A 57062-nucleotide genomic window follows, 5' to 3' on the forward strand; every position below is an offset into this window, starting at 1 on the left:
AATGGACGGCGATGTCCTATCAGGAACGGCTGTCCGGCTCGCAGGCGCCGGCGCTGTACGCCATCTCGCTGCTGGTGGTGTTCCTGTGTCTGGCGGCGTTGTACGAGAGCTGGTCAATTCCGTTCTCGGTGATGTTGGTGGTGCCGCTGGGGGTGATCGGCGCGGTCGCCGCCACCTGGCTGCGCGGCCTGGAGAACGACGTTTATTTCCAGGTCGGCCTGCTGACCATCATTGGGCTGTCGGCGAAAAACGCCATTCTGATCGTCGAGTTCGCCAATGAGCTGAACCAGAAAGGGCAGGATCTGATGTCGGCGACGCTCGACGCGTCGCGCATGCGCCTGCGGCCGATCCTGATGACCTCGCTGGCGTTCATCTTCGGCGTGCTGCCGATGGCCACCAGCAGCGGCGCCGGTTCCGGCAGCCAGCATGCGGTCGGTACCGGGGTGATGGGCGGCATGATCTCCGCCACCCTGCTGGCGATCTTCTTCGTGCCGCTGTTCTTCGTGCTGGTTCGCCGCCGCTTCCCCGGTAAAGCGCATCCTGCCGCCACACCGCCCGCCGAAGAGTGATCGGCGGCGCATAAAAAAAGCAGCGTCGGATGACCGATGCTGCTTTTTCGAACGAATATCTCGTTCCCACGGTGTTTCAGTAATTTTCCAATGACTCAACCTTGCCATCGGCTTCATCGCTGTGTCAGTTGCCCAACATCTCATCAATGAAGTCTTTCCAGTTTCCTAATTCACGATCAACCATAATACTTTACAACCTCAATTATTTGACGAAGCGGATTCTACGCCTGTTTTTTGACCATGTGAAGGGAAACGGGAACGATGCCGGGCCCGGAAACCGGGGTTAGCGCACATTTTCGTATTTATCTGATCAATGTTCAGTACGGCTATTCCCTTGTGATATCAATTTCTCCACGATAGCGTGTAAAAGGTATAACAATACGCCAATGGAGCGCCGATCATGTCCACCTCTTTGTCTGTCTCACAGTTGAAAGCGCAAGGTCATTATCAGGAAGCCACTGCGCTGGCGTTGCGGCAACTGGCGGCAGAGCCGGAAGCGGCGATGCTGCATTTTCAGCTGGCCTGCCTGTACGACGTTCAGGGTTTGGAGCGACAGGCGATTCCCTGCTACCTCGCGGCGTTGGGTCGCGATTTGCCGCCCGCCCAGCGCCGTGAAGCCTGGCTGGGCCTCGGCAGCACTTACCGCGCCCTGGGGAAATACCCGGCTTCGCTGCGCGCTTTCGACGATGGCCTGGCTGAATTCCCGCAGGCCAACGAGCTGAGGCTGTTTCGTGCCATGACGCTGTACAACCTGGATGAAGGTAAACGGGCCGTGGCCGATCTGTTGTTGTTGCTGGCGGAAACCTCGTCAGACCCCGACATCCGCGGCTATCAGCGCGCCATTCGGCACTATGCCGCCGATCTCAATCATATTGATTAGAGGACAACGATGGAAATCATCACCGATATGAACCGCCGCGCCATCGACTGGCGGCGGCTGTGTGAATTGCTGCAGGCCGCCGGGCTGGGCGAACGCGATCCGCATACGCTGCAACGCGTTTATCAACACAGCCAGTTTTGCTATTGGGGGTTTATCGGCGATGAGCTGATCGCCACCGCGCATGCCATCAGCGATTTGACTTCGGTCGCTTACCTGGCCGACGTGGCGATCGATCCGCGCTTTCAGGGGCAGGGATTGGGGCGCCGGTTGATGGACCGGGTAATGCAAGATCTGGCGCCGCTCGGCAAGGTTTTCATCTATTCGGTGCCGGAAAAACTGGCTTTCTATGAAAAGTACGGTTTTCACGATTTGACCACCGGCATGGTGTTCGCAGAGGGGGATGCTCTGCGGCGTTTGCAACTGGGGGGCTACGTGCGTTAATCGCGCATTACAACGTTCGGCTGATAAAAATAGGGCGGCAGATGCCCCGCAGAATTGCTGCCGCTGTCAGGATCTTTCACCACGGCCGACGATTGTCGTAGCCGATATATTCATCGTTAACGCGATCCAATCCGTCCGCAAGACAAGACGCTATTTCCGACGTGATCTTATCGGAAATTTCGATCCGGCATTCTTTCATGCCGTTCCCCCGTATAAATCCTCCCCACTTGCACAACGCACGCAGCTTAAAACATCGCATTTTTTTGATTAAAATTTATCTTTGCCATTAATTTGGCGCGCGTCATGAGATTGTCCCAGCACACTCTTTGAACTGCGTTAAAAATAAGCGACACCCCTCGCTAAAAAGCAAGAAATATCTTAATTATTAATTCATTAACATTCCCTCCCTCACAAAAACGATCGATATTAACGATCGAATATTTTATTTTGATAGCCACTTTCTATGTTAATTCCTTTTAATAACCGGAGTATTAATAGAGGGTTTCTATTCTATCCCTCTTTCTTCACTGGGCAGCTCGATTAAAAAACCAAATTTACTCTTTATAAATCATGCTAGTATATGAGGCTTTCCTGATTGTCCACCGCAGGATAGCGTTCTTTCCCTGCGGCGCCCAATAAGTTCAATGTGAAATTATTTAGATTGTTTCTTTTTTTATGTTTTAAGATATCAATCCTCACCGGGAAATAGAAATTAAGGGATTATAATAAAATGAAAATTGATATTTTCAGCGCGTGTGCCTATACCGCTATCGGCATCCGGCAGCTCATCAATCAAACCTGGGCGGAGAAACGCGCGCCGGCCGGTTTTAGCCGCAAAAGGGTCTGCTTTATCGATGTCACCATCGCCAATTTTGAAGCGCGCTACCGCGATGAATATGCCAACCCCAATACCTACAAAATAGTCATTATCACCGACTGCCTGCATGACATGGTGATTGTCGACAGCAAGACCATTATATTATCAAACCTTATATCATTGAGCCGCTTCAGCCACCTGATCGGCGACTTATATAAGCGCTACAGCCACTATACCGAGCCGCCGCAACTCTCTCAGCGCGAATCGCATTTTCTCTCGGAATGGTCGACGGGAAAATCGCTGGCCGACATCAGCAATGCCATGAATATCAGAAATAAAACCGCCAATCATTACAAGTCGCGAATAATGAAAAAACTCGGCGCCAGCCGGATAAAACCGCTCTTGCATATTACCCGCGTACGGTGTTTGACCGATCGTTTAAACATAAGGATCAATAAAGAGTAGCTCTCTCTCCGCCAGCTCTGCATTGGCGGCAGAACGCTTTCGCCGGCGCCTTTTCACCAGCACGGTCGGCGAAGGCAGCCGTTCAACCACGTTGCCGACCTCTTATCCCTGGCGCGCAATCGCACCTCGCACGCATCGTTGTCTGGATCTCGTCGCCGCTTTACTGGCATTATCTCTGCTATCGCCGGGCGGCTAGCGGGCCAAAGATCGCCCACGCCGCTCAGTATCGACTCGACGAGACAGGTAGCTTTACGCCATGGCAAACAAACCGCAACAGACAACGCTGACGATGTACGGCATCAAAAACTGCGACACCATCAAAAAAGCCCGCCGCTGGCTGGAAGATCAGGGCGTGGCCTATCATTTTCACGACTATCGCGCCGACGGCCTGGACGAACAACGGCTGCGCGGTTTCGTCGCGCAACTGGGGTGGGAGCCGCTGCTCAATACCCGCGGCACCACCTGGCGCAAGCTGGATGAAGCGCAGCGCAACGCCTGCGATAACGCCGACGCCGCCATCGCGCTGATGCTGGCGCAGCCGGCGATCATCAAACGCCCGTTGCTGGACGCCGGCAACGGGCGCGCCCTGCTCGGTTTCAACGCCGACGCTTACCAGCAATTTGTCGCCGAGGTCGCCGTATGACTTGCCCGGTTATCGAACTGGCTCAGCAACTGATCAAACGCCCTTCCCTCAGCCCAAATGATGAAGGCTGCCAGCAGCTGATGATCGATCGCCTGCAGGCGATCGGTTTCACCGTCGAAGCAATGGACTTCGAAGACACCCAAAACTTCTGGGCCTGGCGCGGCGAAGGGCAAACCCTGGCGTTTGCCGGGCACACCGACGTGGTGCCGACCGGCGATGAAAAGCGCTGGGACAACCCGCCGTTTGAACCGGCGATCCGCGACGGCATGCTGTACGGCCGCGGCGCGGCGGATATGAAAGGGTCATTGGCCGCGATGGTGGTGGCGGCGGAACGCTTTGTCGCCGCCAACCCGAATCACCGGGGCCGCCTTGCTTTTCTGATCACTTCGGATGAAGAGGCCAGCGCCACTCACGGCACGGTTAAAGTGGTTGAAGCGCTGATGGCGCGCAACGAACGGCTGGATTACTGCCTGGTCGGCGAGCCGTCCAGCACCGAGCGCGTCGGCGACGTGGTGAAAAATGGCCGTCGCGGCTCGATCACCGCCAACCTGCATATCCACGGCGTACAAGGGCACGTCGCCTATCCGCATCTGGCGGACAATCCGGTGCACCGCGCCATGCCGGCGCTGAATGAACTGGTGGCGATCGAATGGGATCGCGGCAACGAGTTCTTCCCGCCGACCAGCATGCAGATCGCCAACGTGCAGGCCGGCACCGGCAGCAATAACGTGATCCCAGGCGATTTCTACGTGCAGTTCAACTTCCGTTTCAGCACCGAACTGACCGACGCGATGATCAAGCAGCGTGTGGAAGAGCTGCTGGAACGCCATCAGCTGAATTACAGCATCGAGTGGCGTCTGTCCGGCCAGCCGTTCCTCACCTCGCGCGGCGCGTTGGTGGATGCGGTGGTCAACGCCGTCGAGCACTATTCTGAATTGACGCCGCAGCTGTTGACCACCGGCGGCACCTCCGACGGCCGCTTCATCGCGCAGATGGGTGCGCAGGTGGTGGAGCTGGGGCCGGTCAACGCCACCATCCACAAGGTCAACGAATGCGTCAACGCCGCGGATCTGCAGCTGCTGAGCCGCATGTATCAACGCATCATGGAGCAATTGATCGCATGATCAACGCAGAAATGCTCACCGGCCGCTCGACCGAGCACCTGGCGCCGCTGAGCGGCAACCATCGGCTGCAGCCGGATGCCGTCAACGCGTTCCTGGCGATGCAGCAGGCGGCGCGTGCGGCGGGATTCGATCTCCAGCCCGCCAGCACCTTCCGCGATTTTGACCGGCAGTTGGCCATCTGGAATGGCAAATTCTGCGGCCAGCGGCCAGTATTAGATAAGGACAGTCAACCGATCGACGTCGCGCCGCTGTCCGCCGCCGAGCGCTGTGAGGCGATCCTGCGCTGGTCGGCTCTGCCGGGCGCCAGCCGCCACCACTGGGGCAGCGATCTGGACGTGTACGATCCGTCGCTGTTGCCGGAAGGGCAAAAGCTGCAGCTGGAACCGTGGGAATATGAGGAAGGCGGCTACTTTGCGCCCCTTAACCAGTGGCTGACGGCGCATATGGCCGAATTCGGTTTCTACCGCCCCTTCACCGAAGACTGCGGCGGCGTGGCGGTGGAGCCGTGGCATCTGAGCTACCGGCCGCTGGCGCAAGAAGCCGAACACTTGCTGACGCCGGCGCTGTTGCTGGCGGCCTGGCAAGACAAGGAGGTCGCCGGTGCCGAATGGCTCGAACGCCATCTGCCATCGATTTTTTCGCGTTTTATACGCAGTAAAGGAAAGGAGTAGCTATGCAATGGTTAGCTGATTACTGGTGGATTATCCTGCTGGTTCTGGTGGGGATGGTCGTCAGCGGCATCAAGGAACTGCGCCGCGTTGACGTCAAAAGCTATCTGGCCAACAAGCCGGAGATACCGCCGCACCGCGACAACAACGCCCAGTGGGATGACGAAGACGACTGGCCGAAGAAGAAGTGATATCAGGGCGCTCATCGGCGCCCTGAATTTTTAGCGGAAGGCGATCAGCTCGCCGCGCTTGCCGGACAAGGCTTCGTCCCAGTAGCGCTGCGGCACATAGTAATGCAACCTTTCCAGCGCGGCGTTCATCATGCCCTGGTTGATCGCATGCCCAACGTCCTGTTCCACGTCCAGCGTGAAATCGGCGCCGTTAGTCCGCAACGCCTCCGCCGCCGCGTGAGCGTGCTGCACCGCGATCACCGCGTCCTCTTCGCCGTGGATCAAATGCACCACGCTGTCGCCGAACGCCTGCTCAGGCAACTGGGCGAAACGCCCGCTGAACGCGACCACTCGCCCGGCGAGGCGGGTTTCCGCCTTCAACGCCTCCAGCGCCATGATCGCTCCCTGCGAGAACCCCACCAGGGCAGTGCCGGCATAGCCAACGCCGCTCAGCTGCTGCCAATGGCGCACCACGGCCACAAACTGCGGCATTACGTCTGCGATACGGGCCACGCGGTTCTCTTCGGTCACGTCCTGCACCGAAAACCACTGGCGGCCTGCGCCGTTGCCAAACGCTGCGGGGCCACCGATGCTTACCACCTGCGCCTGGGGAAACTCTTTGGCGAAGTAACTGCCGATCTCCCCCATCGCCACCGGGTTGTCGCCGACACCGTGAAACAGCAAGATCAGCTGCGCCGCCGGGGTCGCCGGGCTTTGGACAACGAAATGCTCATGTTTCATCGATGACTCCTTAATAGTAACCAAACCTGACGCAGCGACTGTCGTCGCCGCACCGCTGACAGCCACTATACGCCGCTGAGAAATCGGGAAAATCGGGTTTTATTGAGCAACTTCTTCAATTTATTGCAATGACTGCGCCCAGTCGCGCCAGTAGCGGCAGTGCTGCGCATTCAGCTGTTCCAGCGCCTGCGCCGTTTCATGCCGCCAATGGCGCAGCAAGGCTTTCTGGCCGCTGACGCCCGCCCGCTCTGCGCACTCCGCGGGAGAGTGCCGCCGCTGCAGATGGCCGCGCAGTGCGGGCAGCGGCAGACTGCTGGCCAACAGTAACCGCTGCAACGCCCCCAGGCTGGCCTCCAGCGGCCGATGGGCAAAAGCGAACCCGGCCAGCTCGCGCCAGTCCTCTTCGCCGAGCGACGTATCGCCGTCGTCGCCCGGGATCGCCAGCGTAAGCTCGATACGCTGCCGCAGCCAGGGCCAGTCGCGCGCCAGATGCTTGTGTGCCGCGTGCCGCAGCGCCTCTCCTTGCTCGCTCAGGGGCAAGATCGCCATCGCGGTATAGCAGCCGCTGCTGGCCTCCGGCTTGCTGCCGATGCGCACCAGCTCGAAACCGCAGGATTGCCAAAAGCGCCACAGCGGCTCGGTATAGCCGAAGCTGACCGACAGAAAGTCCAGCCCCTGCGCCTGGCGGCGTTGCCGCTCGATCAACTGGCGCGCGATACCCCGCCGCCGCAATGCCGGCAGCGTCGCAATGCGGGTAATGCGCCGTGAACGCAGCGTCGGCGCCCACCATTGGCCGCCATGCGCCGCCAACGACTGCGCCACCAGATTGCCGCGCGGCCGACGGCGGCCGGCCCACACGTCGTGCGCCAACTCGGCGCTCAATCCGCCCTCTTCCACCAGCCACACGGCGCCGACCACCTCCAAACCGGCCTGCGCCAGCCCAAAATGCATGCCGGGCGCATCCATCAACCTGCGCAAATCCAGCGGTGAGGTGCGGTAATGCGCGCTGCTCAGCAGGGCGTAGAAACGCGCCAGCCGCTGCGGATCGGCGCACAGCTCGCCTTGTTCCGCCTGGCTGTAATCGATCGCCTGGCCATCCGCCGGCCAGGCGGGCAGCTCATTGAACAACAGCGCATTGTCCGTTATCCGTTCCAGCGCATCCCCCTGCGCCCAACGCATCGGCTGCTGCAGGCTCAGCGCCTGATAGGCCGGCAGCCCGGCGCAAAACTTCAGCAGAAAACCGCGGCCGGTGCCTTCATAGCCCTGCACCGTGGTGGTCAGCAACACGCGTGGGAAATAGCCGATCAACTGCTGCAACAGCGGCGCGGGGATCGCCGCCGCCTCATCCACCAGCAGCCACCCCACGGCGCTGACGTCGCCTTCCCGACACTGCGCCAACAAGGCATCGGGCGCCCAAAACTGCGCGCGCCCCTGCGCCCATTCTCCGGCCACCGCCGTGGCGGCGCGGCTCGGCCCGGTGATCCAGCAGATCAGCGGCGACTGCGCCACCAGCATGCCCGCCAGCGTCGATTTGCCGCGGCCGCGAGCGGCGGTCAGCACCCACACGCCGGACTCGGCCTGCAGCAGCGCCGTCAAGATCGCCTGTTGTTCCTCGGTCGGCCGGCCATCCGGTGGCAGCCACCCTTCACGCGCCGGCAGCGCGGCCAGCGTCAGGGGCTCATCCTGCCGCCAGATCGTCACTTCGCTGTCGTCGGTCAGATGCTGCTGCAGATGGCGGATGAAATGCGGGGTGGTGATCGGCTGCGGGCAATCGCTCCAGCGCAGGCTGTCGCCGTCCGGCAACTGAGCCCATTGCCGCCAGGGCGGCGTCAACAGCAGCAGCCAGCTGCCGGCGCGCAGGGCGCCACTCAACGCCGCCAGCGCCTCTACGTCCAGCGAATGACCGGCATCGAACACTGCGTGCAGCCGCTCCTGCCCCAGCAATTGACGCACCGCGCCGCTCGCCAACGCCGCCTGGCCGGGCGGCGGATTCTCCCCGACCCAAGGCCAGTCGCCGGGCAACGTCGCCGCCAGCCGCTGCGCCTGTTCGCGGCACCACTCGGGTTCGCCGCTGAGCACCAGCAGGCGCCGGATGCCCTGCCGCCGCATGAGTTGTTGCGCTGCCTGTAGCATAAGGCTGTATCTCAATTCGAAAAAAATGCCGGAGTCAGGCTCCGGCACGTGAGGTGTTAACGGGATGCGAAGGTGTTGCAGGTATTGGGATCGCCGCTGTCGAAGCCCTGTTTAAACCAGGTGTAGCGCTGCTGCGAAGTGCCGTGGGTAAAGCTGTCCGGCACGACGCGGCCCTGGCTCTGTTGCTGCAACCGATCGTCGCCAATCGCCTGTGCGGCATTCAGCGCCGCCTGCAGGTCGCCCTCTTCCAGCATCTGCTGCTTCTCGGCGTATTTGCCCCATACGCCGGCAAAGCAGTCCGCCTGCAGCTCCATTTTCACCGACAGGCGGTTCACTTCCGCCTGGCTGGCGCCCTGCTGCATCTGGCGGACCTTCGGCTCGATGCCCAACAGGTTCTGCACATGGTGGCCGACTTCGTGCGCCACCACATAGGCCTGAGCGAAATCACCGCCGGCGCCCAGCTTGGTCTTCATGTCCTGATAGAAAGACAGATCGATATACACCGTTCTGTCGCCCGGGCAGTAGAACGGCCCCATCGCCGCCTGACCGGTGCCGCAGCTGGTGCGCGTCACGCCGCGATACATCACCAGCTTCGGCGGTTGGTAGGTTTTGCCCATGCGCTGAAAAATCTCTTTCCAGTTATCTTCGGTCGAGGCCAGCACCACCGAAGTGAATTTGGCCAGCTCATCGTCTTTCGGACTGATGCTGGCGCTCTGTTGTTGACCCTGAGGAGCGACATTACCGCCGTTCAACAGCGGCGACAGATCGATGCCGTAATAGCCGGCCACCAGCACCACCACCAGAATGACGATGCCGCCCTTGCCGCGCACCGGCACGCGGAAACCGCCGCCACCGCCGCCCAAACCTGAAGACTGCCCGCGACGATCCTCAACATTGTCACTTTCCCGACGCCCTTGCCAACGCATAAATACACTCCAGATATTTCCCCTGCTCGTTGAAGATGCCGCGCGTTGGTAAGCGCAAAGGCAGCTTCAAGCCTGAGTGGGATAGGTTTTAGTCATCTCACATCCATCATTATAAATGGTCTGCTGCGGAGGAAATGTAGAAATTTTCTGGAAAAATGCAGAACAGCGGGACGATCCGGCCGGATCGCCCCGAATGGCGGTGCCAACGCTTAGTCGAGCTTCACGCCGATGCGGCGCGCCACTTCTTCGTAGGCTTCGATCAGGCCGCCCAGGCTTTGACGGAAGCGGTCTTTGTCCATCTTGTCCAGGGTGTTTTTGTCCCACAGACGGCTGCCGTCCGGCGAGAATTCATCGCCCAGCACCACTTCGCCGTTGAACAGGCCGAATTCCAGCTTGAAATCGACCAGGATCAGGCCGGCGTCGTCGAACAGCTTGGTCAATACTTCGTTGGCGCGGTAGCTCAGCTCACGCATGCGCGCCAGATGCTCTTTGCTCACCCAGCCGAAGGTTTCGCAGTAGGATTCGTTGACCATCGGATCGTGCATGGCGTCGTTTTTCAGGAACAGATCGAACAGCGGCGGGTTCAACACCAGACCTTCTTCGATGCCCAGACGCTTCACCAGCGAACCGGCGGCGCGGTTGCGGATCACGCATTCCACCGGCACCATGTCCAGCTTCTTCACCAGCACTTCGTTGTCGGACAGCAGACGCTCCATCTGGGTCGGGATGCCGGCTTCTTCCAGTTTGCTCATGATGAAATGGTTGAACTTGTTGTTCACCATGCCTTTGCGATCGAACTGCTCAATGCGCTGACCATCCAGTGCTGACGTATCGTTGCGGAACTCCAACACCAACAGATCGGGATTCTCGGTGGTGTAAACGGTTTTTGCCTTTCCGCGATACAGCTCAGCTAGCTTTTGCATCTTACTTACTCCAGTGATGTATCCCCGTTGTCTCCCGAGCGCGGCCCGAAATTAGGGGGTATAGAATTGACCTAATGAATTCTTTGGCGTGCCGGGCACTATTGTGCCAAACCTGCGACGCAAACGATACCGTATAGACAAAACAAAAAGGGGCCGAAGCCCCTTTTTGGTTATTTAACGCTGGTTTTACTGAAGGCAGACTGGAATGCCGCCACCAGTGCGTCGTTTTTCGACTGGGTGAGCGGTTTGCCTTTCGGATCGATGAATTGCAGGCTGGTGCGGTTGTTGAGATCGCCGACCTGCAGCTTGTAATCCCCTTCCGCCAGCTCAGGATCCTTGACGCCCAACGCATCCCAATCGCTGCTGCTCAGGGACTTGTAGGTCACGGCGACGGTGCCCTGCGGACGGCTGCGGTCACCCACTTTCATCCCCAGTTTTTCGAGCGCCGGCGGCAGGCGATCCCACACCACGGTGTACGGGCCGCGCACGACCAGCATCGGCAGGCCGGTATCATCGGCGCCGCTCTGCACGTCCAGCGCGCCGAAGCGGCTGGCGGTCTGGCTGCTCGCCAGGTTGTCCTGCTTGTCCAGACCTTCGATCAGGGTGTTGATCATCATGCCGTTGTAACGCTGGATCTCAGACTGATCGGTGACCTGTTCGGTCTTGCCCTGCTGCTGCAGGCCAACGCTTTTCACCACCAGCGCCTGCTGGTAGCCTTGTTGCTGCACGCTGATCTGATAACGGCCTTCATACTGGTTGTCTTCGTCCAGACGGTTCCACTTCACCCAGTCGGTGGTCAGGGTCTGACCGGCGTCCTGGCGGGAAGCGATCGCGATGTTCTTCGCCTGCAGCAGGCTGACGACGCGCGACCACAGGTTTTGGTTCTGCGGGCTGTTTTCCAGCAGCAGCGTGCCGCTGTCGCCGGCGTATTGCGCGCGAGAACCGCTCAGCAGCGCCAACGGCTGCACCGGCGGACGAATGTCCAGTTGCTTGCCGACGTTGCCTTGCAGCGTCGTGGCGGGCACGTCATAGTTGCCGCTCTGCACCGGCAGGATCATGCCGGACGGCGCATTCAGCGCCTTGAGCGGAGCCGCGTCGAGGTAAGCCTCGTCGCCGCTGACCTGGCGCTTGTAGCGCTGATCGCTGCTGCAGGCCGCCAGCATCATCACCAAAGAGATGCCCACTACTTTTGCTACCGTCGACTTTTGCAATGAATAAGCCATCAAATTTCCCTTAGAGTTACAGCAAACCGACGCTTTTCAGCGCGCGCTCCACCACCGGGCGGGCGGTTTCGCTCAACGGCGTCATCGGCAGACGCAGCGTATCGGTTGCCATCAATCCCAACGCCTTACAGGCCCACTTCACCGGAATTGGGTTTGCTTCTACAAATAGATCCTGATGCAACGGCATCAAGCGCTGATTTAAGCGGCGCGCTTCGGCGAATTTGCCCTGCGCCGCCAGCGCACAAAGTTCCGCCATCTCGCGCGCAGCCACGTTGGCCGTCACGGAAATCACCCCTTTGCCGCCCAGTTGCATGAAGTCCAGCCCGCTGGCGTCGTCGCCGCTCAGCAAAATGAAGTCTTCATCGTCAACCAGCACTTGGATCTGACTAACGCGACTTAAGTTCCCCGTCGCTTCTTTTACAGCAACAATATTCTTGATTTTCGCCAGCCGAGCGATGGTCGGCGGCAGCATGTCGCAGCCGGTGCGCGAAGGCACGTTATACAGGATCTGCGGCAGCTCGGTGCTCTCGGCGATCGCCTTGAAGTGCTGATACAGCCCTTCCTGCGTCGGCTTATTGTAGTACGGCGTCACCGTCAAACAACCTACCACGCCAGTGTTGGCGAAGCGGGTGGTGAGCGCGATGGCTTCGGCGGTAGCGTTGGCGCCGGTGCCGGCGATCACCGGAATGCGGCCGTCGGCCAGCTCCAGCGTCTGCAGCACCACGTCAACGTGCTCGTCATGGGCAAGCGTTGCGGACTCGCCGGTGGTCCCTACGGAAACGATCGCCGCGGTGCCACTGGCTACATGATAATCGATCAATTTTTTCAGGCTCGCGCGATCGACAGCACCTTTGTCGTCCATCGGCGTAACCAGTGCAACAATACTTCCCGTAAACATTGGCCGTCCCCTCCACAAACAAGTCACTCATGGTACTTTTGCTGCCTATCCAAAAGCAAGCGCACAACCGCGTTGTAAGCGCTTGGCAGGCGGTTTTTTTTATGTTTACCATGGTAACCCCATTAAGCACGACAGGAAGCGCCATTTTGCCTCAGTCAGACGAACACTATCTCGTGATTACCGCGCTCGGCGCCGACCGCCCCGGAATCGTCAATACCATCACCCGCCACGTCAGCAGTTGCGGATGCAATATCGAAGATAGCCGTCTGGCCATGCTGGGAGAGGAGTTCACGTTCATCATGCTGCTGTCCGGCAGCTGGAACGCCATCACCCTGATCGAATCCACCCTGCCGCAAAAAGGCGCGGAGCTGGAGCTGCTGATCGTGATGAAGCGCACAAACTCGCATGAAAGGCCGCCGATGCCGGCCACCGTGTGGGTTCAGGTCGAGGTGAAGGACTCGCCGCACATCATCGAACGTTTTACCGATCTGTTCGACTCCAGCCAGATGAATATCGCCGAGCTGGTCTCACGCACGCAGCCAGCGGACGGCGACCTGCCGCCGCAGCTGTATATTCAAATCACCGCCCACAGTTCCGGCGATCGAGACGCCTCAAATATTGAGCAAGCCTTCCATCGCCTATGTACAGAATTGAACGCGCAAGGCAGTATTAGCGTGGTGAACTATCCACAGCATGATGAGAAAGATGGAGAGTAGTGATGAGCCCATTGAAAGCCGGTGACACAGCGCCGAAATTTAGTTTGCCTGACCAGGACGGTGAGGAAATTAATTTGGCCGACTTCCAGGGACAGCGAGTATTGGTTTATTTCTATCCGAAGGCGATGACGCCGGGCTGCACCGTGCAAGCCTGCGGCCTGCGGGACAACATGGACGAATTGAAAAAGGCCGGCGTCGAAGTGCTGGGCATCAGCACCGACAAACCGGAAAAACTGTCGCGCTTCGCCGAAAAGGAACTGCTCAACTTCACGCTGTTGTCTGATGAAGACCATCAGGTATCGCAACAGTTTGGCGTGTGGGGCGAGAAAACCTTCATGGGCAAGACCTATGACGGCATTCACCGCATCAGCTTCCTGATCGACGCCAAAGGCAAGATTGAAAAAGTGTTTGATGATTTCAAAACCACCAATCACCACGACATCGTTCTGAACTACCTGCAGCAGTAATTCTCACGAAGCGCAGCGGCCAGCTGCGCTTCGTCTCTCTCCGTCAGCCGGCCTTGTCTTCCACCTCGACCCGCAGTTCATCCGGCCAGGCGTGAATCACCGCCTTCACCAGCGTCGCCAGCGGTATGGCGAAAAACACGCCCCAGAAGCCCCACATTCCGCCGAACACGATCACCGACAGGATAATCACCAGCGGATGCAGGTTGACCGCCTCGGAGAACAGGATCGGCACCAGCAGGTTGCCGTCCAGCCCCTGCACCACCAGATAGGCGACGATCAGCGTCCAGAAATCGGCGCCGACGCCCCACTGGAACAGCGCTACCACCACCACCGGTATGGTGACCAGCACCGCGCCGATATAGGGGATCAGCACCGAAAAACCCACCAGCACCGCCAGCAGCAGCGAGTAGCGCATGTCCAGCACGGCGAACACCAGGTAGGTCGCCACGCCGACAATCACCATCTCCAGCACCTTGCCGCGAATATAGTTGGTGATCTGCTGATTCATCTCGTTCCAGACCTGCCCCGCCAGACCGCGATTGCGCGGCAACACGCGGCGCACCGCGTTCAGCAGCTGCTCTTTGTCTTTCAACAGGAAGAACATCATCATCGGCACCAGGATCAGGTAGATAGCCAGCGTCAACAGGCCGACCAGCGACGCCAGCGAGAATTTCACCACCGACTCGCCCATGCCGGACAGCCGGCTGCGCAGATTTTCCGCCATCATGTCGATGATGCCGGCATCCACCAGCGCCGGATAACGCTTCGGCAGCGTCGCGGCAAAGTTATAGAACTGGTTGAGCATGCCCGGCAGATCGCTCATCAGATTGATGCCCTGCTGCCAGGCGGTCGGCGCGACGACGAACACCAGCAGCATGGCGACGCCCGCGAACACCAGCAGCATGATGCTCGCCGCCCAGGTGCGCGAACAGCCGATGCGCTGCAGGCGCGCGGTCGGCCACTCCAGCAGATACGCCAGCACGATGGCGACCAGCAACGGGGTCAGAATGCCGTGCAGAAAATAGAGAATGAGGAAGCCGGCGACCAGGATCACCAGCAATGCGATAGCCTGTGGGTCGGTGAAACGGCGGCGGTACCACTGTAATAGCATCTCCAGCATCAGAGCGGGCTCCTCGAGATTTGACGGGCGGGCATGGCGATTCCTGTGATGGGCCTGATTAAAGCATAGATAGAACGGCGCACGTGGGGGTGTGCAAAGCACTCAGAGTACTCAAAGTTCGCCATACATCAACAGCGATTTGGCTGAATTTATCGCGCCGGTGGGCGATCGGCGCAAAAACCCGCAGACGCCGCGTCAGAGTCGGTGAACGGCCCCGGGCGGGGCCGCAGAAGATTACAGCGAGGCACTGATGGAGAGCGGCGAACCGACCGCCAATGCGAACAACAACACACAGCCGATGGCGATCGCCGCCGCCAGATCATTTTTCATTGTCCTGTCCCTTGATGCGTAAACCGATTATCGCCACGAACTCTGTCGGTTCTTTACGTTGAAGGCCTCTGCCGATGCACACCATTAAAAACCCCCGCCTGAGCGGGGGGAGAAAACGTTCTGGTGCATCAAGTATTACAAGGAGGTCATGAGGGATTGCTAACCCTAAATGACTATTTCAAGCTAGGATTATTCCCAGAGCATGGCAAGCGATCGCGTCGAGGTTCTCCGCACTTTGAGAAAAACCTCATAAAAAAATCCCGCACGGCAGCGGGATGAAGGGATGATAACGTCATAAATTTTTTATGCGGACAATGAGGCGGTATTGTCGTCATTTGGCGACAATACCGCGCCGCTCAGGCGGTCTCAAGGGAAATCTGACCGCCGTAAGGAAATCAGAATTTCGCCAACGCACGCGATCGTGAGCCATTGTGCAGCAACGAAAAGAAATGGGATTTTCGTCAGACCGCCGCCGTGTAAAAACAGGTAACATGGTCGCCATAATCCCAAATGCCGTCGGGGGAGAGATGAACAACAAGCCATTTGAATTTGATGAGGCAATCTGCCAGGCAATTGGGCGCGGCGTATGCGAAGTCGTGAAAATAGGGGATGAAATCAGCGTCTTCTCTCTGCTGGAAGCTATCGAGAGCTTCATCGAACGGCAGGCGCTCAGCGAAAGTGAAGTCGCGGCGGCGGACGACGCGCTGGATTTGATCAGCGGTTTGGTCCGCCGCCAGTGCTGACGCCTGTTACGAGGCGCAGCCGATGAGCCGTTGCTCTACCGTGACGCCGGGCATCATTTGCCGTAAACCGGCAATCAAATCGTCACCCGCCGCACGCAGCGCCGCCAACGGCATCGCCGGCAGGCTCTCCAGGATGAACCACATCCGTTCGGCCTCGGCGCTCAACCGGGTTCTGACCCCCTGGCGCCAATTCCAGCGGCGGCAGGTCACACCGCGATCGTCGCGCCAGACCACCTCACCCGCCTCCGGCGATTCATGGATCACCGCCCCCTCTTTGACGGTATCGAACAGTTCGCTGCCATCCGCGACGATCAGCCGCGGCTCGCCGACATAAGCCGCGATATTCTCGCCCCCCACCGGCACCGCATAACGAATGCTGACGGCGTTGTAGAGATCGACCACCGGATCGATGCTGGGCATCGTGCCGTCGCGCAACGCGCGCTTGCGCAAGGCGTCGGCGGAACAGGGCGTACGCTTGGGTTTGGCGCCAAACTTCATGAAGACATCGCGCCAGGCCGAGAGATGCGCCTCAGCCCAGGGCGCGTCTTCCTCGCCGAGGGCACGACAGGCCTGCGCCAACGCCAGCGCCCCCACGTCCGGGTTGGTTATGGGAGCCGCGGCCACGGTAATGCTTAACGCCCGGAAACCGGGCGCCAGCGCAGCGACGGCCGGATCGATTGACGGATCGACTAAAAATCATTGAATAATCCTATATTGACCATTTTATTCCATGATATTGACCGATGAGCAAAAAAGTCAACAGACCGACCGAGTTCGGCGCCGACGTGCAAACCGTCAGCGAAGCGGTGTCGCACCGCATCAAACAGCAGCGAAAAAACCAAAAGCTGTCTCTGGACGAGCTGTCGCGCCGGGCGGGCGTCAGCAAGGGCATGCTGGTGGAGATCGAGAAAGGCAGCGCCAATCCCAGCATCGCCATCCTGTGCAAACTCGCGGCGGCGCTGGGCCTGTCGGTAGCGGACATCGTGAACGTGACCCGCGCCCCCGCCGCCTACCTGGTTGAAAGCCAAGATATTCCCACGCTGTGGCATGGCGATCGCGGCGGCTCGGCCCGTTTGCTCGCGGGCACCCAAGGCCCGAACATGATAGAACTGTGGCGGTGGGAAATGGCGCCGGGGGAAGCCTATGCATCGGGCGGCCATCCGACGGGCACCTTCGAGCTGCTGCACGTTGAGCAAGGCGTCTTGAGCCTTACCGTCGAACAAACCGAGCTCAGGATTACGCCAGGCTGTTCGGCGGTCGCCAAAACGGACGGCCCACATCGGTACGCCAACGAGGGCGAAGACACGCTTATTTTCACCATGACGGTCGCCGAACTGCACGCCTGAACGGTGGCCCAGATCTTAACGCTTGCACAGGAGAAGAACCCTCATGACAATCCCTGCCCCACGGGAGTGGCGGCGTGCTGACTATCTCGTCAGCACCGAGCCCGCCCTGCTGGATCTCGATGCCATTCACGCTTTTCTGACCCGCTCCTCATGGGCGGAGGGAATCGATAAAGAAACCGTCCGCCAGTCCCTCACCCACAGCCTGTGCTTCGGTTTATATCACGAGGCCAGGCAGATCGGTTTCGCCCGGCTGGTCACCGATTACGCCACTTTCGGCTATCTGTGCGACGTGTACGTGCTGGAGACGCATCAAAAAAGCGGGCTGGGTCTGTGGCTGGCGGAATGCTGCCAGGCCCATCCGCTGATGGCGAAGCTGAGGCGAATCATGCTGGTCACCAGCACCGCCCCCTGGCTCTATGAGAAAGTGGGCTATTCGGCCATCAACCACCCCGACTTTGTCTGGCAGATCGCCCGGCCGGACATCTATCGACGGTAATGCTATTTCAACGCCTGCTCGGCCAGCAGCCCGAGCGCGATGACGATCATCGCCGCACCGGAGATGCGCCCCACCCCCTTCGCTGCCTGCGGGCGCGTGCGCAGCACGGACTGTGAACCGAATCCCACCAGCAGATACACCAGGCCGCAGCTGATCAAATGCACGGCGCCCAACGCCAGCATCTGCATCGGCACCGACCACTCGGCCCGGGCGTCGGTAAACTGCGGCAACAGCGCCAGAAACAGCAGAAACACCTTGGGGTTCAGGCCGCTGACGCACACGCCCTTGCCGGCCCAGCGCAGCCAGGAATCGGAACGCTGATCCTCACCGGCGCCCGGCACCGGCGGATGCAGCAGCATATTGAAACCGATCCACAGCAGGTAAGCCGCCCCCAGCAAGGTGAGCGCCGTCAGCGCCAGCGGATTGCCGACCAGCAACGCGCCGACGCCCGCCACCACGATCGCAATCATCAGCAGGTGGCCGAACAACAAACCGGCGACGGCGGGCACCACCACCCGGCCGCGAATGCCCGCCGAGATCACATAAGCCCAATCCATACCCGGCGTGATCACCAACAGAATCGACACCGCCCAAAAAGCGGCGAACAGAGCGAGCGTCATGCCGGCGCCCTCTCAAACGCACAGCGCCGCACCGAACAGAGAACCATCGCGTTTTCCTCGTAGAATAAGCACGGCCCCCGCCTGGCGGCGGCCGTCAAAACCGTTCAACAGATGGCAAGAATATCCTCAAGGCGTTAAAATGTGCTTTCAATTACTTGCCTGAAATCGGCATAAGCGGGGAAATTTTTCCAAATGGACAAGATTGATCGCAAAATTCTTGCGGAACTGCAAACCGACGGGCGTTTGTCGGTGACCGAGCTGGCCGAGCGGATCGGATTGAGTGTATCCCCCTGCCACCGCCGGGTGCGCGCATTAGAAGAATCCGGGGTGATCAGGGGCTACCGCGCCCAGCTCGATCCCGGCAGCCTGGGCTACAACTTCTCCGCTCTGGTGTTCGTCACCATGCGCGAAGGCGATCGCCGCGCCGTCGAAACCTTCGAAAACGCCATGGTGGACATTCCGCAGGTGGTGCAAGCGCAGCGTTTGTTTGGCGATCCCGACTATCTGCTGCACGTTATCGCCCGCGATCTGCCCGCCTTCCAGCAGCTTTACGACGAGAAGCTCTCCGCCCTGCCGGGCGTGCAGCGCCTGAGCTCCACGCTGGTGATGAAAACCGTGGTGCCGGAACGCTCTTTCCTGCCGCTGGGGAAATGACGACGGGAGCGTTGCCGCTCCCGTTTTTATCTTTTTAAGGCACAATCACGAAATCCGGATTGGCGACGGCGAACAACGCCTCGCGGTCCGCCGCCGGTGGGTAAATCCACTGCGTGTTAATCTCCTGTTTAATCTTTTTGCCTTCCTGACGGGTAAAGCGCACCTGGCGCTGCCAGCCTTCGGTATACAGCGCGCCCCAGGGGCCCAGATCCAGACAGGTCACATACTTCGGCTGGCTATACGGGTGCGTCGGCAACCCGACTAACTCCGCCGCCGCATTGTGACCGGCAACGCGGCCGAGGCTCATCGCATGCTGGCAGGTCATCAGATTGTGGTTACCGAGATCGTCGGTCGCCGCTTTCACCGTATCGCCGGTCACGAAAATGCCCGCCGCCGCCGGCGCGCGCAGGAAGGCGTCGCCGATCACTCGGCCATTAGCGTCACGTTCGCCGGGGATTTGCTCGGTCAGCGGATGCGCACGCACGCCTGCCGCCAGGATCACCGTGTTGGCGGCGATGCGCTCACCGTTCGACAGCATCACCCCCTCGGCATCGATAGCCGAAACGCGCAGGCCGGCTCGCGCTTCCACGCCGCACTCCGCCAGCGCCTGGCGAATCACCGCCCCCGGCTCCGCGCCCATTCCTGCGCCCACTTCCGGGGCGCTATCGACGATCACCACGCGCACATTCTCGTTTTGCCCCAGCGCATCGCGCAGCCGCTGCGGCATCTCCGCGGCGCTCTCCAGCCCGGTCAGCCCCGCTCCCACCACCACGGCGGTGTTGCGCGCCGGCGTTGACGGTTTGGCCGCCAGCGCTTTGATATGAGCGCCCAAGCGCTGTGCGCTTTCCAGCGTATCGACGTTGAAACCGTATTCGGCAAAGCCCGGCACCGCAGGCACGGAAAGCCGACTGCCGGTGGCCCACACCAAACGATCGTAGGCCAACTCAAGGGGTTCCCCCACCGCCGGCGCCACCCTGAGCGTTTTGGCGGCGGCGTCGATACGTTCCACCGTCCCGGCCAGGTGCCGTGCACCGACGGCGGTGAGCTGCGCGGAAATGTCGGGGTTCATGTTTTCCAGCACCGCTTCATACAGGCGTGGCCGGATGGTGACCGTTGGCGTCGGCGAAACCATCAGCACCTCGATGTCGTCATGCTTACCGGCAAGGGTAATGGCGCGCATGGCGGACACGGCGGCCCAAAAACCGGCAAAACCGGAACCGGCAATCACTATTTTCTGCGTCATGGGATGACTCCTTCATACAGGGTTGACCGGGCGACGAGGCTGCCCGCAGTTTTTTCGGATGAACGGCGCCGTTCCGCTCCCGTCGCAGGGTGCAGAAGGACCGCCCGCCCCTTCCGAAGAGGCGGGAAAAAATGTGTTTTGTTTTAAGGAAAGGCGGAGTTTAGGTCTTGGCGCGAGCCGTTTTGCCGCTGCGCGCGGTGCGTTCCGTCATGCGCTCGTCGAGCCAGATGTTGACCTCGCCGAAGAAGCCCTGTGGCGCCTTGCGGCCAAAACGGGCAGCGACGTCGCCGAGGGTTTGCGCCGCCAGCGCATCGCGCATCGCCTTCTCCGCCTGCAGCATCACCGCATGGATAGCGCATTTGCCGGAGACCGCCCATTCCGGCGGGGAATCATCGAACACCGCACAGCGCCCGCGCACCTCCTGGCAATCGAACAGCGGCTTGTGCCCCTCGATGGCGTCGATAATCTCCAGAAAGCTGATCTCTTTCGCCGGACGGGCCAGCCGGTAACCGCCGCGCACCCCTTCACTGGCGGCGACGATGCCCGCCTTTTCCAGCTTGGGGAAAATCTTGGCCAGAAAGCTGGGGGAGATCCCTTGCAGTTCGGCGAGTTCGCGGCTGCTGAGCGCGCGCTGGTTATCGCCGACCAGCCACAGCAGGCAGTGGATGCCATATTCAACGCTGGTTGTGATGTACGCCATATGTCCGTTTTTGACCGTCAGTAAACCTTCAATAACGCAGACTATATGAGTCTGCGTTTATCTTGTCAATAAAACACGGACTAACTTTATCCGCGTTTTATTGAAGTTCCGTCTCGCTCCCGACGGAGAAAACGCCCTTCGAAATGAAAAATAAAACTTTTTTGCCCTATTCGCCCCCGGCTAACGTTTCCTTGTCGCCTGCCGCTGACTATGATGTGATGATTGCCGTCGCGGCGGTTTGTGATCCGCCGCACTTTCACGCGGATCGCGCCGTGGGAATAAAGAACTCTTGTCTGCTGCTGACGTCTTAGAAATGATTATTTAAGGGAAACGCCTGACTATGACCAACCGGTTGACCAAAACCGCGTTAGCGGTGCTGTTGCTCGGCACGTTGAACGCCACCGCCCTGGCGCCAGCACAGGCGGAAAGCCAGGACCAGTTGCCGGATATAGGCACCTCCGCCGGCGGCACCCTGAGCATCGGACAAGAGCTGGCGATGGGCGACTTCTACGTGCGCCAACTGCGCGCCAGCGCCCCGCTGATCAACGATCCGCTGCTGAGTCAATACATCAACCAACTGGGCAACCGGCTGGTGGCCAGCGCCTATTCGGTGCGCACGCCGTTCCATTTCTATCTGGTGCGCAACGACGAAATCAACGCCTTCGCCTTCTTCGGCGGCAACGTGGTGCTGCATTCCGCCCTGTTCCGCGTCAGCGACAATGAAAGCCAGCTGGCCTCGGTGCTGGCGCACGAAATCTCGCACGTCACCCAACGCCACCTGGCGCGCGCAATGGAAGATCAGCAACGCAACGCCCCGTTGACCTGGGTGGGCGCACTTGGTTCCATCCTGCTGGCGATGGCCAACCCGACCATGGGCATGGCGGCGCTGAGCGGCACCATGGCCGGCACCCAGCAGGGCATGATCAGCTTTACCCAATCGAACGAACAGGAAGCCGATCGCATCGGCATTCAGGTGCTGCAGCGCGCCGGTTTCGATCCGGAAGCGATGCCCGACTTCCTGCAGAAACTCTCGGATCAGTCGCGTTACGCCTCCAAGCCGCCGGAAATGCTGCTGACGCACCCGCTGCCGGACAGCCGTCTCTCCGACGCGCGCAACCGCGCCAACCAGATGCAGAAACACATCGTGCAGTCTTCGCAGGATTACCTGATGGCCAAGGTGCGCGCACTGGGCATGTACAGCTCGGAAGGCTATGGCCTGAATGAAGAGCTGCTCGGCTCGCTCAGCAAGGGGAACGTGCGCGAACAGGCGGCCGCCAAATACGGCCGCGCCATCCTGTTCTATGAAGCGAAAAAATACGACGACGCGCGCAACATCATTCAACCGATGCTGGCGCAGGATGCGAAAAACGTCTGGCTGATTGACCTGATGACCGATATCGATCTCGGCCAGAAACGCGCGCCGCAGGCCATCGCCCGCCTGCAGGCGGCCAACGCCGCCCAGAACAACAACCCGGTGCTGCAGCTCAACCTGGCCAACGCCTATGTCGAAGGCAACCAGCCGGCGCAGGCGTCGAAGATCCTGAACCGCTATACCTTTGCCCATCCGGACGATCCGAACGGCTGGGATCTGCTGGCGCAGGCCAGCGCCGCTCAAGGGCTGCGCGATGAAGAGCTGTCGGCCCGCGCCGAAAGCCTGGCGCTGAACGGCCGGCTCGATCAGGCTATCGGCCTGCTCAGCAATGCCAGCTCGCTGCAAAAACTCGGCAGCCTGAAACAGGCGCGCTACGATGCGCGCATCGACCAGCTGCGCCAACTGCAACAGCGCTTCCGCCAATACCAGCGTAGCTGATTCAACAAGGAATGAACGCCATGAAAAACGTCACGATTTACCACAACCCGCGCTGCTCCAAGAGCCGTGAAACCCTGGCGCTGCTGGAACAGCACGGCGTCGATCCCAAGGTGGTGCTGTACCTCGAAACGCCCCCTACGGTCGATGAGCTGAAAAAGCTGTTGAAGGAACTGGGCTTCACATCGGCGCGCGATCTGATGCGCAAAAAAGAAGATCTGTACAAGGAATTGAAGCTGGCGGACGAAAGCCTGAGCGAAGAGCAGCTGCTGGCGGCGATGACGGCGAACCCGAAACTGATCGAACGCCCGATCGTGGTGAAAGGCAGCAAGGCGCGCATCGGCCGGCCGCCGGAGCAGGTGCTGGAGATTTTGTAATCGTCCGGCAAATCTCTTATTGAACCGCAAAATACCAATAGCCCTGAACAGGGCTATTTTTAATTAATTGTTATATAAATACTTTTCATCATCACAGTCTTCTTCCGCTGCTATGCTGCGCAAACGCCAAATCTCTCGGTGAAACAGCCGTTGACAATCGTCAACACCCCGCCTACCCTGATCGCATCACTGGACGAGCGATGAAAAAACACCCAGACAAGCACATTCAGGCGGCATTAGCTTACGCCCTTTCTCAGGGTTGGCATTTTCGGCCCAGCAAGGGGCACGCATTTGGCCGACTACATTGCGCCTTTGCCGGGCATCAAGAACATATGATGAGCATCTGGAGCACGCCAAAAAACCCAGAGGTACATGCCAAACAGATTCGGCGCAAAGTCGATCACTGCCTGGCGCTGTCGCAGAAAAAATAACCGGAGAATCACCATGACGCTCTATCATTTCTCATTGACGCTGGATGGGGTCACCGCCGATACCGCCGGGCTGGAAGATGCGCTGTATGCGGCGGGATGCGATGACGCGCTGATCTGTTTCTACGGTAAAGCCGTTTACCTGGAGTTCGATCGAGAAAGCGATAACTTTGCGCACGCGATTTGCAGCGCCATCAGCGATATTGAATCCGCAAATATCGGCGCCAAGGTGATATCGGTGGACTCCAGTCTGGTGGGATTAAGCGATATTGCCGAGCTCACCGAACTGTCGCGTCAGGCGATCGCCATGCTAAAAGACGGGACTCGCGGCCCCGGCGGCTTCCCTTCCCCCATTCAACGGCTCGGCGGCGCCTCACCGCTGTGGCGCTGGGCTGACGTGGCGGCCTGGTTGGCACAGCAGGGGAAAATCGACCCACGGCTTGCAGACAATGCGCAGTGTCTGGAACATATCAATCTCGCTTTGCAACTGCGAAACGATCGGCAACGCCAGCAGGTTGAGCACTACTGCTCCCTGCTGGAACACGCGGAAAAATAGGCAGATTAGCCCGTTACAGCCCCAGGATCTCTTTAACGAACGGGATGGTGAGCTTGCGTTGGGCGGTGATCGAGGCGCGATCGAGTTGATCGAGGGTCATAAACAGCGTGCGCATCTCGCGATCCAGCCGTTTCAACAGGAAGCGGCCCACGTCTTCCGGCAGCTCGAAGCCGCGCAGTTTGCCGCGCAGCTGCAGCGCCAGCAGTTTCTCTTCGTCTGACAGCGGCTGCAGCTTGTAGATCTGCCCCCAGTCCAGGCGCGAAGCCAGATCCGGTAAACGCAGGTTCAGCTGACGCGGCGGACGATCCCCGGTGATAAACAAACGGGTGCGGCCGGTTTCCAGGATGCGGTTGTAGAGGTTGAAGATCGCCATCTCCCACTCTTCGTCGCCGGCGATGCATTCGATATTGTCGATGCAGACCAGCGCCAGCTGCTCCATGCCGTCCAACACTTCAGGCACGAAGTAGGCGCGCTTGTCGAGCGGCACATAGCCCACCGCTTCGCCTTTCTGCGAAAGCTCGGCGCAGGCCGCATGCAGCAGATGGCTGCGCCCGCCGCCTTCACGCGACCAGAAATAGATATAGCTGCCATGTTCCTGACGGACGGCGGATTGGATCGCGGCTAATAGGGATGGGTTCTCGCCCGGATAAAAACTGGCGAAAGTTTCATCATCGGGAAGATAAAGTGGCAGTGAAAGCTGTGCCGGCGTATTCAGAGAAGCACCTCAACCAAAACTGGCAGAAAAACGTGGGCAGTTTAACACAGAAAACGGGCGCTGTTGAACCGGCAGGATCTTATGCCGCAATAGTGAACAATGCCTAAGCGCTGCTTGATCGGCGGCGGCACCCGCCGAGGCAAGAATTATCCGATATCATTCCCTAACTCCATGCCTGCGCAGGTTAAATTTGTAATTTAAGTAAAATCTGACCTAGTATAGGTAGGCTAAATGCAATCACCATCAACAAGGTTTCTGCAAGGATATAGACGATGAAAGTATGGAATAAAGTGCTGTTGGCCTCCTTTATCGGGTTGTTGGTTGCCGGCTGTGATGACTCCTCCAAGGTTGACGCCAACCTGGATAAAGCCAAAGACAGCGCCGAGCAGATGAAAGACGCCGCCCAGAAAAAAGCGGACGATCTGACGGACAAAGCGAAAGCGACGGCGGATGAAATCAAAAAAGAGGCCGCCACTCAGGCGGATCAGCTGAAAGACAAAGCTTCGGCGATTAAAGAAGACGCCGCCAAGCAGGCGGACGCCATCACCAACGACGCCAAGGCCAAAGCCGCCGCGATCAAAGACGACGCAGGCAAACAGAGCCAGCAGTTGGTGGATCAGGCCAAGGCCATCAAAAACGACGCCATCAACGGCGCCAACGATCTGACCGAACAGGCCAAGGCGAAGACCGAAGCCATCAAGAACAGCGCCGAAAACAAAGCGCAAGAGTTGAAACAAGAGACCGATGCGGCGGTGAACGGCAATACTCAGCCGGCCACCCAGCAGTAAGCTATTCTCAGCCACAAAAGAAAGGAGCAGTAAATGGGGATTATTTCCTGGATTATCTTCGGCCTGATCGCCGGTATTTTGGCTAAGTGGATCATGCCCGGCAAAGACGGCGGCGGCTTTATTCTGACCGTCGTGCTGGGGATCATCGGCGCCGTGGTCGGCGGCTATATCAGCACCTTCTTCGGCTACGGCAAGGTTGACGGCTTCAACTTCGGCAGCTTCGTGGTGGCGGTTATCGGCGCCATCGTGGTGCTGTTCGTGTACCGCAAAATTCGCAGCTAAGGCGAATGCCATAAGTCAAAAGGGCAGCCCCTGGGCTGCCCTTTTCGTTACTTCTGCTCCGCCGATTCGTCCGGCGCGTCAAGCACCTCTTCTTCCTTGCGGAACAGGCTGATGACCTTGAACAGCAGGCTCAGGCCGATCCCCACGATGGTCGCCAGCGCCATGCCTTTCAGCTCCGCCGCGCCGATGTGCACCTTGGCGCCGCTCACGCCGATGATCAGGATCACCGAGGTCAAAATCAGGTTCTGCGCTTTGTTGTAATCCACTTTGGATTCGATCAGCACGCGAATGCCCGAAGCGCCGATCACACCGTACAGCAGCAGCGAAACGCCACCCATCACCGGCACCGGCACCGCCTGGATCGCCGCCGCCAGCTTACCGATGCAGGACAACAGGATCGCCAGCACCGCCGCGCCGCCGATCACCCAGGTGCTGTAGACCTTGGTGATGGCCATCACGCCGATGTTCTCGCCGTAGGTGGTGTTCGGCGTGGAGCCGAAGAAGCCGGAGAATACCGTCGAGATGCCGTTGGCGAACATCGAGCGGTGCAGGCCAGGATCGCGGATCAGGTCTTTTTTAACGATGTTGGCAGTCACCACCAGGTGGCCGACGTGCTCGGCGATCACCACCAGCGCCGCCGGCAGAATGGTGAAGATGGCGAACCACTCAAAGCGTGGAGTGTAGAAGGTCGGCAGCGCGAACCAGTGCGCCTCGCGGATCGGGGTCAAATCCACCACGCCCATGAAGAACGACAGCGCATAGCCCACCAGCACGCCAATCAGGATCGGGATAATCGCCAGGAAGCCGCGGAACAGTACTGAACCGAGCACCGTGACCGCCAGCGTCACCAGCGAAATGGTGATGGTGGTCGAGTCGGCGCTGGCGCCTTCCGCCGGCAGCAGCCCCGCCATATTGGCCGCCACGCCCGCCAACTCCAGGCCGATGACGGCGACGATCGCCCCCATCGCCGCCGGCGGGAACATGACGTCCAGCCAGCCGGTGCCGGCCTTTTTCACGATCAGCGCCACCAGGCAGAACAGCACGCCGCACATGATGAAACCGCCCAACGCCACTTCGTAACCGAGCGGCAACAGCAGCAGCACCGGCGAGATAAACGCGAAGCTGGAACCGAGGTAGGCCGGGATCTTGCCTTTACAGATGAACAGATACAGCAGCGTGCCGATGCCGTTGAACAACAGCACGGTCGCCGGGTTGATCTTGAACAGGATAGGCACCAGCACGGTGGCGCCGAACATGGCGAACAGGTGCTGGAAGCTGAGCGGAATGGTCTGGAGCAGCGGCGGGCGCTCGCTGACGCCGATGGCGCGACGGGTCATGTGTGCTTTTCCTCGGTTTATTGGTTTTATAGGTTTTAGTCAAAAAAAAGCCGACTCGTTAAGTCGGCTCAAATGTTTACTTAGTACCAAATATCTTGTCGCCCGCATCGCCCAGGCCAGGCACGATATAGCCCTTGTCGTTCAGACACTGATCGATGGAGGCAGTGTACAGCTCAACGTCCGGATGCGCTTTCTCCAGCGCGGCGATGCCTTCCGGCGCCGCGACCAGAACCAGCACCTTGATGCTGTGGCAGCCGGCTTTCTTCAGCAGATCGATAGTGGCGATCATCGAACCGCCGGTGGCCAGCATCGGGTCGACGACCAGCGCCATGCGCTCTTCGATGTTGGAAACCAGTTTCTGGAAGTACGGCACCGGCTCCAGGGTTTCTTCGTCGCGGTATACGCCCACCACGCTGATGCGCGCGCTCGGCACGTGCTCCAGCACCCCTTCCATCATGCCCAGGCCTGCGCGCAGGATTGGCACTACGGTAATCTTTTTCCCTTTGATCTGATCCACTTCAACTGGCCCGCACCAGCCTTCGATGGTGACTTTTTCCGTCTCCAGATCGGCGGTCGCTTCATAGGTCAGTAAACTACCCACTTCTGAGGCCAGCTCACGGAAGCGTTTGGTGCTGATGTCATTTTCGCGCATCAGGCCAAGCTTGTGTTTTACCAGCGGGTGTTTCACCTCAACGATCTTCATCATTTTTCTCCTATTAAGGTGGTTGCGGCCAAAAAAATCGCGGGATTATACCTCCTTTTTTTCGCCGCGCCACCCACAATAGCCCGATCGGGATCAACAAAAGTTTGAATATCAGTATAGATGACGAAAAAGCGGAGCCGGTTCACAAGCCGCTCGCAAACGTTTGCCTGCGCTGTTAGAATTGCCGCGCCTTATTCCGGAATCAACATCGGAAGCACAGTTTTCAAACCGCAAATCGTCGTGGGGAATCGCGCAGTGACCGACAAAACCTCTCTCAGCTATAAAGACGCAGGTGTCGATATCGATGCAGGCAACGCATTGGTAGATCGCATCAAAGGTGTAGTTAAACAGACCCGTCGCCCGGAAGTGATGGGCGGTCTGGGCGGGTTTGGCGCCCTGTGTGCGTTGCCGCAGAAATACCGCGAGCCGGTGCTGGTTTCCGGTACCGACGGCGTGGGCACCAAGCTGCGTCTGGCGATGGATCTGAAACGCCACGACACCATCGGCATCGATCTGGTGGCGATGTGCGTCAACGATCTGGTGGTTCAGGGCGCCGAGCCGCTGTTCTTCCTCGACTACTACGCGACCGGCAAGCTGGATGTGGACACCGCGGCCAGCGTGATCACCGGCATCGCCGAGGGCTGCAAACAGTCCGGCTGTGCGCTGGTGGGCGGCGAAACCGCTGAAATGCCGGGCATGTACCACGGCGAAGACTACGACGTGGCCGGCTTCTGCGTCGGCGTGGTCGAAAAATCCGAGATCATCGACGGCAGCAAAGTGCAGTCCGGCGATGCGCTGATCGCCCTGGGCGCTTCCGGCCCGCACTCCAACGGCTACTCGCTGGTGCGCAAAATCCTGGAAGTGAGCAACACCGATCCGACCGCCACTCAGCTGGAAGGCAAACCGCTGGCCGACCACCTGCTGGCACCGACCAAGATTTACGTGAAGTCCGTGCTGGAGCTGATCGAGAAGGCTGACGTACACGCCATCGCTCACCTCACCGGCGGCGGCTTCTGGGAAAATATTCCACGCGTGCTGCCGGAAGGCATGCAGGCGGTGATCGACGAAGCCAGCTGGCAGTGGCCGGCGGTGTTCACCTGGCTGCAGCAGGCCGGTAACGTCAGCCGTCATGAAATGTACCGCACCTTCAACTGCGGCGTAGGCATGGTCATCGCCCTGCCGGAAGCCGAAGTGGAAGCGGCCATCGCGCTGCTGACCGCGGCAGGTGAAAAAGCGTGGAAAATCGGTAAACTGACCGCCTCTTCCGACGAACAACAAGTGGTCATCAACTGATGAAAAAGATCGTGGTGTTGGTCTCCGGCCAGGGGAGCAATCTCCAGGCGCTGATTGACGCCTGCCAGCAGGGCCGCATCGCCGCCGAAATCGTGGCGGTGTTCAGCAACAAGGCGCAGGCATATGGCCTGCAACGCGCCGAAGCGGCGGGCATCGCCGCCCAGGCGCTGGATGCCAAGGCCTACGCCGATCGCACGGCGTTCGACGCCGCCTTGGCGGACGCCATCGACCAGTACCAGCCCGATCTGGTGGTGCTGGCCGGCTACATGCGTATCCTCAGCCCGCAGTTCGTGCAGCGCTATGCCGGCCGCATGCTGAACATTCACCCTTCCCTGCTGCCGAAATACCCGGGGCTGCATACTCACCGTCAGGCCATCGACAACGGCGACAGCGAACACGGCACCTCGGTGCACTTCGTGACCGAACAGCTCGACGGCGGCCCGGTGATTTTGCAGGCCAAGGTGCCGATTTTCACTGACGACGAGGAGGATGACGTGGTTGAACGGGTGCAAACCCAGGAACACACGATCTATCCACTGGTGGTGAGCTGGTTCGTCGACGGCCGCCTGGCGATGCGCGACGGCGCCGCCTGGCTGGACGGCGAACGCCTGCCGGCGCAGGGCCACGCTGCCGACTGATGCGCGCAGCCTGAACCTTGCCTAAACGGCGCCCACGCGGCGCCGTTTTTTTTCGCCTTCATCCATTCTGTGAAGTTATACTTTGCACAATTTCACGGCACAGAGGAGCCCACATGTCCAGCACTGCCAGCGTCAGGTTACGCCCATTGGAACGGGACGATCTGTCGTTCGTCCACCAGATGGACAACAACGCCAGCGTTATGCGCTATTGGTTTGAAGAACCCTACGAAGCCTTTGTCGAGCTTTCCGATCTCTACGACAAACACATCCACGATCAGAGCGAGCGCCGCTTTATCATCGAGCACGAAGGCGCCAAGGTCGGCCTGGTGGAACTGGTGGAGATCGATCACATCCACCGCCGCGCAGAATTCCAGATCATCATCGACCCCGCCCACCAGGGCAAAGGCTACGCCAGCACCGCCGCCCGCCTGGCAATGGACTACGGCTTCTCGGTGCTGAACCTGTACAAGCTGTACCTGATCGTCGACAAGGAGAACCCGAAGGCGATCCACATCTACAGCAAGCTGGGCTTCAACGTGGAAGGCGAGCTGATCGACGAGTTCTTCGTCAACGGCGAATACCGCACCGTGCTACGCATGTGCATCTTCCAGCCGCAATATCTGGCGAAGTTCAAAACGCCCAATGATAAGCCGCTGGTGAAGTGACGGCTAGCGAGAAAAAGAGAAAACCCGCCAAGGCGGGTTTTCTTCATTAGATAAAAGGCATTAACCCGGTTAGTTCGCTATCTTAAGCGCTCTAAAACCGGTGCCGGCGCTATTCTCCTCCCCCAGCATCACTCGCTCAAATCCCATCTTCCCTTTTCTGTTCGTCAGCAGGCTTAGCGACGTATTGCCTTCTCTCCAGGGGTAATCGATAGCGGCCACACAGGCACCGGAGGCATGCATTTCAATCAAATCGGTATTGCCATTGATAATTTTAGTTCCTTCTTTCGCCACGCTGAAGGCACTGGCATTAATTGAATATCCATTGTTTGCCCCCGAAGGCAATCCGATGACCAAACAGTTCTGACCAGAATTTTTGACTTTACCCACATCAAGAGATGAAACGGACACCAGAGCACTTTGGCTATCGATCGTGACCGAATTCGATCCCGAATTAATGCTGGCCTCGATAACTTTGTTGAGTGAAAAGGTGCCTGCCGTATTTTCCGTTCCTCCCTCCGCGCGTATGGAGTCAATATAAAGCTGACTGACACTGCTATTGACGCTTCCTGACGCTTTAACGATCCCTTTGCAAGACTCTGCCGTTGTGCCATACAAAAAGAACCCTGTCGAAGGGCGGTTAGAACAAACGATAGAAATACCGTGTAGGCCGGTAAACGCCACGCTGCAGCCAATCAGGGTGATGCCGCGGCAATCTACAAATAAAAAACCGTGGCATGGCGCCTGGTTAACATAGCTCTCTGGGCCACCAAACGCTTTGCAATTGATGAAGACGGCCTCTTGTAATGCCTCAGCATAAAAACAAGGCGCTGTTGCCGTCAGATTGGTATGTTTTACCAGGACGTTTATTGCCGTTAGCGTCTGGGAGACTTTGTCCGACGGATTATCATCGTTATCCGGCTCGATAACAATGCCGATACCGCTATCCGCCAAATTATCAATATTGATATTCTCCAGAATAAAACCGTCATAGGGCTTACGTAAAACAATTGCGCTCCCGGTATGGCTGGCCATATTGATAGAGATATCTTTGACGCACACGCCAACGGTAGAGTACCCCGTAATATCGGAGTCAAATTTGAAAACGGCCCCCAGCTCCCCCAGGTCAGCCGTAAGGAGTAACTTCGTTGACTGAATCCCTTCGCCAACGATGTGTACACCTGGCTTCAAAAAAAAATGATCTGCCTCTTGATGCTGTAGGTACCGGCGGGCACGATGACCTTACCGCCGAGGGATTCCCAGACCGGGTTAGGATTCTCATTGATTTTCTTGGCAAGACGAAGAAATGCGTTAGTTAAATCATTTCCTTCACCTGCCTCAACAAAGTCGAGAATATTCATTGCACCGGATGACGCCATATTACTTCTCCTGTTTACACTGTCTCACTGTAGGTTCGGCTCTCCTGTCACAGAACTGAGCCAAGGCTTGAACAGAAAGATTATCCGCAAACATAAAAATGCAAAGGCATATGCTGTTGTGTAATCGATGACAGAGCATCCATCACCCGAGAAAATAATGCGTCCTTATAGGACTGTCTTTTTCCGAAAAAAGGGAAGTATTCTATGAATGCGCTCACATAACGGAGTAACGCTAACAACAGAATCACATTAAAAGGGTAAGATTAAATAAAAATTCAGACCTATTTTATGTTACCTACGAGCGAGAAATTTCATGCATAAAGTATCAAGCTTACTTATCTTTATTAGCCTTATTATTTTAATTATCGCGTTTTCACTGAATCTCTATGGCCACTACGCCGTCAGTAACTCAAACGCTGCACCGCTGTTTTCCCCGCTCTGGTGGACGCGCTGGTTCCCGCTCTATGCCTCGGGCGCTGCATTGCTATTGGTAGGGGTAGTGTTGCGAGTTTCGGGGCGGGGACGATAAAACCCAATTTCATCGTAGATATTGCAAAGCAATATATTCTGCCATATTCATTATCAAAGCAAATATTTCCACAATGCGTATATATTGCAAACCAAATAATCTTAAAAATAAAATCAATGTGTTAATTTTTGATTGCTGCGTAATAAAAAACCCGCTTTTGCGGGCTTTTTATTAACTGTTAACAGATTACCATTCTACAGATAGTATCAGTAACTACGTCCAATCCTGGTAGCCGTCTTCATGAATCCAAACAAGACCACCAGGGCATTCCTCTTCATAGAACCAAATATCTTCATTTTTTGTTTTCCATTCCTCTTCTGTCTTAGGGAATGCAGCCTTGTAATGTGTTAACTGTTCTTCAATGTCTCCCTCAAGGAATTGACCATGTTTGCCTAACCTTACTCTCCCTTCAGCCATAAGGTGATGAATCAAATCGAAAAAATAGTTTTTCTTATCTTCGTAGGACAATGTATTCCTATCAAAATTATCAGCTCTCATAGCTGACCATACGGTTCCAATGGAAGCACCGTCCAACTCTTCACTAAACAGTTTGTATTGATCATCGCTATACAACATGGTAGCCCTCATCGAAATTTGATTTCTACTCTTTTTTTCACTTTACCTTGAAGCGCATTCAGGTGTTCATTATCTATGATATCAATCGTCCAACGTGCTTTGGTATCTTCCTTGCTACTTGAAACACTTCTAAGAGTTAATTTCTCACCTGTTTTTTCATTTAAAACCACCGTCCATAGTGCATCTTTTCTGACTTCTATTAATGGTTCCCTCCGGTAAGAGATTGCGCATAATCGAAGATCGCCTGTTTCGATAAATTCTCAGTGGCAAACACTTTTGTATTACCTTGCTTGTTGCTGCCGCCCTCACCTAACACCTGCTCAAACTGCTGACCAAACACGTTCAGCTTACTTTCGTTCTGTTTCGGGTCAAACACCTTGACCAACTGGTTAGTGTTAACCTTCTGTATTTCCCGTAGATAATCTGCCGTTTTAGTCGACAAATTCGCCCCGGCTGCTGTTTCTCCTTTGATAAAATCGGCAACCGGCTGAGTGTTGAACGTTTTTGTTTTGTATAATTCATCGGAAGCGTTCACCAGCTGTCGGCTCAACTTCCTCACGCTGTCTTCGGTCTTACCCAAAATCAATGTGCTGCCGGTCGTTACGGCGCCCGTGCCAATGATGGCCTCAGGTGCCACAATATCCGCCGCATAAATACCGGCTTGGTTCAGGCAAAGCGCGGGGTTAGTTTTGCAACCGGCAATCGCCAATCTTGCAGCCAGAACCAATTCTGGCGCAGCTCCCACCAGCGTCATCCCCCCCGCAGTAAGTACCAGACCGCCACCACCTACTGTCGCCACTATTGCGGCAGCTTCTCGGCGAGCCACAACACGTTTTGCCGCAGCAACATCGCCTTTACCAGCGGCCAAAATGTCTTTCTGATTATCAAGCGCATACTGCATCAACATATGCTCGGTCATGTTGTAGCGATAAACCGACTGTGCACTGTCCGCAGCGCTGTAGGCGCCCTCCGGTGTATGCGTTGCCAACGCCCCGGTCAAAGCCCCGATCACTCGTGCCGTTTGCTCTTTTACTTCATTGCCGTTTAGCGCCTCCTGCAGACGGTAGAGCTGGCGTTCTTTTTCGTTGAGATTGGCCGGTTCGAACAGCGTACTCTGCATCACAACGCCGGCCAGCTCCGCCGCCAGCGCCCCGGCAGCAGCCCCTTTACCGTCACCGCGCCCGATTTCCGCGGCGATGCCCGCCACAACCGCATGACTGACTGACTTACCGGCCGCGCCCAGGACTTCGCCGTTATCCCCGATCAGATTGGCGCCCTCGGCCTGAACCTGGCTGCCGATGTTCGCCAACAGCGCATTGGTCAAGTTGTCTTTGAAGCTGCCGCCATTGATGGCGGTATTCAGGCTGGAGCTGATGACCGATTGCCCGGCCACCCGCTGCGCCACCTTGCTCCAGTCGCCATTACTCAACTGCGGCAGTTTGACGTTGTTTGGATTGAGCGGTTTGCCCGCCGCGTCCTTGCTCCAACCCATCGCGCTGTCGAAGCCGTTGAGCGCGCCGCCTATCGCCATCGCTGTGGCGGTCGCCTTGACGTTTTCATTGCTGCCCAGCGCCTGCAGGGTTTTCGACAGGTTGCCTTGATTCTCCACCAGCGCGACCGCCGCCTGGGAGGCCAGAGAAGACATCCCGGCGGTGACCGCGCCGCTGGTTACCGCCCCGCCGCCCACGGCGCCGGAAACGCTGGAGGCCGCCGTGGCCGCCAGTGAACTGCCTGCGGTCACCGCCGCAGCCGCGATGGCGATCACCGCCGCCACCGCCGGGTTCAAGTGCTGGCTCTTGTAATCCCAGCTGTCGTAGGCGTCCTTGACCTTGCTCCACTGCACGTCGTTGCGCTTATTCAGATCTTTGACCCAGGTGGTGCCGGGCGTATTGCCCAGCGCGTCGATAGCGCTTTGCAACGCCTGCCCGTTTTTTACCTTCACATCGGCGCTGACGCCCTTGGCGGCATCCACGGTCAAGGCGCCACCGGTATGAATGCTCGGCAGCACCCACTTATTGTCTTCGTAGCCTTTATTGGCCTGCTTGATAAAGAAGCCTTTCGAATTGCTGACGGTCTGTTCGAAAGAGGTATTTTTCACCGCGCGGAAGTTAACCTGGCCATGCGTGCTGGTCAGGCGCGCGTTTTGCCCAGCGGCGATCTTGCTGGCTTCATAGGTGCTGTCGTCGCGGCTCATGAGCGTGATATAGCCGGCGGCGGAAAACTCGGTAACCTTGTTGGTCACGTCATGGCGGGTCTGCTTAACCTCGGTTTTCTTGCCCCACCATTTGCGCTTGGTTTCCTTTTTCTCGTAGTGGCTGGACTCTTCCATCGCCTGAGCGTAGAGATAGCCGCCCTTGGCAGCGATATCCATATTGCCGGCGCGCATGGCTTCAGCCTGATTGTGGGCGTCGACCTGGGCTTTTTGCTTAGCCTCGTCCGCCCCTTTACTTATCGCCTCATTGCGGGCGGTTGCCAGACGTGATTGTGCGCCATCGCGATCTTGCGTGGCCTGAGTAAGGCGCTGCTGCGCATTATTGAACGCTGATTGCTCGGCATTTATTTCATTCGGAAGACTATTCGCACGCTTCTCTTTTTCTAAAAGTTCATGGGTGATGCCGATGCCTTCGGCTGTGAGGCCGGCACTTTCTTGCCATAGACTCCAATCGTTAATTTCCATCAACTTGCCATGCTTGGCGGAAAATTCCTGAATCTTTCTTAAATTATCTGCTTGTCTTTGTCTTAGCGTCTCCATGTCACGCTGCAACGTATTAAATTCATTGCTTTTACTGTTTTTCGCTTGTTCAGCCCGGCTCTTGTCCTGCAGAGCCTGATTGATACGCTGCTGTGCGTTTTGAAGCTGCTGTTCTGCAATGGCTATCTGGCTCCCCCAATCCGTCACCGCTACCGGCGGTTTCCAGTTTGCCCCCAACCCTTTCACTACCAGTTTGGTCGCCTGGAATAGAATGCTTCCGCCGGAAATCACCGTCATCAGGCCACCGGCATTCAGCTCGGTCCCTTGCTGGGTGCGAGTTTCGGTAAATTCGTTGCCACCTTCTCGGTAAGTGTGGTTTTGCACCGCCTCGAAGCGCATATCGCCGCCGGAGGTCAGCGTCATGTTGGCGCCGGAAGTCAACCTGGCACCGTAAGTCAGCAGTTGGTTGTTCGCCGCCGCGGTCAGATTTTTCCCGGCGCTGAGAGTAGTGACCACATGGCGGTCGTCTTTGTTGTTGTCGTTAGCGGCATCGATAGCGGAATAGGCGACGTTCGACAACCATAGATTCTGTCCGGCCAACAGCGTGATATTACCGTTGGCGGAGAGCGCGCCGCCCTGGGTGCCTATGTCGCGGGCCGAGTTAATCAGCAAATTGCCGCCGGCGTGTATCTTGCTGCCGAGTTCTGGGGTACGTGAAGTTGCAAAAAGATGCCCATAATTACCGCCCAGCGCCCGGTAGTTGAGGTCGGCATTATGCCCGGCCAGCAGCGTCACATCCTTGCCGGCATTGATGTTGACACCGCGCAGTGCCAGATAACCGCCGCTATTGAGAGAGACCGAACCAGTGGCGTTCAGTTTTCCTGTGTTCAACAGGCCATTGAAGTAGTGTTGCAACTTGTCTGATGGCAGATATTCACCGGGACGATCGCGCATCAGTACGGCATCATTTTTGATAAGAGAGATGCTACCGGAAGCAGTCATGCTGATATTGCGACTTTGTGGCGCCAGCAACGTATTTAGTAACGTAATGGTGCTGCCCGCCGTCAGCGTCAGGTCACGAGAGGCCAGCAGACTGCCCAGCCAACGCACACCATTCTGATGGTAGTAATTAGGCTTTTCGCTGGTGTGAACTTTTATCTCACCGGTACGCGCGGTAAGCGTGATGTCTTGCCCTTTCAGTTCGCTTTGCCATACATCGATAGTATTAACGGCACTCAAATTCAGCTCTTTGCCGGCAGAAAGGATACCTTGACCCAGCACGATGCGGTCTTCGGCGATAGCGGTGATGTTGCCTACCGCGTTGATGGCATCGGTATTGACGATATTAGCCGCATGCAGGAGTACATTCTTTGCCTTGATAGTTTCCGGGCGCCCAGCCGTATTGATGTCGTTTAATTGGCTTTCATTGGGCATCACCGTTCTGATTTCGATCTGATTCTTGAAGTCTGCAGTCAGATTGCCATCAGCGACCATACCGCCATCAATTATACCGTCATAACTCCAACGGAAAGCTCGCTCTCCGGTATCGACATAACTTAATGGGGGGTAAGGCCATCCCAGCTTTTCATATTGGATGTAAGCTTCCGTATCTGGTTTAAATTTGTTGAAGCGTTCTTTTGTACCAAAGGCGTGGTTGATGGAACTGAAGGTATTACCTGTAAGGATCATATCTCCTTTAGCCTTCAGTTGGCTGGCATCATTCCACAATGAGCCAGCATTAATGTAGCTGTTTTTGCCAGACGCTATAATGGCAGGAGAAGAATTAGAGGTAACGCGGGTTCGAACTCGCTCATCGAGTATCCAATTAGCTAAGTGCCGATTTGCATAAGTACATTCCTCCGATGTCGTGCAAGGTAGCAGCCATTTCTCCCACTTCGACATGTCTTCTTTATAAAGATCTTGTCGGTTTTTTATATCTCCGTTTTTATACGCATTGAATACGCTACCAAATAATCGCATTCCTTCTTGATCAACAGGCTCTATTTGGTCAGAAATCGCCAATGTCTGCCGCACGTTATCGAGCTTGTCGGTACGAATAACCAGGTCGCCGCTGTTGGTTTGGATACGGGAAGAACGGTTTTCTACCCGAGTCGCTTTGTTTCCCTCCGCATCCTTCTGTATCCACAAGTTGTTGTTGGCTTGAATGTTAGCGTAATAGGTACCGACGTTACGTACGGTATCACCAAAGATACGAATATCATTGCCTGCAGCGATATTGGCGTCGTTATTTTCTATCGTTGCTGCGGCGAGCGTAACGTCACGTTCAGCACGCAAGCTCGATCGAGGCAGCGTTTGAATGGCCTGGCCACTTACATTCAAATCGGTTTGCGCATGTGTATTGCCCAAGATTATCTTGCCCTTCACGGATAGCATAATATCGCGTTGCCTCCCCTTCAGGTCGTTGAGGTTCACCCCCACCCCATCCTCGTTGGCCACCAGGCGGATTTTGTTGGCGTACATGCCGCCCAGCGCTTTGGTATCCACGGCCAGTTGGGGCTTAGCGCCTTCACCGGCGATCGGTTTGATGCTGCCGTCCTTGAAGCTGATGCGGTTGGTGCCCTGAGTCAGCGACAGATTTTGTGCATTGATTTTGCCGTTCAACTCGGTGGCGCGGCTGATGATATCGACATAGTCGGCGCCGCTGCCGTCCAGCCCTTTACCGCCGATGGTGACGCCGCCTTTTTTCACCTCCAGCGCTTCCAGCGCGCCCTGCTTGTCGAACTGCGGTTTGCCGGTGGTCAGCGTCACGCCCGGCGCGTTGATAAAGCCGCAGCCGTCGCAGGTGATGCCATTCGGGTTGGCGATCATCACGTTGGCCTTGTTGCCGAATACCTCGAGTTTGCCCTGCAGCTCGGAACGACTGCCGCCGATCACCTCATTGATGATCAACTCCGCCGGTTTTCCCTTCAGGTAGGTGTTGCCCTGCGCGCTGTAGATCTCCACGCCCAGTTGCGTTTTGCCGCCGTGAGTGGCGTTATTCAACACGGCGCCCTGTGGCCCAACGTTGAAATCTTTATAGGTGTTGTGGGAGATGCCCGCACCGTTCGGCGTGGCGATATTCACCACCGGCACGTCGCCCGGCTTGATAACCACCTGCGTATTGCCGTTGGCGGCGGTAATACCGGCAGCAAACGCCGGGTGTAATGGCTGGAAAGCCGTCAGGTAAATCAGCAAATAGCTGGCGCCCCGCGCCAGCGGATGATTGAGCTTATCCATATTCATTCCTTCGAAAGGATGTTGTTTTGAACGCCGAGGCGCTCCTGCTGTGTGCTGGCGTTATAACGTGACGGTGGCTTGCCAGTAGGCCACCCAACGATCCGGTTGCAGACTGTCTGGGTGCGTCAGCGGTTTACCGACGGTGACCGCCTGATTGAACCAGCGGCCGCTTAGCGTGGCGCCCAGCGCCGCACCGACGACGCTGCCGCCGTCTATCTGCCCGGCGCGCCCCTGCAGCCAGCCGGCGTCTAACGCGCCGGTCAAAGAAAGCTCCCCCAGCCTCGGCAACGTCTGCCATTGCCAGTTGAGTTCATTGCGCCAGTAGGCGCCGCGATTACCGGTCAGGTACTGCTCTTTAAAGCCACGCACCGAGTATTGCCCGCCGATGGAAATGCGCTCGCCGGCATACAGATTGTCTGCGCTGGTTTGCCCGTAGGCCGAGGTCAGGTAGTAAAGAGAGGGGACGAGCGAATAGAAATAACTGGCGCTGAGGCCAAGCTTACGGAACTCACTGCGCGGCGCCCCGTTGCGCTGCGGATCGTCGGCGCTGGCGCCCAGCATGCGCAGCCCACGGCTTACCGTCGGGTTCAGCGTCATATAGCCGCCGCCCGTGACCGCACTGTAATTGAGGCCCAGACTGGCGATGCTGAGCGTCGGGCTGCTGACGCCCAACCGTTCCCTCGCCAGCTTATTTTCCGTGGTGCGCCGCGCCAGCCCGATATCGATGGCCAGCTTACGTTTGCCATCCCGCAGCAACGTGCGGTTCGCGCCCAAACGCTGGGTCTGGTTGTTGCCCTGATAGCGGTAAGCGGCACCGTTGAACGGCACCTGCTGGAAAAAATCGTTCCAGGCGTACTGGTAGCTGAACAGCCAATAGCCATAGGGTAAGGTGACGCTGCCGTTCAGGCTACGGCTGCGATGATGCGGGCTGAAATCGTTATTGCGCGCTGCGGAAAGCGACCATTGATCGGCGAGACGCAGCGGATTATCCAGCGAGAAGGCGACGTTCATCTGCCCGGTGCCGGTGCTTCTCTGGCCGCTGTTATCCGCGCCGAAAGAGAAAGAGACCGGTGCGCGCGCGGCGCCACGCAGCAAAACCACTTTGGAAAAGCCGGGTTGCTCGCCAGGTTGAATATCGATAGTCACCTGTTGTGACGGCAGGCGGTTGAGCTGCTCCATGCCCTGCTCGATATCACGCAGATTCAGTACGTCGCCAACCAGGCCGGGAAACGCCATCTTCAACGCCAGCGTCTGCTCACCGTTTTGCGTGATGGACTCGATTCGCCCTTCGCTGACGCTGACGGCCAACACGCCGCGGGAGATATCCTGTTCCTGCAGCCAGGCCCGCGAGGTGACATAGCCACGTTGCAGATAAGCATTAGTGGTTTCGCGCACCAGACGGTTGATGTGCTCTAGCGTCAGGCAACGCCCCTGATACGGGCGCGCCAGGCTTTCTTTTACCGACCAGGAAAGATGGTCGGCGCCATCAAAAACGATCTGCCGCACCGGCTGGCAAACCGCTCCTGCGGCGGCCGGCACTGGCAGCGGTAACGCCGGCAGTTCGACGTTATTTTGCAACGCCTCGCGCTGTTGCTGGGCCTGTTCCAGCAACGTTTTCTGCTGTTGGGTAATACTATCGCGATCGGCAGGGTTGGTGATTTCCGCGCACCACGCAGAGCTGCAAAACGCCAAGAGCACAGGCCAAATCTTCAGCCTCCATGAACACATTTTAATACATCCATTTACGTTAACTTACACACCTTGGCAGAGTATATACATTTTACGCCGCAAATCAATGATAATGAGAATTACTTCTATTTAATCAAAGTCACAATGTGACAAAAAATGCAGATATGCCACAACCAATGCATCTTATTACCCAGAGTGCATTTAATTAATATTAAAATTAAAAAAACAAATAATAAAAACAAATGAATTCAATATTAAAATAACACATTCAACATCAACAAAAACAAACAAGCAGAGTTTACAAATTTAACTTATCATCTTATCTTGATAGTTCCATTAGCATAATTAATTCATAAAAACATAGTTATTAATTAACTAATAAAGAAAAACAATGTTGGGAATAGCCTCATGTTTAACCGTAATATAGAACTGTTTATTCGGGATTACGTTAATGATATCAAAGCCGGCAGCGCTGCGCTATTTGCCGGCGCTGGGCTGTCAATACCCGCCGGCTTCGTCAGCTGGAAAGAGCTCATAAGCGATATCGCTTATGAACTGGGGCTGGATATCGAAAAAGAGAGCGATCTTATTTCTCTGGCACAATATCACCTCAATGAAAAAGGCAACAGACATAAGATAAATCAAAAAATAATTACAGAATTCGCTGAACAAGCAGAAGAAACAGAAAACCACCGAATTATCGCCAGATTACCGATAGCGTCACTTTGGACCACTAACTACGACGACCTGATTGAAAAAACCTATGCCCGTTATAATCGCGTATGCGACGTTAAAACCACACCGGAAAGCCTGACCAACAACATTCACAAACGTGATGTTGTCTTATATAAAATGCATGGTGACTATAGAAATCCCAACCAGGCGATTATCACTCGCGAACAATACGAAACTTACTCCCGTACACATCTTCCTTTTATCAACATGCTGATGGCGGAGCTGACTGCCAAAACCTTCCTGTTTATCGGTTTCAGCTTTGAAGACCCCAACCTGCAATATGTATTGAGCCGCCTTTACGCGCAGTACGGCGAAGGGCAGAGAAACCACTACTGCGTCATGCGGCGCGTCCAGCTCGGCGACAACGGCAGCGAGGAGAAGGCGTCTTGCGATTACAACAGCCGCAAACAAGGCTTGATGATTAACGATCTGCGCCGTTACGGCATTCAAACGCTGTTGGTGGATGACTATCGGCAAATCACCGACCTGCTGTATGCCATCGAAACGCAGTTCAAGAAAAGCACGGTGTTTATCTCCGGCAGCGCCGACAACTACCAGCCCTATGCCCGTGAAGAGTCCATCCAGTTCATACATCGTCTGGCGCGCCTGCTTATCCGCAAACAGTATCGCATCGTCAACGGTTTCGACTGGGGCGTAGGCACGGCGGTGATCAACGGCGCCTTGGAAGCCATTTACGACAGCCAGGGAAAAATCAGCGAAAGCCAGCTGGTGCTGCGTCCTTTCCCCCAATTCGCCAGCGGCGGCATTACCCTACCGGTACTTTGGCACGAATACCGTCAGAACATGATTTCGCTCAGCGGCATCGCAATCTTTTTGTTCGGCAACAAACGCAACGCCGAAGGCGAATACGTGCTGGCCGACGGTTTATTGAAAGAGTTCCAGATCGCCACGGAACAAGGCTGCGTCTGCATTCCTATCGGTTGTACCGGCAGCGCATCTGCCGAGATCTACCGAAAAATCAAGGAGGAGATGAAAGAAACCCTCTACTACCGCAACCCCGCCGCCATGAATCTGCTGGATCAGCTTAACGAACCGGGCAGCCTGGCGGAGAAGAAAAAAAGCCTGTTGGCGCTTATCGATATCATTACTAAGGATAACCCCCGATGACCAGAAAATGTTTTTACAGTTTCCATTATGAGCCGGACAACTGGCGCGCTTCTCAGGTACGCGAAATGGGCTCGCTGGAAGGTAACCGACCAGCCACGGATAACGATTGGGAGGAAGTGAAAAAAGGCGGTGACGCCGCTATCGCCGCTTGGATCAAGGGCCAGTTGGACAATCGCAGCTGCGCCGTGATTCTCGCCGGTAAAGATACCGCTAATCGCAAATGGATTAATTTCGAGATCTGCGAGGCTTGGAAAAAAGGCATGGGCGTGCTGGTGGTGTATATACACAATTTGAAAGACAGCGCCGGCGACCAAACCACGAAAGGTAAAAACCCTTTGGATTACATCAAGCTGGGTGACGCAAAGCTTTCCACAATCGCCAAAGCCTATGATCCGCCTTACCTGACCAGCACCAATGTCTATAACCACATCAAAGAAAATCTGGCTGAGTGGGTAGAAGAAGCGATCCGCATTCGCAAAAACTACTGACGCCCCTGATAGACGAAAGGCTGCATGGTTGTGCAGCCTTTCGTTTGTTCATAGCCCAAACGGCCTCACCCATACCGCCCGGTAATATAATCCTCGGTGCGGCGCTGGCGCGGCGACGTGAAAATGGCGTCGGTGTCGTTGTATTCCACCAGCCGCCCCTGATGAATAAAGGCGGTGTAGTCGGAGACGCGCGCCGCTTGCTGCATGTTGTGCGTCACCAGCACCACGCTATAGCGCTGCTTCAGCGCCGAAATCAGCTCTTCGATGGTCAGCGTGGAGATCGGATCCAGCGCCGAGGTCGGCTCGTCGAGCAACAGCACTTCCGGCTCGATGGCGATGGCGCGCGCGATCACCAGGCGCTGCTGCTGGCCGCTGGACAAGCGGAAGGCGTTTTCGCGCAGCCGGTCCTTCACCTCATGCCACAGCGCGGCGGCGCGCAGCGAACGCTCCACCGCTTCATCCAGCAAACGCCGGTCGCGCACGCCCTGCAGCCGCAGGCCGTACACCACGTTTTCATAGATCGATTTCGGGAACGGGTTCGGCCGCTGGAACACCATGCCCACCCGCCGCCGCAGCGCCGCCACGTCGATCTGCGCGCCGGAGATCGCCGCGCCGTTCAGCTGCAGTTCGCCCTCGATGCGGCAGTTGTCCACCAGATCGTTCATGCGGTTGAAACAGCGCAGCAGCGTCGATTTGCCGCAGCCCGAAGGGCCGATCAGGGCCGTCACCCGGTGTTTCGGGATACGCAGCGAGATATCGTGCAGCACCTGCTTGTCACCATAAAACAGGTTCAGGCCGTTGACCGCCAGCGCGGTCTGTTCATCGTCGAGATGCTGGACATCCAGCCGGGGCAAACTGCCTGGCGTCATCAAACCCATTACGCACTCCCCAAAAATAGCGTCATTGTTACTGCGACCATGCTCGGTACCGCTCCCTCAGCGAATGGCGGATGCCCATCGCCGCCAGATTCAAACTCACCACGATCGTCACCAGCAAGAAGGCGGTGGCGAACACCAACGGCCGCGCCGCCTCCACGCTCGGGCTCTGGAATGCCATATCGTAGATCTGGAAGCTCAAATGCATGAACTTCCGCTCCAGGTGCAGATACGGGAAAATCTCGTCCACCGGCAGCACCGGCACCGATTTCACGACCCCCACCAGCATCAGCGGCGCGGTCTCCCCGGCGGCGCGCGCCACCGCCAGGATCAGGCCGGTCATCATCGCGGGCGCCGCCATCGGCAGCACGATGCGCCACAGCGTCTCGGCCCGGCTGGCCCCCAGCGCCATCGAGCCCTGCCGCAGCGAGGTGGGTATGCGCGACAGCCCTTCCTCGGTGGCGACGATCACCACCGGCAGCGTCAGCAGCGCCAGCGTCAGCGCCGCCCACAGCACGCCGGGCGTGCCGAAGGTCGGGTTGGGCAGGGATTCAGGATAGAACAGCTGATCGAGCGTGCCGCCTATCATATAGACGAAGAAGCCGAGGCCGAATACGCCATAGACGATCGAGGGCACGCCGGCCAGATTGACCACCGCGATGCGGATCACCCGCGTCAGCAGATTGTTGCCGGCATATTCGTGCAGATACACCGCCGCGATCACGCCAAACGGCATCACCACGATCGACATCAGGATCACCATCAACACCGTGCCGAAAATGGCCGGGAACACCCCGCCCTCGGTATTCGCCTCGCGCGGGCTGTCGATGAGAAACTTCTTCACCTGCTCGCCCCAGTGCGCCAGCTTCTCGGAGGTGCTCATGGCGTTCGGGTACCAGGCATCGCGCACCTGGCTGAGCGGAATGGTCAACGTCTGCCCGTGCATGTCGCGCAGCAGCAACGCGTCGCGCTGGCGATCGCGGTTCAGCCCCGCCAGACGTTCGGACAACAGCTGATACTGCCGCTGCAGCTCCAGCCGTTCGGCCTTGATGGCGTCTTGCGCGCGGGCGTCCAGCTTATCGTCGCGCTGCAGGCGCTTTTCCCGCAGCCGCAGCGCGTCAAACTGCTGATTGATGCGCGCCATGTCGCGGAATTGAATGTCGTGCGCCTGGCGTGAGAGCGCGGCGATTTGCGGCAGGCGCTGCTGCAACGCCTGCCCCAGATTGCGGCCGGTCAGCGGTTGCCCATCTTCCAGCAGCCCCGCCAGATAGCCGTAAGCGGTGCCGTGGCTGTCGCGTTCCAGCACCAGCAGGCTGCGCGGCGTGCTTTGGCTGCGGATATCGCTGGCCAGCAAGGTGCGGAAATCCTGCCCCTCGCGCTCGCGGTTGCCGACCTTAATCAGATAACGTTCGACGTTCTGCGCCTCGCCCGGCGGCGTGACGCCCGCCTCAGCCAGCTGGCGCCGGGAAATGCTTTGTTGCAGGTACAACTCGCCGATCACCGTCACCGGCCCGGCGCCGTTCTGATTCAGTTCGAACTGATAAACCGGGCTCGGCCAGAAATAACGCATCCCCTGCCCGGCCAGCAGCAACAAAATGCCGATCAGCGCCAGCAGGCTGACGGCGACCGAACCGGCGGTCAGCCACACCCACGGTGACCCGCTCTTCACCCAGTTTTTCATGGCGCCTCCTGATTCGGCGTGTAGCGCTTGCGCAGCCGCAGGCGCACCGCCTCCGCCAGCGTGTTGAACACGAAGGTGAAGACAAACAGCACCAGCGCAGTCAGGAACAGCACGCGGTAATGGCTGCTGCCGGAAACCGCCTCCGGCATTTCGATGGCGATATTGGCCGCCAGCGCTCGCAGCCCCTGGAACAAGCTGCCGTCAATAATCGGCGTGTTGCCGGTGGCCATCAGCACGATCATGGTTTCTCCCACCGCGCGGCCAAAGCCGATCATCAGCGCGGAGAAAATGCCGGCGCTGGCGGAAGGCAGCACCACCTTGATCACCGTCTGCCATTGGGTGGCGCCCAGCGCCAAAGAGCCCTGGCTCAGGGTGGCCGGCACGCTGAACAGCGCGTCCTCCGCCAACGAGAAGATGATCGGCACCAGCGCGAAGCCCATCGCCACGCCCACCACCAGCGCATTGCGCTGGTCATAATTATCCCCCAGCCAGAAATGCAGCGGCTCACCGAACAGCGCCACCTCCAGCCACGGCCCCAGGCAGAACGCCAGCCACACCGTCAACGCCAGCAGCGGCAACAGCAACAGCAGATCGACGCCCGGCCGGCAGCGCGGCATAAAGCGATGGGTCAACGCGCCGCACAGCAGCACCGCCGCCGCCAGCAGCAGCGGCAACGCCAGCACCGCCAACAGATACTGCTCGATGATCGGCGCCAGCCAGATGCCGGCCACCAGCCCGATCACCACCGTCGGCAGCGCGCCCATCACTTCGATAGCCGGTTTGATCACTCGCCGCAGCCCCGGCGTCATAAAGTAAGCGGTATAGATGGCGCCGGCCAAGGCCAGCGGGATGGCGAACAGCATCGCGTAAGCCGCCGCCTTGAAGGTGCCGAAGATCACCGGCATCAGGCTGAATTTAGGTTGGTAGCTGTCTTCGCCGGAGGTGGACTGCCAGACATAGGCCGGCTGCGGGTAGTTCTCATACCACACCTTGCCCCACAGCGAACGCCAGGTGACGTCCGGATACGGGTTGTCGAGCGCATAGCGCTGCCAGCCCTGCGCGCTCTCCAGCAGCAGGCCATCGCCGCGCGGCGCGAACGCCATTTGCCGCACCTCGGCGCCCAAACGGGTATTCAGCAGCGGCTGGGATTGGATCGTGGAGAATAACGAGAAGCCGCCATCGGGCCGCAGGGTGGCGAACACCCGGCGATAAGGTTCAGCCACCGTCAGCTCCTGCCGGTCGGCGCCGTGGTCGAAATGCTGCACCGGCGTCAGTCGCCAGCGCTGCTCTTTTTCCACCTCGAACCACTCGCGCAGGTTGCCGTCGGCGCCCTTGATCAGCAGCGCGCTGCCGCCGGGCAGCGCCGTCATCTGGTACGGGGCGTGTTCGCCCAAGGTGCGCGTTTCACGCAGTTGCAGCTGCGCGCCGTCGATCTGGTAACGCGCCAGCCGGTTGCCCGCCAGCAGGTAAAGCTGGCGGCCATCCGGCGTCAGCACCAACTGCTCTGCGTCGTGTTCCAGCGGACGTTCGCTGAACTGCGGCGGCCGATCCGGGCTGAAACGGCCGAACACCAGCCGCCGATCGTCGGTCACCCCGGCCAGCAGATACTGCCCGCGATGCGCGTCCGCCAGCGACAACAGCTTCAGCGGCTTGCGCTGCGGATCCAGCGCCAGCGGCGGTTGCCCGAGCGGGAACAGCCACTGCGGCCGGCCGTTTTCCGCCGTGGCGAAATCCGCGCGCGCCACCACCAACCGGCCGTCGGCCTGCGCCAACGCGAACAGATCGCGCTCTCCGGCGGCCTGCGCGAGCAGCGCCGGTTTGGCCAGCAGTGTTTGCTGCGCCAGCGGTGTCTGGGCCTGGCCGCTCGGCGCCGGCGACAGACGATAAAATTGCCCCGTGCCCTGCGCATCGATGCGATAACCGACGCGCTGCTGCACGTCCATGCCCAGCGCCAGCGCCGGGGAAGACGCCGCAATCGGCAGCGGCTGAGCTTGCCCAAGCGAGGCCGGTTTGAACAGCGGCAGCACCGCAAACAGCAGATAAACGAAGATCAGCATCAACGTCATCAGCACCATCAGCCCGCAGGCGGTCACTGCCGCCTGCACGCCGCGGTCGATGCGCCCGCGCAGGCGATCTCGGGGATGTTGATTTGCCGTCGTCTGTGTCATGTGTCTCGCTGTCGCTGATGTAATCGGGCTTACGCCGTAAGATAACCGGGCATCTTATGTCAGTTTTATGACGTTTGCATGACAAAGTTACCTGACTCAGCCCAGGTTTTTTACACTGCCAACAGACAATATGAATTTGATATATTGCTGAAAAATGACCATAAACACGCTTTATAACGCCAAGAATAAGCCTGCTAACCGTCATTTCATGCTGATCGTTTCACTGCCGGGCATCCCGCCGCGGGGAAAATTTATTGTCGGCGAAAAACGCCGCGCGCCAACGCAATGGATATGTTGGACTTTCCTGTCAATCTCTCGCAATAATGATGAAGGACACTAGAGCGGCATCCGGGCGCTGCGTCCCGGATCCTATTCTAAAATTGAACTGGAGTGGCAATGGGTCAGGAAAAGCTCTACATCGAAAAAGAACTAAGCTGGTTATCCTTTAATGAGCGCGTGTTGCAGGAAGCCGCAGATAAGAGCAATCCCCTGATTGAACGAATGCGTTTTCTGGGCATTTACTCCAACAACCTCGACGAGTTCTATAAAGTCCGCTTCGCCGATCTCAAACGCCGCATCCTGATCAGCGAAGAGCAGGGCTCCGCCGGCGCCTCGCGCCACCTGCTGAAAAAGATCCAGGCCAAGGTGCTGAAAACCGATCAGGAATTCGACGGCCTGTACAACGATCTGCTGCTGGAAATGGCGCGCAACCAGATCTTCCTGATCAACGAACGCCAGGTGTCCGAAAACCAGCAAATCTGGCTGCGCCAGTATTTCAAACAACATCTGCGCCAGCACATCACGCCGATCCTGATCAACCACGACACCAATCTGGTGCAGTTCCTGAAAGACGATTACACCTATCTGGCGGTGGAAATTATCCGCGGCGCGCGCACCGACTATGCGCTGCTGGAAATCCCGTCGGACAAAGTGCCGCGCTTCGTCAATCTGCCGCCGGAAGCGCCGCGCCGCCGCAAGCCGATGATCCTGCTGGACAACATTCTGCGTTACTGCCTGGATGAGATTTTCAAAGGCTTCTTCGACTACGACGCGCTCAACGCCTATTCGATGAAGATGACCCGCGACGCCGAGTACGATCTGGTGACCGAAATGGAATCCAGCCTGCTGGAACTGATGTCCTCCAGCCTGAAACAGCGCCTCACCGCCGAACCGGTGCGCTTCGTTTATCAGCGCGACATGCCGAACGAGATGGTGGAACTGCTGCGCGGCAAGCTGGGCATCTCCAACTACGATTCGGTGATCGCCGGCGGCCGCTATCACAATTTTAAAGACTTCATCAGCTTCCCGAACGTCGGCAAGGCCAATCTGGTCAACAAGCCGCTGCCGCGCCTGCGCCACATCTGGTTCGACGGTTTCCGCAACGGCTTCGACGCCATTCGTGAAAAAGACGTGCTGCTCTACTACCCGTACCACACCTTTGAGCACGTGCTGGAGCTGCTGCGCCAGGCGTCGTTCGATCCGAGCGTGCTGGCGATCAAAATCAACATCTACCGCGTGGCGAAAGACTCGCGCATCATCGAATCGATGATCCACGCCGCGCACAACGGCAAAAAGGTCACGGTGGTGGTCGAGCTGCAGGCGCGCTTCGACGAAGAGGCCAACATTCACTGGGCGAAGCGCCTGACCGAAGCCGGCGTACACGTGATCTTCTCGGCGCCGGGGCTGAAAATCCACGCCAAACTGTTCCTGATTTCGCGCCGTGAAGGCGATGAAATTGTGCGCTATGCTCATATCGGCACCGGCAACTTTAATGAAAAAACCGCGCGCATCTATACCGACTATTCGCTGCTGACCGCCGACTCGCGCATCACCAACGAAGTGCGCCGGGTGTTCAACTTTATCGAGAACCCCTACCGGCCGGTCACCTTCGACAACCTGATGGTGTCGCCGCAGAACTCGCGCCTGAAGCTGTATGAGCTGATCGACAACGAAATCGCCAACGCCCAGGCCGGGGAACAGGCCGGCATTATGTTGAAAATAAATAATCTGGTGGATAAAGGGCTGGTAGATCGGTTATATACCGCGTCCGGCGCCGGCGTGAAGATCCGCCTGCTGGTGCGGGGTATGTGTTCCCTGATTCCCAACCTGCCGGGGATCAGCGACAATATTCAGGTGATCAGCATCGTCGATCGCTTTTTGGAACACGATCGGGTTTACGTTTTCGACAACAAAGGTGACAAACGGGTGTATCTGTCCTCCGCCGACTGGATGACCCGCAACATAGATTACCGTATCGAAGTGGCGGTATCGCTGCTGGATCCGGCGCTGAAACAGCGCGTTCTGGACATTCTGGAGATCCTGTTCAGCGATACGGTCAAGGCCCGTTATGTGGATAAAGAACTGAGCAACCAGTACGTGCCGCGCGGCAACCGCCGCAAAGTGCGCGCCCAGGTGGCTATTTACGAGTATTTAAAAGCTCTGGAACAACCAGGACAGTAGGCCAGCAACTATGCCGCTAAAAAACACTGCAACGAACAAACCGCAGGAAATCGCCGCCATCGACCTCGGGTCGAACAGTTTCCACATGGTGATCGCCCGCGTCGTCAACGGCGCCTTACAGGTATTGGGCCGTTTAAAACAGCGGGTGCACCTCGCCGACGGATTGGACAGCAACAACGTACTCAGTGAAGAGGCGATAGAACGCGGCCTGGCCTGCCTGGCGCTGTTTGCCGAACGGCTGCAGGGCTTCCCGGCGGATAACGTCACCATCGTCGGGACCCACACCCTGCGCCAGGCGGTGAACGCCGAAGTGTTCCTCAAGCGCGCCGCCAAAGTGATCCCCTACCCGATCGAAATCATCGCCGGCCAGGAAGAAGCGCGCCTGATCTTCATGGGCGTGGAGCACACTCAACCGGAGAAAGGCCGCAAGCTGGTGATCGACATCGGCGGCGGCTCGACCGAGCTGGTGATCGGCGAAGACTTCGAGCCGCTGCTGGCGGAAAGCCGCCGCATGGGCTGTGTCAGCTTCGCCCAGCTGTTCTTCCCCGGCGGCGAGATCAGCAAAAACAACTTCCGCCGCGCGCGGCTGGCGGCGGCGCAGAAGCTGGAAACGCTGGCCTGGCAGTACCGCATTCAGGGCTGGCAGTACGCGCTGGGCGCCTCGGGCACCATCAAGGCCGCCCACGAAGTGCTGGTGGCGATGGGCGAAAAAGACGGTCTGATCACCCTCGAACGCCTGGAAATGCTCGCCGAACAGGTGCTGCAGTTCAAAAGCTTCAGCTCACTGAGCCTGCCGGGGCTGTCGGAAGATCGCCAATCGGTGTTCGTGCCGGGGCTGGCTATTCTGTGCGGCGTGTTCGATGCGCTGGCGATCCGCGATCTGCGCCTGTCTGACGGTGCGCTGCGCGAAGGCGTGCTGTATGAAATGGAAGGCCGCTTCCGCCACCAGGACATCCGCAGCCGCACCGCCAAAAGCCTGGCCGATCACTACAACATCGACCGCGAACAGGCCAAGCGAGTGCTGGAAACCACCGAACTGCTCTATTCGCAGTGGATGGCGCAAAACACCAAGCTGGTGCATCCGCAATTGGAAGCCCTGCTGAAATGGGCCGCCATGCTGCACGAAGTGGGGCTGAGCATCAACCACAGCGGCATGCATCGCCATTCGGCCTACATTCTGCAAAACTCCAACCTGCCTGGCTTTAACCAGGAACAGCAGCTGCTGTTGGCGGCGTTGGTGCGTTTCCACCGCAAGGCGATCAAGCTGGAAGAGCTGCCGCGCCTCAACCTGTTCAAAAAGAAACACTACCTGCCGCTGATCCAACTGCTGCGTCTGAGCACCCTGCTCAACAACCAACGCCAGTCGACCACCACGCCGGAAACGCTGCGCCTGACCACCGACGACAACCACTGGACGCTGCGCTTCCCGGCCGGCTACCTGGCGCAAAACAACCTGGTGCAGTTGGACTTCGAGCGCGAGCAGGCCTACTGGAACGACGTCGTCGGCTGGAAGCTGCTGATCGACGAAGAAGGTTCGCAAGACGAACAGCGCTCCGCCTGATCCCCCGCCCCCTGCCAGCCAGGGGGTTTTTCTTTCCGCCCCCGCTCCGCCAACCTAAACGAAACCCTAATACGGCGCGCCGCTCGCCGGAAAAAAATGGACAACTTTTGTCATCAGCGCCTAAAATCCGGTTACAAATTCTCGAGCGAATAACACAGGACACCGGCATACCGGGTGATATATGCGCAAGAAAACCACCGGACAGATGACGAAGATAGTGTTGTTTATCAGCTTTATCATTTTAGTCGGCCGACTGCTGTACGCCGCCGTGGTGGCGGTGCCTCATCATCAGGAAAAAAAGCAGGCCGCTGCGCAAAACGCCGCCGAAGTCAGCGCGCCGCAACAGGACGCCTCCTCTGAATAACCGCCGCGCCCCGTCCGTTTCATAAAAATGACTCCGGCACTCGCTATGCTCTATCTTTTAATGAGCCTGCGTCAGGAACGCCGAGCGCCCGTTAAGGAACACCATGTCAGCCGCAACCCATAACGTCAAAAAAGTCGCTGAACACCGCCAGCGCATTCTCACTCTGTTGTTGAACAATAAGGAATTGGTCGACGGCATTCTCGGCCGGCCAGGGGATGAACACGCCCTCAGCCAAAGCGAACTGCTGAACCAAACGGCGGAAATTACCGGCCTGCTTGACGACATGCACGCCGCCGACCTGGCGGACCTGCTGGAAGCGCTGCCGCAGGACGAGCGCATGGCGCTGTGGCGGCTGGTGGGCAACAGCAAGCGCGGCCAGACGCTGGTGGAAGTCGCCGAACCGGTCTGGGACAGCCTGATCGAAGAAATGAGCGATAAAGACCTGCTCAAAGCGATCAAAACGCTGGACGTGGACGAACAGGCCTATCTGGCGCAATACCTGCCGCGTAACCTGATGGGCCGGTTGCTGACCTCGCTGGAGCCGGAGCAGCGCGCTCAGGTGCGCGAGATGAGCCAGTACGCCAAAGACAGCGTCGGCTGGATGATGGATTTCGAACTGGTGACGGTGCGGCCGGACGTCACGCTCGGCGCGGTGCACCGTTTTTTGCGCATGCGCAAAACCATTCCCGACGCGACCGATAAACTGTTCGTCACCGATCGCAAAAATACCCTGCTGGGCGAACTGCCGCTCACCGCGGTGCTGCTGAACGACCCGGAAATCCCGGTACGCGAAGTGATGGACAGCGACCCCGCCACCTTTCAGCCTGAGGACAAGGCCGATGAAGCGGCCGGCGCGTTCGAACGTTATGACCTGATCAGCGCCCCGGTGGTTGACGCCAAAGGCAAACTGATGGGCCGCCTGACCATCGAAGAGATCGTCGACGCCGTCAACGAAGAGAGCGACACCAACCTGCGCCGCATGGGCGGTTTAAGCCCGGAAGAAGACGTGTTCGCCCCGGTCAGCAAAGCGGTCAAAACCCGCTGGGCCTGGCTGGCGATCAACCTCTGCACCGCATTCATCGCCTCGCGAGTGATCGGCCTGTTCGAGCACACCATTTCCCAGCTGGTGGCGCTGGCGGCGCTGATGCCGATCGTCGCCGGCATCGGCGGCAACACCGGCAACCAGACCATCACCATGATCGTGCGCGCGCTGGCGCTGCACCAGATTGAAGTCGGCAACATCTCGCGCCTGATGCTCAGAGAGCTGGGCGTCGCCATCATCAACGGCGTGGTGTGGGGCGGCATCATGGGCGTGATCACCTGGCTGCTGTACGGCGACGCGGCGATGGGCGGCGTGATGACGCTGGCGATGCTGCTCAACCTGCTGCTGGCGGCGCTGATGGGCGTGGTGATCCCGATGACCATGCTCAAACTGGGCCGCGACCCGGCGGTCGGCTCGAGCGTGCTCATCACCGCGCTGACCGATACCGGCGGCTTCTTCATCTTCCTCGGTCTCGCCACCCTGTTCCTGCTGTAAGACGCTCAAAGCCGGCCCCGCGCCGGCTTTTTCGTCATTCTGTCGCCGGGTTTGCGCTAACGCAGTAAAGTCGGCCCTCCCGGTAGGTTTTCCTCCCGCGCTGTACTACCCTTTTTCAATAAATCATCTTGATTCATCCACGTCATGAATCCAATCACAGGCAGAGGTCATCGGTAAGGATGTCTATGGATATCAGCGCGCCGAACGCGTTCGGCACACACAAAGGCGTTATGCTGACACATTCTCTGTTCGTGGCGCTGGCGACATTTTTGCTCGCCTTGCTGAGCCTGTCGTTATCCAGTGAGGCTCATCACTTCACGCCGCTGTGGTTCCCGACCGCCGCCGCGATCGCCGTGCTGTATCGCCATCCCCCGCGTCATTGGGGTTTGCCGCTGCTGGCCAGCGGCACAGGCATCGTGCTCGCCAGCTTCCTGCTGTTCGGCCTCAGCGCCATTCCCGTCAAGCTGGCCGCCATCAACCTGCTGGAAGCGGCAGTATGCGCTCTGCTGCTGCGCCGCACGCTGCCGGCGATCGATCCGCTGAGCGATCTGGGCTGTTGGCTGCGCTTCGTGGTCTGCGCGGTGATATTTACCCCGTTGTTCAGCGCGCTGCTGGCCGCCGGACTGACCCCCACGCCGGACCAAACGTTTTGGCAATCGTTCGGCACCTGGTTCATCTCTGAGGCGATAGGGGTGCTGTCGCTGGCGCCGCTCGGGCTCACCTATCACCGCCGCCTGTTGGCAGGGCTGAATCCGTATCCGCTGCTATTGACCCTGATGGGCTCGCTGGCCTTCAGCTATCTGGCGCTGACACATCTGCCCTTCCCCTTTACCTTCGTCATCCTGCCGCTGCTGTGGGCGGCTATCGCGCTGTCGCGCTTCGAAACCTTCACCGTCTGTTTCTGCACTCTCTTGCTGATCACCGTCCTGCTGTCGCTGGGCCTGCTGCGCCTTCAGTCTTCCCAGCACACTTTCCTGGGCGAACTCGGCCTCTATCTGCCGATGTTGCTGATCCTGATCCCGGCGCACGCCATGGCGATGGTGATGCACACCTTCCGGGTGGAAAAGCAACATATCGTCGAGAGCGAAAGCCGCTTTCGCAGCGCGCTGGAGTATTCCGCCATCGGCATGGCGCTGGTGTCGCCGGAGGGCAAATGGCTGCAGGTTAACCAGGCGCTGTGCAAGCTGCTCGGCTATCCGCCCGAAAGACTTTATCGCCTGACCTTTCAAGAGATCACCCACCCGGACGATCTGAACGCCGACCTGACCCAACTGCACGAACTGCTCGACGGCCATATCAGCAGCTACACCATGGAGAAGCGCTATATCCGCAGCGACGGCCAGACGGTTTGGGCGCTGCTGGCGGTCTCGCTGGTGCGCGACGGCGAAGGCCGGCCGTTGTACTTCATCTCTCAGGTGGAGGACATCAGCGACCTTAAGCGCAGCGAGGCGGAGAACAACCGGTTGGTGGAGCGCATCACGCTGGCCAACCAGGTGGGCGGCGTCGGCATCTGGGAATGGGTGATGAGCCAGGAAAACTTCACCTGGGATCAGCGCATGTTCGAACTCTACGATCTCACCCCCGACCAAACGCCGACGCTGGCGTTGTGGCGCACCCTGCTGGTGCCGGAAGATCGCGAGCGCACCGATCGCGAGCTGGCCGAGATCCTGGCGCAGCCGCGGCCATTCATCATGGAGTTTCGCATCACTACGCGCAGCGGCAAAGTGCGCCATATCCGCGGCCAGGGCAACGTGATCCTCGACGATCAGGGCCGGCCGCTGCGCCTGATCGGCACCAATATCGACATGACCGAGCTCAAGAGCCTCGCCGAGGCGCTGCACGAAGAGAAAGAGCGCCTGCACATCACCCTCGACGCCATCGGCGAAGGGGTGATCTCCACCGACAGCCACCTGCGCATCACCTTTATGAATCCGGTGGCGGAACAGATGTGCGGCTGGCCGCTCGAATTGGCGATCGGCATGCCCGTCGCCGGCGTGGTGCGCCTGACCAACGGCAAAGACGGCCCGGAAATCGAAAACCTCACGCAATACCCACGGCAATGGCCGGCGGATTATGCGCTGGTGCTGCACAGCCGCGACGGGCGTTATTTCGACGTACAGCAGTCGGTCTCACCGCTGAAAACCCTCGACGGGGAAACCATGGGCGCGGTGATGGTGCTGCAGGACGTCACCGCCTCGCGCGAACTGATGAAAAAACTCAGCTACAGCGCCTCGCACGATGCGCTGACCGGATTGCCGAACCGCACCCGCTTCGAGAAACAGCTGAAAGCGGCGATCGTCGCCGGCGGGGAACCGTCATCGCCGCATTCACTGGTGTTCCTCGATCTGGATCGGTTCAAGGCGGTGAACGACACCGCCGGCCATGCGGCGGGCGATGCCCTGCTGCGGGACATCGCCCAGCTGATGCGGCATCAGCTGCGCCATAGCGATTGCCTGGCCCGGCTGGGCGGCGACGAGTTCGGTCTGATCCTGTACGACTGCCGGCTGGAACAGGCCAAATCGCTGGTGCAGCAAGTGGTTAATCAAATCAGCCAGCACCCGTTCTACTGGGAAGGGAAGATTTACCGCGTCGGCGCCAGCGCCGGCATCACGCGCATCAGCGCCGACGCCAAAAGCAGCGAACTGCTGGCGCAGGCCGATATCGCCTGCTACACCGCCAAGCACCAGGGGCGCGGCCAGGTTTATCTGTACGAAACGCGGCAGAAACAGCTGCTGGAGCGGCAGCACGAGGTGCTGAGCCTGCAGGAAGTGCAGACGATCATCAGCGAGGGGCAACTGCGGCTGCTGACTCACGCGGTCGCGCCGCCGGCGACGCCGCTGTCGGCCGCGTTTCACCAGGTGAAGCTGCAGGTGATGGCGCCGGACGACCGCCCGCTGTCGCACGAGGCGTTCATCGCCGCCGCGCAGCTGTACGGCCTGATGCCGGACATCGACCGCTGGACGGCGGCGCAACTGCTGGTGAAATATGCCGACGACATCAAACGCAAAGGGCTGTCGCTCGCGCTACCGCTGGCCATCGACAGCCTGCTGAGCGCCGACTTCCAGCGCTACCTGACTGAAACGGTGCGCGCTTCCTCGCTGCCGCCGCAGGCGCTGCTGTTCAGCGTCGATGAGGCCGCGATACTGGAGCACGCCGCGCAGTGTCGGGCATTTCTCCGCGAACTGCAGCAGCAGGGCTGCCGGCTGATCGTCAACGGCTTCGGGCATAACATCAATGCGTTCGATGAGCTCAGCGACCAGAGGATCGACATCATTCGCATCGATGAGCGCTTTATCACCAACGTGCACTGCAACCAGATGG

The 57062-nt window shown here is 58.3% G+C and carries 53 protein-coding genes (2 of these 53 only partly in view); 30 read left to right on the forward strand and 23 right to left on the reverse strand.

Annotated features, from left to right (window positions below):
- Nucleotides 1-569, forward strand: partial view of a multidrug efflux RND transporter permease AcrD gene (gene acrD / locus SERRSCBI_RS17525; RefSeq protein WP_042785168.1) — the 3' portion only. Its footprint begins 2566 nt before the window's first position; the window shows 569 of its 3135 coding nt (coding positions 2567-3135); its start codon lies off the left edge, out of view; its stop codon occupies nucleotides 567-569.
- Nucleotides 570-693: 124 nt separating this feature from the next.
- Here acrD and ypfM read toward each other — a convergent pair whose 3' ends face one another.
- Nucleotides 694-753 carry a protein YpfM gene (gene ypfM, locus SERRSCBI_RS25285; protein WP_100396732.1) on the reverse strand — a complete coding sequence of 20 codons (60 nt, stop codon included), beginning with the start codon at nucleotides 751-753 and terminating at the stop codon, nucleotides 694-696.
- 216 nt (nucleotides 754-969) lie between these two features.
- Here ypfM and SERRSCBI_RS17530 point away from each other — a divergent pair, with 216 nt between their 5' ends.
- From SERRSCBI_RS17530 to SERRSCBI_RS17560, 7 genes are all read left to right on the forward strand, one after another.
- A complete protein-coding gene (locus SERRSCBI_RS17530) occupies nucleotides 970-1449 on the forward strand; it encodes a tetratricopeptide repeat protein (protein WP_033651520.1) in 480 nt (159 codons plus the stop codon).
- 9 nt (nucleotides 1450-1458) lie between these two features.
- Nucleotides 1459-1890: a GNAT family N-acetyltransferase gene (locus tag SERRSCBI_RS17535; RefSeq protein ID WP_042785169.1), complete on the forward strand. Its 432-nt coding sequence runs from the start codon at nucleotides 1459-1461 to the stop codon at nucleotides 1888-1890.
- A gap of 730 nt (nucleotides 1891-2620) precedes the next feature.
- Entirely contained in the window at nucleotides 2621-3172 is a 552-nt protein-coding gene (locus tag SERRSCBI_RS17540) for a LuxR C-terminal-related transcriptional regulator (RefSeq protein ID WP_033651523.1), read from the forward strand.
- Between the two features lie 256 nt (nucleotides 3173-3428).
- A complete protein-coding gene (locus tag SERRSCBI_RS17545) occupies nucleotides 3429-3815 on the forward strand; it encodes an ArsC family reductase (protein WP_042785170.1) in 387 nt (128 codons plus the stop codon).
- Nucleotides 3812-4939, forward strand: a complete 1128-nt coding sequence (gene dapE / locus SERRSCBI_RS17550) for a succinyl-diaminopimelate desuccinylase (RefSeq protein ID WP_033651525.1) — start codon at nucleotides 3812-3814, stop codon at nucleotides 4937-4939. Before SERRSCBI_RS17545 ends, dapE begins: the two co-directional genes overlap by 4 nt.
- Nucleotides 4936-5610: a M15 family metallopeptidase gene (locus SERRSCBI_RS17555; protein WP_042785171.1), complete on the forward strand. Its 675-nt coding sequence runs from the start codon at nucleotides 4936-4938 to the stop codon at nucleotides 5608-5610. The genes dapE and SERRSCBI_RS17555 overlap by 4 nt, the downstream gene beginning before the upstream one ends.
- Before the next feature lie 2 nt (nucleotides 5611-5612).
- The gene (locus tag SERRSCBI_RS17560; RefSeq protein WP_004941720.1) at nucleotides 5613-5798 is read left to right on the forward strand and encodes a YpfN family protein; all 186 of its coding nucleotides are present in this window, start codon (nucleotides 5613-5615) and stop codon (nucleotides 5796-5798) included.
- 30 nt (nucleotides 5799-5828) lie between these two features.
- Here SERRSCBI_RS17560 and ypfH read toward each other — a convergent pair whose 3' ends face one another.
- The 6 genes from ypfH to dapA form a co-directional block, all read right to left on the reverse strand.
- Nucleotides 5829-6518, reverse strand: a complete 690-nt coding sequence (gene ypfH / locus SERRSCBI_RS17565; RefSeq protein WP_042785172.1) for an esterase — start codon at nucleotides 6516-6518, stop codon at nucleotides 5829-5831.
- Between the two features lie 120 nt (nucleotides 6519-6638).
- Nucleotides 6639-8651 (reverse strand): tRNA(Met) cytidine acetyltransferase TmcA, encoded by a 2013-nt coding sequence (locus SERRSCBI_RS17570; protein ID WP_042785173.1) that lies wholly within the window; start codon nucleotides 8649-8651, stop codon nucleotides 6639-6641.
- Between the two features lie 56 nt (nucleotides 8652-8707).
- Complete coding sequence (locus tag SERRSCBI_RS17575; RefSeq protein WP_033644002.1) at nucleotides 8708-9577, reverse strand: neutral zinc metallopeptidase; 870 nt, start codon at nucleotides 9575-9577, stop codon at nucleotides 8708-8710.
- A gap of 209 nt (nucleotides 9578-9786) precedes the next feature.
- On the reverse strand, nucleotides 9787-10500 hold the full coding sequence (gene purC / locus SERRSCBI_RS17580) for a phosphoribosylaminoimidazolesuccinocarboxamide synthase (protein WP_033644003.1): 714 nt from the start codon (nucleotides 10498-10500) through the stop codon (nucleotides 9787-9789).
- Between the two features lie 170 nt (nucleotides 10501-10670).
- Complete coding sequence (gene bamC, locus SERRSCBI_RS17585) at nucleotides 10671-11723, reverse strand: outer membrane protein assembly factor BamC (protein WP_033644004.1); 1053 nt, start codon at nucleotides 11721-11723, stop codon at nucleotides 10671-10673.
- 16 nt (nucleotides 11724-11739) lie between these two features.
- Complete coding sequence (gene dapA, locus SERRSCBI_RS17590) at nucleotides 11740-12621, reverse strand: 4-hydroxy-tetrahydrodipicolinate synthase (protein ID WP_033644005.1); 882 nt, start codon at nucleotides 12619-12621, stop codon at nucleotides 11740-11742.
- Between the two features lie 110 nt (nucleotides 12622-12731).
- On the opposite strand from dapA, the gene SERRSCBI_RS17595 reads away from it, so the two are divergent.
- Together SERRSCBI_RS17595 and bcp are read left to right on the forward strand one after the other, a co-directional pair.
- Nucleotides 12732-13337 (forward strand): glycine cleavage system transcriptional repressor, encoded by a 606-nt coding sequence (locus SERRSCBI_RS17595; protein WP_369795937.1) that lies wholly within the window; start codon nucleotides 12732-12734, stop codon nucleotides 13335-13337.
- A gap of 2 nt (nucleotides 13338-13339) precedes the next feature.
- Nucleotides 13340-13804, forward strand: a complete 465-nt coding sequence (gene bcp / locus SERRSCBI_RS17600) for a thioredoxin-dependent thiol peroxidase (RefSeq protein WP_033635500.1) — start codon at nucleotides 13340-13342, stop codon at nucleotides 13802-13804.
- 43 nt (nucleotides 13805-13847) lie between these two features.
- Here the strand turns inward: bcp and SERRSCBI_RS17605 are convergent, their stop codons facing one another.
- A complete protein-coding gene (locus tag SERRSCBI_RS17605) occupies nucleotides 13848-14924 on the reverse strand; it encodes an AI-2E family transporter (RefSeq protein ID WP_033644006.1) in 1077 nt (358 codons plus the stop codon).
- A gap of 761 nt (nucleotides 14925-15685) precedes the next feature.
- On the opposite strand from SERRSCBI_RS17605, the gene SERRSCBI_RS17610 reads away from it, so the two are divergent.
- On the forward strand, nucleotides 15686-15997 hold the full coding sequence (locus SERRSCBI_RS17610) for a hypothetical protein (protein ID WP_232091472.1): 312 nt from the start codon (nucleotides 15686-15688) through the stop codon (nucleotides 15995-15997).
- A 6-nt stretch (nucleotides 15998-16003) separates the two neighbouring features.
- Here SERRSCBI_RS17610 and SERRSCBI_RS17615 read toward each other — a convergent pair whose 3' ends face one another.
- On the reverse strand, nucleotides 16004-16675 hold the full coding sequence (locus SERRSCBI_RS17615) for a B3/4 domain-containing protein (RefSeq protein ID WP_042785175.1): 672 nt from the start codon (nucleotides 16673-16675) through the stop codon (nucleotides 16004-16006).
- 65 nt (nucleotides 16676-16740) lie between these two features.
- Here SERRSCBI_RS17615 and SERRSCBI_RS17620 point away from each other — a divergent pair, with 65 nt between their 5' ends.
- Nucleotides 16741-17343: an XRE family transcriptional regulator gene (locus SERRSCBI_RS17620; RefSeq protein WP_042785176.1), complete on the forward strand. Its 603-nt coding sequence runs from the start codon at nucleotides 16741-16743 to the stop codon at nucleotides 17341-17343.
- Between the two features lie 43 nt (nucleotides 17344-17386).
- On the forward strand, nucleotides 17387-17839 hold the full coding sequence (locus SERRSCBI_RS17625; RefSeq protein ID WP_042785177.1) for a GNAT family N-acetyltransferase: 453 nt from the start codon (nucleotides 17387-17389) through the stop codon (nucleotides 17837-17839).
- A 2-nt stretch (nucleotides 17840-17841) separates the two neighbouring features.
- On the opposite strand, the gene SERRSCBI_RS17630 is transcribed toward SERRSCBI_RS17625, so the two are convergent.
- A complete protein-coding gene (locus tag SERRSCBI_RS17630) occupies nucleotides 17842-18459 on the reverse strand; it encodes a LysE family translocator (protein ID WP_033651530.1) in 618 nt (205 codons plus the stop codon).
- 192 nt (nucleotides 18460-18651) lie between these two features.
- On the opposite strand from SERRSCBI_RS17630, the gene SERRSCBI_RS17635 reads away from it, so the two are divergent.
- Entirely contained in the window at nucleotides 18652-19113 is a 462-nt protein-coding gene (locus SERRSCBI_RS17635) for an Lrp/AsnC family transcriptional regulator (RefSeq protein ID WP_021504394.1), read from the forward strand.
- A 34-nt stretch (nucleotides 19114-19147) separates the two neighbouring features.
- Here SERRSCBI_RS17635 and SERRSCBI_RS17640 read toward each other — a convergent pair whose 3' ends face one another.
- Both SERRSCBI_RS17640 and SERRSCBI_RS17645 read right to left on the reverse strand, forming a co-directional pair.
- Entirely contained in the window at nucleotides 19148-20356 is a 1209-nt protein-coding gene (locus SERRSCBI_RS17640) for an NAD(P)/FAD-dependent oxidoreductase (protein ID WP_042785178.1), read from the reverse strand.
- A 160-nt stretch (nucleotides 20357-20516) separates the two neighbouring features.
- A complete protein-coding gene (locus SERRSCBI_RS17645; RefSeq protein WP_033644016.1) occupies nucleotides 20517-21056 on the reverse strand; it encodes an Rrf2 family transcriptional regulator in 540 nt (179 codons plus the stop codon).
- A 340-nt stretch (nucleotides 21057-21396) separates the two neighbouring features.
- On the opposite strand from SERRSCBI_RS17645, the gene SERRSCBI_RS17650 reads away from it, so the two are divergent.
- The 4 genes from SERRSCBI_RS17650 (at nucleotide 21397) to SERRSCBI_RS17665 (ending at nucleotide 24224) form a co-directional block, all read left to right on the forward strand.
- Nucleotides 21397-22866 carry a M48 family metallopeptidase gene (locus SERRSCBI_RS17650; RefSeq protein WP_042785179.1) on the forward strand — a complete coding sequence of 490 codons (1470 nt, stop codon included), beginning with the start codon at nucleotides 21397-21399 and terminating at the stop codon, nucleotides 22864-22866.
- 20 nt (nucleotides 22867-22886) lie between these two features.
- Nucleotides 22887-23240, forward strand: a complete 354-nt coding sequence (arsC, locus tag SERRSCBI_RS17655) for an arsenate reductase (glutaredoxin) (protein WP_033651533.1) — start codon at nucleotides 22887-22889, stop codon at nucleotides 23238-23240.
- A gap of 200 nt (nucleotides 23241-23440) precedes the next feature.
- Nucleotides 23441-23671 (forward strand): hypothetical protein, encoded by a 231-nt coding sequence (locus SERRSCBI_RS17660; RefSeq protein WP_033644019.1) that lies wholly within the window; start codon nucleotides 23441-23443, stop codon nucleotides 23669-23671.
- A 13-nt stretch (nucleotides 23672-23684) separates the two neighbouring features.
- A complete protein-coding gene (locus SERRSCBI_RS17665) occupies nucleotides 23685-24224 on the forward strand; it encodes an AlpA family transcriptional regulator (RefSeq protein ID WP_033644020.1) in 540 nt (179 codons plus the stop codon).
- A gap of 13 nt (nucleotides 24225-24237) precedes the next feature.
- Here SERRSCBI_RS17665 and hda read toward each other — a convergent pair whose 3' ends face one another.
- Nucleotides 24238-24939, reverse strand: a complete 702-nt coding sequence (hda, locus tag SERRSCBI_RS17670; protein WP_025159568.1) for a DnaA inactivator Hda — start codon at nucleotides 24937-24939, stop codon at nucleotides 24238-24240.
- 272 nt (nucleotides 24940-25211) lie between these two features.
- Between hda and SERRSCBI_RS17675 the strand changes: the two genes are divergently transcribed.
- A complete protein-coding gene (locus SERRSCBI_RS17675; RefSeq protein WP_016926729.1) occupies nucleotides 25212-25727 on the forward strand; it encodes a hypothetical protein in 516 nt (171 codons plus the stop codon).
- Nucleotides 25728-25760: 33 nt separating this feature from the next.
- Nucleotides 25761-26009 (forward strand): GlsB/YeaQ/YmgE family stress response membrane protein, encoded by a 249-nt coding sequence (locus SERRSCBI_RS17680; protein WP_016926728.1) that lies wholly within the window; start codon nucleotides 25761-25763, stop codon nucleotides 26007-26009.
- A 47-nt stretch (nucleotides 26010-26056) separates the two neighbouring features.
- Here the strand turns inward: SERRSCBI_RS17680 and uraA are convergent, their stop codons facing one another.
- Together uraA and upp are read right to left on the reverse strand one after the other, a co-directional pair.
- Nucleotides 26057-27346, reverse strand: a complete 1290-nt coding sequence (gene uraA, locus SERRSCBI_RS17685) for a uracil permease (RefSeq protein ID WP_033651534.1) — start codon at nucleotides 27344-27346, stop codon at nucleotides 26057-26059.
- Between the two features lie 76 nt (nucleotides 27347-27422).
- Nucleotides 27423-28049 carry a uracil phosphoribosyltransferase gene (gene upp / locus SERRSCBI_RS17690; protein ID WP_004941642.1) on the reverse strand — a complete coding sequence of 209 codons (627 nt, stop codon included), beginning with the start codon at nucleotides 28047-28049 and terminating at the stop codon, nucleotides 27423-27425.
- A 255-nt stretch (nucleotides 28050-28304) separates the two neighbouring features.
- Between upp and purM the strand changes: the two genes are divergently transcribed.
- From purM to speG, 3 genes are all read left to right on the forward strand, one after another.
- Nucleotides 28305-29342 carry a phosphoribosylformylglycinamidine cyclo-ligase gene (purM, locus tag SERRSCBI_RS17695; RefSeq protein WP_025303843.1) on the forward strand — a complete coding sequence of 346 codons (1038 nt, stop codon included), beginning with the start codon at nucleotides 28305-28307 and terminating at the stop codon, nucleotides 29340-29342.
- Nucleotides 29342-29980: a phosphoribosylglycinamide formyltransferase gene (gene purN / locus SERRSCBI_RS17700; protein ID WP_033651535.1), complete on the forward strand. Its 639-nt coding sequence runs from the start codon at nucleotides 29342-29344 to the stop codon at nucleotides 29978-29980. Before purM ends, purN begins: the two co-directional genes overlap by 1 nt.
- Nucleotides 29981-30093: 113 nt before the next feature.
- The gene (speG, locus tag SERRSCBI_RS17705; protein WP_004941631.1) at nucleotides 30094-30645 is read left to right on the forward strand and encodes a spermidine N1-acetyltransferase; all 552 of its coding nucleotides are present in this window, start codon (nucleotides 30094-30096) and stop codon (nucleotides 30643-30645) included.
- A 69-nt stretch (nucleotides 30646-30714) separates the two neighbouring features.
- Here the strand turns inward: speG and SERRSCBI_RS17710 are convergent, their stop codons facing one another.
- From SERRSCBI_RS17710 to SERRSCBI_RS17730, 5 genes are all read right to left on the reverse strand, one after another.
- On the reverse strand, nucleotides 30715-31677 hold the full coding sequence (locus tag SERRSCBI_RS17710; protein WP_156965112.1) for a hypothetical protein: 963 nt from the start codon (nucleotides 31675-31677) through the stop codon (nucleotides 30715-30717).
- A 152-nt stretch (nucleotides 31678-31829) separates the two neighbouring features.
- Nucleotides 31830-32021, reverse strand: coding sequence for a hypothetical protein (locus tag SERRSCBI_RS17715; RefSeq protein ID WP_042785181.1), 192 nt, complete (start codon nucleotides 32019-32021; stop codon nucleotides 31830-31832).
- A 742-nt stretch (nucleotides 32022-32763) separates the two neighbouring features.
- A complete protein-coding gene (locus SERRSCBI_RS17720; RefSeq protein WP_048795068.1) occupies nucleotides 32764-33126 on the reverse strand; it encodes a DUF596 domain-containing protein in 363 nt (120 codons plus the stop codon).
- 199 nt (nucleotides 33127-33325) lie between these two features.
- A complete protein-coding gene (locus tag SERRSCBI_RS17725) occupies nucleotides 33326-39055 on the reverse strand; it encodes a DUF637 domain-containing protein (protein ID WP_232230721.1) in 5730 nt (1909 codons plus the stop codon).
- A gap of 60 nt (nucleotides 39056-39115) precedes the next feature.
- On the reverse strand, nucleotides 39116-40783 hold the full coding sequence (locus tag SERRSCBI_RS17730) for a ShlB/FhaC/HecB family hemolysin secretion/activation protein (protein ID WP_042785182.1): 1668 nt from the start codon (nucleotides 40781-40783) through the stop codon (nucleotides 39116-39118).
- A gap of 369 nt (nucleotides 40784-41152) precedes the next feature.
- On the opposite strand from SERRSCBI_RS17730, the gene SERRSCBI_RS17735 reads away from it, so the two are divergent.
- The gene (locus tag SERRSCBI_RS17735; RefSeq protein WP_042785183.1) at nucleotides 41153-42607 is read left to right on the forward strand and encodes an SIR2 family protein; all 1455 of its coding nucleotides are present in this window, start codon (nucleotides 41153-41155) and stop codon (nucleotides 42605-42607) included.
- The gene (locus SERRSCBI_RS17740) at nucleotides 42604-43095 is read left to right on the forward strand and encodes a TIR domain-containing protein (protein ID WP_042785184.1); all 492 of its coding nucleotides are present in this window, start codon (nucleotides 42604-42606) and stop codon (nucleotides 43093-43095) included. Before SERRSCBI_RS17735 ends, SERRSCBI_RS17740 begins: the two co-directional genes overlap by 4 nt.
- A 65-nt stretch (nucleotides 43096-43160) precedes the next feature.
- Here SERRSCBI_RS17740 and pstB read toward each other — a convergent pair whose 3' ends face one another.
- Genes pstB through SERRSCBI_RS17755 form a run of 3 tightly spaced genes read right to left on the reverse strand, consistent with a single transcriptional unit; the run spans nucleotide 43161 to nucleotide 47819 of the window.
- Nucleotides 43161-43973, reverse strand: coding sequence for a phosphate ABC transporter ATP-binding protein PstB (gene pstB / locus SERRSCBI_RS17745; RefSeq protein WP_004941613.1), 813 nt, complete (start codon nucleotides 43971-43973; stop codon nucleotides 43161-43163).
- A gap of 28 nt (nucleotides 43974-44001) precedes the next feature.
- Nucleotides 44002-45651 (reverse strand): phosphate ABC transporter permease PstA, encoded by a 1650-nt coding sequence (pstA, locus tag SERRSCBI_RS17750; protein WP_042785185.1) that lies wholly within the window; start codon nucleotides 45649-45651, stop codon nucleotides 44002-44004.
- Nucleotides 45648-47819, reverse strand: coding sequence for an ABC transporter permease subunit (locus tag SERRSCBI_RS17755; protein WP_042785186.1), 2172 nt, complete (start codon nucleotides 47817-47819; stop codon nucleotides 45648-45650). The genes pstA and SERRSCBI_RS17755 overlap by 4 nt, the downstream gene beginning before the upstream one ends.
- 396 nt (nucleotides 47820-48215) lie before the next feature.
- Between SERRSCBI_RS17755 and ppk1 the strand changes: the two genes are divergently transcribed.
- The 5 genes from ppk1 to SERRSCBI_RS17780 all read left to right on the forward strand — a co-directional run.
- Nucleotides 48216-50279, forward strand: a complete 2064-nt coding sequence (ppk1, locus tag SERRSCBI_RS17760) for a polyphosphate kinase 1 (RefSeq protein WP_033644044.1) — start codon at nucleotides 48216-48218, stop codon at nucleotides 50277-50279.
- Nucleotides 50280-50289: 10 nt separating this feature from the next.
- Nucleotides 50290-51840 (forward strand): exopolyphosphatase, encoded by a 1551-nt coding sequence (gene ppx / locus SERRSCBI_RS17765; RefSeq protein WP_033632396.1) that lies wholly within the window; start codon nucleotides 50290-50292, stop codon nucleotides 51838-51840.
- Nucleotides 51841-52021: 181 nt separating this feature from the next.
- Complete coding sequence (locus SERRSCBI_RS17770) at nucleotides 52022-52204, forward strand: YfgG family protein (protein WP_004941600.1); 183 nt, start codon at nucleotides 52022-52024, stop codon at nucleotides 52202-52204.
- Between the two features lie 103 nt (nucleotides 52205-52307).
- Nucleotides 52308-53741 carry a magnesium transporter gene (gene mgtE, locus SERRSCBI_RS17775; protein WP_004941597.1) on the forward strand — a complete coding sequence of 478 codons (1434 nt, stop codon included), beginning with the start codon at nucleotides 52308-52310 and terminating at the stop codon, nucleotides 53739-53741.
- A gap of 185 nt (nucleotides 53742-53926) precedes the next feature.
- Nucleotides 53927-57062, forward strand: the 5' portion of a protein-coding gene (locus SERRSCBI_RS17780) for a diguanylate cyclase (protein ID WP_042785187.1). The gene runs 194 nt beyond the window's last position; 3136 of the gene's 3330 nt are visible here — the first part of the coding sequence; its start codon is at nucleotides 53927-53929; its stop codon lies beyond the right edge, outside the window.

Origin of the sequence: Serratia sp. SCBI (assembly GCF_000747565.1) — a bacterium.
Classification (GTDB): domain Bacteria; phylum Pseudomonadota; class Gammaproteobacteria; order Enterobacterales; family Enterobacteriaceae; genus Serratia; species Serratia ureilytica.

Excerpts from the sequence above, each read along its gene's own strand:
- SERRSCBI_RS17530 (WP_033651520.1), top strand. The coding sequence starts at position 970 with ATGTCCACCTCTTTGTCTGTCTCACAGTTGAAAGCGCAAGGTCATTAT.
- SERRSCBI_RS17535 (WP_042785169.1), top strand. The coding sequence starts at position 1,459 with ATGGAAATCATCACCGATATGAACCGCCGCGCCATCGACTGGCGGCGG.
- SERRSCBI_RS17540 (WP_033651523.1), top strand. The coding sequence starts at position 2,621 with ATGAAAATTGATATTTTCAGCGCGTGTGCCTATACCGCTATCGGCATC.
- SERRSCBI_RS17545 (WP_042785170.1), top strand. The coding sequence starts at position 3,429 with ATGGCAAACAAACCGCAACAGACAACGCTGACGATGTACGGCATCAAA.
- dapE (WP_033651525.1), top strand. The coding sequence starts at position 3,812 with ATGACTTGCCCGGTTATCGAACTGGCTCAGCAACTGATCAAACGCCCT.
- SERRSCBI_RS17555 (WP_042785171.1), top strand. The coding sequence starts at position 4,936 with ATGATCAACGCAGAAATGCTCACCGGCCGCTCGACCGAGCACCTGGCG.
- SERRSCBI_RS17560 (WP_004941720.1), top strand. The coding sequence starts at position 5,613 with ATGCAATGGTTAGCTGATTACTGGTGGATTATCCTGCTGGTTCTGGTG.
- ypfH (WP_042785172.1), bottom strand. The coding sequence starts at position 6,518 with ATGAAACATGAGCATTTCGTTGTCCAAAGCCCGGCGACCCCGGCGGCG.
- SERRSCBI_RS17570 (WP_042785173.1), bottom strand. The coding sequence starts at position 8,651 with ATGCTACAGGCAGCGCAACAACTCATGCGGCGGCAGGGCATCCGGCGC.
- SERRSCBI_RS17575 (WP_033644002.1), bottom strand. The coding sequence starts at position 9,577 with ATGCGTTGGCAAGGGCGTCGGGAAAGTGACAATGTTGAGGATCGTCGC.
- purC (WP_033644003.1), bottom strand. The coding sequence starts at position 10,500 with ATGCAAAAGCTAGCTGAGCTGTATCGCGGAAAGGCAAAAACCGTTTAC.
- bamC (WP_033644004.1), bottom strand. The coding sequence starts at position 11,723 with ATGGCTTATTCATTGCAAAAGTCGACGGTAGCAAAAGTAGTGGGCATC.
- dapA (WP_033644005.1), bottom strand. The coding sequence starts at position 12,621 with ATGTTTACGGGAAGTATTGTTGCACTGGTTACGCCGATGGACGACAAA.
- SERRSCBI_RS17595 (WP_369795937.1), top strand. The coding sequence starts at position 12,732 with ATGGTAACCCCATTAAGCACGACAGGAAGCGCCATTTTGCCTCAGTCA.
- bcp (WP_033635500.1), top strand. The coding sequence starts at position 13,340 with ATGAGCCCATTGAAAGCCGGTGACACAGCGCCGAAATTTAGTTTGCCT.
- SERRSCBI_RS17605 (WP_033644006.1), bottom strand. The coding sequence starts at position 14,924 with ATGCTGGAGATGCTATTACAGTGGTACCGCCGCCGTTTCACCGACCCA.
- SERRSCBI_RS17620 (WP_042785176.1), top strand. The coding sequence starts at position 16,741 with ATGAGCAAAAAAGTCAACAGACCGACCGAGTTCGGCGCCGACGTGCAA.
- SERRSCBI_RS17625 (WP_042785177.1), top strand. The coding sequence starts at position 17,387 with ATGACAATCCCTGCCCCACGGGAGTGGCGGCGTGCTGACTATCTCGTC.
- SERRSCBI_RS17630 (WP_033651530.1), bottom strand. The coding sequence starts at position 18,459 with ATGACGCTCGCTCTGTTCGCCGCTTTTTGGGCGGTGTCGATTCTGTTG.
- SERRSCBI_RS17635 (WP_021504394.1), top strand. The coding sequence starts at position 18,652 with ATGGACAAGATTGATCGCAAAATTCTTGCGGAACTGCAAACCGACGGG.
- SERRSCBI_RS17640 (WP_042785178.1), bottom strand. The coding sequence starts at position 20,356 with ATGACGCAGAAAATAGTGATTGCCGGTTCCGGTTTTGCCGGTTTTTGG.
- SERRSCBI_RS17645 (WP_033644016.1), bottom strand. The coding sequence starts at position 21,056 with ATGGCGTACATCACAACCAGCGTTGAATATGGCATCCACTGCCTGCTG.
- SERRSCBI_RS17650 (WP_042785179.1), top strand. The coding sequence starts at position 21,397 with ATGACCAACCGGTTGACCAAAACCGCGTTAGCGGTGCTGTTGCTCGGC.
- arsC (WP_033651533.1), top strand. The coding sequence starts at position 22,887 with ATGAAAAACGTCACGATTTACCACAACCCGCGCTGCTCCAAGAGCCGT.
- SERRSCBI_RS17660 (WP_033644019.1), top strand. The coding sequence starts at position 23,441 with ATGAAAAAACACCCAGACAAGCACATTCAGGCGGCATTAGCTTACGCC.
- SERRSCBI_RS17665 (WP_033644020.1), top strand. The coding sequence starts at position 23,685 with ATGACGCTCTATCATTTCTCATTGACGCTGGATGGGGTCACCGCCGAT.
- SERRSCBI_RS17675 (WP_016926729.1), top strand. The coding sequence starts at position 25,212 with ATGAAAGTATGGAATAAAGTGCTGTTGGCCTCCTTTATCGGGTTGTTG.
- SERRSCBI_RS17680 (WP_016926728.1), top strand. The coding sequence starts at position 25,761 with ATGGGGATTATTTCCTGGATTATCTTCGGCCTGATCGCCGGTATTTTG.
- uraA (WP_033651534.1), bottom strand. The coding sequence starts at position 27,346 with ATGACCCGTCGCGCCATCGGCGTCAGCGAGCGCCCGCCGCTGCTCCAG.
- upp (WP_004941642.1), bottom strand. The coding sequence starts at position 28,049 with ATGAAGATCGTTGAGGTGAAACACCCGCTGGTAAAACACAAGCTTGGC.
- purN (WP_033651535.1), top strand. The coding sequence starts at position 29,342 with ATGAAAAAGATCGTGGTGTTGGTCTCCGGCCAGGGGAGCAATCTCCAG.
- speG (WP_004941631.1), top strand. The coding sequence starts at position 30,094 with ATGTCCAGCACTGCCAGCGTCAGGTTACGCCCATTGGAACGGGACGAT.
- SERRSCBI_RS17710 (WP_156965112.1), bottom strand. The coding sequence starts at position 31,677 with ATGGCCAGCCATACCGGGAGCGCAATTGTTTTACGTAAGCCCTATGAC.
- SERRSCBI_RS17715 (WP_042785181.1), bottom strand. The coding sequence starts at position 32,021 with ATGGCGTCATCCGGTGCAATGAATATTCTCGACTTTGTTGAGGCAGGT.
- SERRSCBI_RS17720 (WP_048795068.1), bottom strand. The coding sequence starts at position 33,126 with ATGTTGTATAGCGATGATCAATACAAACTGTTTAGTGAAGAGTTGGAC.
- SERRSCBI_RS17725 (WP_232230721.1), bottom strand. The coding sequence starts at position 39,055 with ATGGATAAGCTCAATCATCCGCTGGCGCGGGGCGCCAGCTATTTGCTG.
- SERRSCBI_RS17730 (WP_042785182.1), bottom strand. The coding sequence starts at position 40,783 with ATGTGTTCATGGAGGCTGAAGATTTGGCCTGTGCTCTTGGCGTTTTGC.
- SERRSCBI_RS17735 (WP_042785183.1), top strand. The coding sequence starts at position 41,153 with ATGTTTAACCGTAATATAGAACTGTTTATTCGGGATTACGTTAATGAT.
- SERRSCBI_RS17740 (WP_042785184.1), top strand. The coding sequence starts at position 42,604 with ATGACCAGAAAATGTTTTTACAGTTTCCATTATGAGCCGGACAACTGG.
- pstB (WP_004941613.1), bottom strand. The coding sequence starts at position 43,973 with ATGGGTTTGATGACGCCAGGCAGTTTGCCCCGGCTGGATGTCCAGCAT.
- pstA (WP_042785185.1), bottom strand. The coding sequence starts at position 45,651 with ATGAAAAACTGGGTGAAGAGCGGGTCACCGTGGGTGTGGCTGACCGCC.
- SERRSCBI_RS17755 (WP_042785186.1), bottom strand. The coding sequence starts at position 47,819 with ATGACACAGACGACGGCAAATCAACATCCCCGAGATCGCCTGCGCGGG.
- ppk1 (WP_033644044.1), top strand. The coding sequence starts at position 48,216 with ATGGGTCAGGAAAAGCTCTACATCGAAAAAGAACTAAGCTGGTTATCC.
- ppx (WP_033632396.1), top strand. The coding sequence starts at position 50,290 with ATGCCGCTAAAAAACACTGCAACGAACAAACCGCAGGAAATCGCCGCC.
- SERRSCBI_RS17770 (WP_004941600.1), top strand. The coding sequence starts at position 52,022 with ATGCGCAAGAAAACCACCGGACAGATGACGAAGATAGTGTTGTTTATC.
- mgtE (WP_004941597.1), top strand. The coding sequence starts at position 52,308 with ATGTCAGCCGCAACCCATAACGTCAAAAAAGTCGCTGAACACCGCCAG.